The organism is Halonotius sp. GCM10025705 (genome assembly GCF_042662885.1).
GTDB classification, from domain to species: Archaea; Halobacteriota; Halobacteria; order Halobacteriales; family Haloferacaceae; genus Halonotius; species Halonotius aquaticus.
In genome coordinates this window covers 946390-1001751 of the sequence record NZ_JBHSZD010000001.1, presented here as the reverse complement: position 1 = coordinate 1001751, position 55362 = coordinate 946390, and the positions used below count along the sequence as shown (strand labels likewise).

At 60.9% G+C, this 55362-nt stretch carries 60 protein-coding genes and 8 pseudogenes (2 of these 68 cut by a window edge); 42 read left to right on the top strand and 26 right to left on the bottom strand.

The genetic code is table 11. From position 1 onward, the window contains the following. The 3 genes from ACFQJB_RS05705 to ACFQJB_RS05695 form a co-directional block, all read left to right on the top strand. Positions 1 to 56, top strand: the 3' end of a protein-coding gene (locus ACFQJB_RS05705) for an ABC transporter permease (RefSeq protein WP_379724930.1). The gene continues 1045 nt to the left of window position 1, outside the view; only the last 56 of its 1101 coding nucleotides appear in the window; its start codon lies off the left edge, out of view; the stop codon is at positions 54 to 56. A gap of 81 nt (positions 57 to 137) precedes the next feature. Next, complete coding sequence (locus ACFQJB_RS05700) at positions 138 to 374, top strand: hypothetical protein (RefSeq protein WP_379724927.1); 237 nt, start codon at positions 138 to 140, stop codon at positions 372 to 374. A 37-nt stretch (positions 375 to 411) separates the two neighbouring features. Continuing rightward, a complete protein-coding gene (locus ACFQJB_RS05695; RefSeq protein WP_379724924.1) occupies positions 412 to 669 on the top strand; it encodes an MTH865 family protein in 258 nt (85 codons plus the stop codon). Positions 670 to 806: 137 nt separating this feature from the next. Here ACFQJB_RS05695 and ACFQJB_RS05690 read toward each other — a convergent pair whose 3' ends face one another. The 3 genes and pseudogenes from ACFQJB_RS05690 to ACFQJB_RS05680 all read right to left on the bottom strand — a co-directional run bounded on the left by ACFQJB_RS05690 (position 807) and on the right by ACFQJB_RS05680 (position 3449). Beyond that, positions 807 to 1019 carry a hypothetical protein gene (locus tag ACFQJB_RS05690; protein WP_379724921.1) on the bottom strand — a complete coding sequence of 71 codons (213 nt, stop codon included), beginning with the start codon at positions 1017 to 1019 and terminating at the stop codon, positions 807 to 809. Between the two features lies 1 nt (position 1020). After that, positions 1021 to 2022 (bottom strand): cytochrome d ubiquinol oxidase subunit II, encoded by a 1002-nt coding sequence (locus tag ACFQJB_RS05685; protein ID WP_379727970.1) that lies wholly within the window; start codon positions 2020 to 2022, stop codon positions 1021 to 1023. Continuing rightward, positions 2015 to 3449, bottom strand: a pseudogene (locus ACFQJB_RS05680) (cytochrome ubiquinol oxidase subunit I). The gene ACFQJB_RS05685 and the pseudogene ACFQJB_RS05680 overlap by 8 nt, the downstream one beginning before the upstream one ends. A 224-nt stretch (positions 3450 to 3673) precedes the next feature. On the opposite strand from ACFQJB_RS05680, the gene ACFQJB_RS05675 reads away from it, so the two are divergent. Next, entirely contained in the window at positions 3674 to 3853 is a 180-nt protein-coding gene (locus tag ACFQJB_RS05675; protein WP_120100140.1) for a hypothetical protein, read from the top strand. Positions 3854 to 3880: 27 nt separating this feature from the next. Here ACFQJB_RS05675 and ACFQJB_RS05670 read toward each other — a convergent pair whose 3' ends face one another. Further along, a complete protein-coding gene (locus tag ACFQJB_RS05670) occupies positions 3881 to 4390 on the bottom strand; it encodes a hypothetical protein (RefSeq protein WP_379724918.1) in 510 nt (169 codons plus the stop codon). Positions 4391 to 4550: 160 nt separating this feature from the next. Next, positions 4551 to 4796 (bottom strand): YhbY family RNA-binding protein, encoded by a 246-nt coding sequence (locus ACFQJB_RS05665; protein ID WP_120100144.1) that lies wholly within the window; start codon positions 4794 to 4796, stop codon positions 4551 to 4553. 233 nt (positions 4797 to 5029) lie between these two features. Here ACFQJB_RS05665 and ACFQJB_RS05660 point away from each other — a divergent pair, with 233 nt between their 5' ends. The 18 genes and pseudogenes from ACFQJB_RS05660 (at position 5030) to ACFQJB_RS05575 (ending at position 22640) form a co-directional block, all read left to right on the top strand. Then, entirely contained in the window at positions 5030 to 6202 is a 1173-nt protein-coding gene (locus tag ACFQJB_RS05660) for a tubulin/FtsZ family protein (RefSeq protein WP_120100146.1), read from the top strand. Between the two features lie 48 nt (positions 6203 to 6250). Continuing rightward, positions 6251 to 6631: a hypothetical protein gene (locus ACFQJB_RS05655; RefSeq protein WP_379724915.1), complete on the top strand. Its 381-nt coding sequence runs from the start codon at positions 6251 to 6253 to the stop codon at positions 6629 to 6631. After that, complete coding sequence (locus ACFQJB_RS05650; RefSeq protein ID WP_379724912.1) at positions 6628 to 7752, top strand: tubulin/FtsZ family protein; 1125 nt, start codon at positions 6628 to 6630, stop codon at positions 7750 to 7752. Before ACFQJB_RS05655 ends, ACFQJB_RS05650 begins: the two co-directional genes overlap by 4 nt. Before the next feature lie 86 nt (positions 7753 to 7838). Next, a complete protein-coding gene (gene aroA, locus ACFQJB_RS05645; RefSeq protein ID WP_379724909.1) occupies positions 7839 to 9176 on the top strand; it encodes a 3-phosphoshikimate 1-carboxyvinyltransferase in 1338 nt (445 codons plus the stop codon). 39 nt (positions 9177 to 9215) lie between these two features. Then, on the top strand, positions 9216 to 9830 hold the full coding sequence (locus ACFQJB_RS05640; RefSeq protein WP_379724906.1) for a hypothetical protein: 615 nt from the start codon (positions 9216 to 9218) through the stop codon (positions 9828 to 9830). Next, a pseudogene (gene aroC / locus ACFQJB_RS05635) lies at positions 9776 to 11247 on the top strand (chorismate synthase). Before ACFQJB_RS05640 ends, aroC begins: the two are co-directional and overlap by 55 nt. Before the next feature lie 205 nt (positions 11248 to 11452). Further along, on the top strand, positions 11453 to 13351 hold the full coding sequence (locus tag ACFQJB_RS05630) for a 2-oxoacid:acceptor oxidoreductase subunit alpha (protein ID WP_379724903.1): 1899 nt from the start codon (positions 11453 to 11455) through the stop codon (positions 13349 to 13351). Between the two features lie 2 nt (positions 13352 to 13353). Then, positions 13354 to 14291 (top strand): annotated as a pseudogene (locus ACFQJB_RS05625) (thiamine pyrophosphate-dependent enzyme). Between the two features lie 90 nt (positions 14292 to 14381). Next, positions 14382 to 14810, top strand: coding sequence for an HTH-type transcriptional regulator LrpA1 (gene lrpA1, locus ACFQJB_RS05620; RefSeq protein ID WP_120100162.1), 429 nt, complete (start codon positions 14382 to 14384; stop codon positions 14808 to 14810). A 1010-nt stretch (positions 14811 to 15820) separates the two neighbouring features. Further along, a complete protein-coding gene (locus ACFQJB_RS05615) occupies positions 15821 to 16213 on the top strand; it encodes a DUF5805 domain-containing protein (protein WP_379724900.1) in 393 nt (130 codons plus the stop codon). Continuing rightward, the gene (locus ACFQJB_RS05610; RefSeq protein WP_379724897.1) at positions 16210 to 17268 is read left to right on the top strand and encodes a tyrosine-type recombinase/integrase; all 1059 of its coding nucleotides are present in this window, start codon (positions 16210 to 16212) and stop codon (positions 17266 to 17268) included. The genes ACFQJB_RS05615 and ACFQJB_RS05610 overlap by 4 nt, the downstream gene beginning before the upstream one ends. 146 nt (positions 17269 to 17414) lie before the next feature. After that, positions 17415 to 17681, top strand: a complete 267-nt coding sequence (locus ACFQJB_RS05605; protein WP_379724894.1) for a hypothetical protein — start codon at positions 17415 to 17417, stop codon at positions 17679 to 17681. A 104-nt stretch (positions 17682 to 17785) separates the two neighbouring features. Continuing rightward, entirely contained in the window at positions 17786 to 18229 is a 444-nt protein-coding gene (locus ACFQJB_RS05600) for a hypothetical protein (RefSeq protein WP_379724891.1), read from the top strand. A 241-nt stretch (positions 18230 to 18470) separates the two neighbouring features. Further along, positions 18471 to 19256, top strand: a complete 786-nt coding sequence (locus ACFQJB_RS05595) for a hypothetical protein (RefSeq protein ID WP_379724888.1) — start codon at positions 18471 to 18473, stop codon at positions 19254 to 19256. Further along, on the top strand, positions 19253 to 20593 hold the full coding sequence (locus ACFQJB_RS05590) for a YcaO-like family protein (RefSeq protein WP_379724885.1): 1341 nt from the start codon (positions 19253 to 19255) through the stop codon (positions 20591 to 20593). The genes ACFQJB_RS05595 and ACFQJB_RS05590 overlap by 4 nt, the downstream gene beginning before the upstream one ends. A gap of 2 nt (positions 20594 to 20595) precedes the next feature. Further along, entirely contained in the window at positions 20596 to 21363 is a 768-nt protein-coding gene (locus tag ACFQJB_RS05585) for a SagB/ThcOx family dehydrogenase (RefSeq protein ID WP_379724883.1), read from the top strand. 69 nt (positions 21364 to 21432) lie between these two features. Continuing rightward, entirely contained in the window at positions 21433 to 21651 is a 219-nt protein-coding gene (locus ACFQJB_RS05580) for a hypothetical protein (protein ID WP_379724880.1), read from the top strand. An 86-nt stretch (positions 21652 to 21737) separates the two neighbouring features. Further along, entirely contained in the window at positions 21738 to 22640 is a 903-nt protein-coding gene (locus ACFQJB_RS05575) for a ZIP family metal transporter (protein ID WP_379724877.1), read from the top strand. A 21-nt stretch (positions 22641 to 22661) separates the two neighbouring features. On the opposite strand, the gene ACFQJB_RS05570 is transcribed toward ACFQJB_RS05575, so the two are convergent. Continuing rightward, the gene (locus ACFQJB_RS05570; protein WP_120100181.1) at positions 22662 to 23090 is read right to left on the bottom strand and encodes a CopG family ribbon-helix-helix protein; all 429 of its coding nucleotides are present in this window, start codon (positions 23088 to 23090) and stop codon (positions 22662 to 22664) included. Between the two features lie 230 nt (positions 23091 to 23320). Here ACFQJB_RS05570 and ACFQJB_RS05565 point away from each other — a divergent pair, with 230 nt between their 5' ends. The 3 genes from ACFQJB_RS05565 to ACFQJB_RS05555 are packed head-to-tail and all read left to right on the top strand — an operon-like array spanning position 23321 to position 24725. Next, on the top strand, positions 23321 to 23590 hold the full coding sequence (locus ACFQJB_RS05565) for a glutathione S-transferase N-terminal domain-containing protein (protein ID WP_120083703.1): 270 nt from the start codon (positions 23321 to 23323) through the stop codon (positions 23588 to 23590). After that, positions 23590 to 24129 carry a redoxin domain-containing protein gene (locus ACFQJB_RS05560; RefSeq protein ID WP_379724874.1) on the top strand — a complete coding sequence of 180 codons (540 nt, stop codon included), beginning with the start codon at positions 23590 to 23592 and terminating at the stop codon, positions 24127 to 24129. The genes ACFQJB_RS05565 and ACFQJB_RS05560 overlap by 1 nt, the downstream gene beginning before the upstream one ends. Before the next feature lie 41 nt (positions 24130 to 24170). Further along, positions 24171 to 24725: a hypothetical protein gene (locus ACFQJB_RS05555; RefSeq protein WP_379724871.1), complete on the top strand. Its 555-nt coding sequence runs from the start codon at positions 24171 to 24173 to the stop codon at positions 24723 to 24725. 14 nt (positions 24726 to 24739) lie between these two features. Here the strand turns inward: ACFQJB_RS05555 and ACFQJB_RS05550 are convergent, their stop codons facing one another. Both ACFQJB_RS05550 and guaB read right to left on the bottom strand, forming a co-directional pair. Continuing rightward, positions 24740 to 25171 carry a DUF7124 domain-containing protein gene (locus ACFQJB_RS05550; protein WP_379724868.1) on the bottom strand — a complete coding sequence of 144 codons (432 nt, stop codon included), beginning with the start codon at positions 25169 to 25171 and terminating at the stop codon, positions 24740 to 24742. A gap of 146 nt (positions 25172 to 25317) precedes the next feature. After that, a complete protein-coding gene (gene guaB, locus ACFQJB_RS05545) occupies positions 25318 to 26802 on the bottom strand; it encodes an IMP dehydrogenase (protein ID WP_379724865.1) in 1485 nt (494 codons plus the stop codon). A 379-nt stretch (positions 26803 to 27181) separates the two neighbouring features. Between guaB and ACFQJB_RS05540 the strand changes: the two genes are divergently transcribed. The 5 genes and pseudogenes from ACFQJB_RS05540 to ACFQJB_RS05520 all read left to right on the top strand — a co-directional run bounded on the left by ACFQJB_RS05540 (position 27182) and on the right by ACFQJB_RS05520 (position 31767). Next, positions 27182 to 28051 carry a DUF5794 domain-containing protein gene (locus ACFQJB_RS05540; protein WP_379724862.1) on the top strand — a complete coding sequence of 290 codons (870 nt, stop codon included), beginning with the start codon at positions 27182 to 27184 and terminating at the stop codon, positions 28049 to 28051. A 40-nt stretch (positions 28052 to 28091) separates the two neighbouring features. Further along, a pseudogene (locus ACFQJB_RS05535) lies at positions 28092 to 30129 on the top strand (MutS-related protein). 63 nt (positions 30130 to 30192) lie between these two features. Continuing rightward, complete coding sequence (locus tag ACFQJB_RS05530; RefSeq protein WP_379724859.1) at positions 30193 to 30969, top strand: alpha/beta fold hydrolase; 777 nt, start codon at positions 30193 to 30195, stop codon at positions 30967 to 30969. Positions 30970 to 31097: 128 nt separating this feature from the next. Then, positions 31098 to 31367, top strand: coding sequence for an AbrB/MazE/SpoVT family DNA-binding domain-containing protein (locus ACFQJB_RS05525; RefSeq protein WP_379724856.1), 270 nt, complete (start codon positions 31098 to 31100; stop codon positions 31365 to 31367). A 1-nt stretch (position 31368) separates the two neighbouring features. Next, on the top strand, positions 31369 to 31767 hold the full coding sequence (locus ACFQJB_RS05520; RefSeq protein ID WP_379724853.1) for a PIN domain-containing protein: 399 nt from the start codon (positions 31369 to 31371) through the stop codon (positions 31765 to 31767). 83 nt (positions 31768 to 31850) lie between these two features. On the opposite strand, the gene ACFQJB_RS05515 is transcribed toward ACFQJB_RS05520, so the two are convergent. From ACFQJB_RS05515 to ACFQJB_RS05490, 6 genes are all read right to left on the bottom strand, one after another. Continuing rightward, positions 31851 to 32762 carry a 1,4-dihydroxy-2-naphthoyl-CoA synthase gene (locus ACFQJB_RS05515; protein ID WP_379724850.1) on the bottom strand — a complete coding sequence of 304 codons (912 nt, stop codon included), beginning with the start codon at positions 32760 to 32762 and terminating at the stop codon, positions 31851 to 31853. 2 nt (positions 32763 to 32764) lie between these two features. Next, positions 32765 to 33571, bottom strand: coding sequence for a response regulator (locus ACFQJB_RS05510; protein WP_379724847.1), 807 nt, complete (start codon positions 33569 to 33571; stop codon positions 32765 to 32767). 108 nt (positions 33572 to 33679) lie between these two features. After that, positions 33680 to 34513 carry an ion transporter gene (locus tag ACFQJB_RS05505; RefSeq protein WP_379724844.1) on the bottom strand — a complete coding sequence of 278 codons (834 nt, stop codon included), beginning with the start codon at positions 34511 to 34513 and terminating at the stop codon, positions 33680 to 33682. A gap of 95 nt (positions 34514 to 34608) precedes the next feature. Next, positions 34609 to 34983, bottom strand: coding sequence for a hypothetical protein (locus tag ACFQJB_RS05500; RefSeq protein ID WP_379724841.1), 375 nt, complete (start codon positions 34981 to 34983; stop codon positions 34609 to 34611). A gap of 72 nt (positions 34984 to 35055) precedes the next feature. Further along, complete coding sequence (locus tag ACFQJB_RS05495; RefSeq protein ID WP_379724838.1) at positions 35056 to 36036, bottom strand: ArsA family ATPase; 981 nt, start codon at positions 36034 to 36036, stop codon at positions 35056 to 35058. Next, positions 36036 to 36332 (bottom strand): hypothetical protein, encoded by a 297-nt coding sequence (locus ACFQJB_RS05490; RefSeq protein WP_120100213.1) that lies wholly within the window; start codon positions 36330 to 36332, stop codon positions 36036 to 36038. Before ACFQJB_RS05490 ends, ACFQJB_RS05495 begins: the two co-directional genes overlap by 1 nt. 125 nt (positions 36333 to 36457) lie before the next feature. On the opposite strand from ACFQJB_RS05490, the pseudogene ACFQJB_RS05485 reads away from it, so the two are divergent. After that, positions 36458 to 37661: pseudogene (locus tag ACFQJB_RS05485) on the top strand (CobW family GTP-binding protein). On the opposite strand, the gene ACFQJB_RS05480 reads toward ACFQJB_RS05485, so the two are convergent. Together ACFQJB_RS05480 and ACFQJB_RS05475 are read right to left on the bottom strand one after the other, a co-directional pair. Beyond that, entirely contained in the window at positions 37662 to 37865 is a 204-nt protein-coding gene (locus ACFQJB_RS05480) for a hypothetical protein (RefSeq protein ID WP_120100275.1), read from the bottom strand. It lies immediately after the preceding pseudogene. An 86-nt stretch (positions 37866 to 37951) separates the two neighbouring features. Beyond that, positions 37952 to 38269, bottom strand: a complete 318-nt coding sequence (locus ACFQJB_RS05475) for a hypothetical protein (RefSeq protein WP_379724834.1) — start codon at positions 38267 to 38269, stop codon at positions 37952 to 37954. Positions 38270 to 38326: 57 nt separating this feature from the next. Here ACFQJB_RS05475 and ACFQJB_RS05470 point away from each other — a divergent pair, with 57 nt between their 5' ends. Continuing rightward, positions 38327 to 38542, top strand: coding sequence for a hypothetical protein (locus tag ACFQJB_RS05470; protein WP_379724831.1), 216 nt, complete (start codon positions 38327 to 38329; stop codon positions 38540 to 38542). A gap of 10 nt (positions 38543 to 38552) precedes the next feature. On the opposite strand, the gene ACFQJB_RS05465 is transcribed toward ACFQJB_RS05470, so the two are convergent. Then, positions 38553 to 38771, bottom strand: coding sequence for a hypothetical protein (locus ACFQJB_RS05465; protein ID WP_379724828.1), 219 nt, complete (start codon positions 38769 to 38771; stop codon positions 38553 to 38555). 68 nt (positions 38772 to 38839) lie between these two features. Here ACFQJB_RS05465 and ACFQJB_RS05460 point away from each other — a divergent pair, with 68 nt between their 5' ends. After that, the gene (locus tag ACFQJB_RS05460; RefSeq protein ID WP_379724825.1) at positions 38840 to 39448 is read left to right on the top strand and encodes a hypothetical protein; all 609 of its coding nucleotides are present in this window, start codon (positions 38840 to 38842) and stop codon (positions 39446 to 39448) included. Positions 39449 to 39523: 75 nt separating this feature from the next. On the opposite strand, the gene ACFQJB_RS05455 is transcribed toward ACFQJB_RS05460, so the two are convergent. Together ACFQJB_RS05455 and pth2 are read right to left on the bottom strand one after the other, a co-directional pair. Then, a complete protein-coding gene (locus ACFQJB_RS05455; RefSeq protein ID WP_379724822.1) occupies positions 39524 to 41413 on the bottom strand; it encodes a carbon starvation protein A in 1890 nt (629 codons plus the stop codon). A gap of 199 nt (positions 41414 to 41612) precedes the next feature. Further along, entirely contained in the window at positions 41613 to 41951 is a 339-nt protein-coding gene (gene pth2, locus ACFQJB_RS05450; RefSeq protein WP_379724819.1) for a peptidyl-tRNA hydrolase Pth2, read from the bottom strand. A 107-nt stretch (positions 41952 to 42058) separates the two neighbouring features. Here pth2 and dcd point away from each other — a divergent pair. The 3 genes and pseudogenes from dcd to ACFQJB_RS05435 all read left to right on the top strand — a co-directional run. After that, positions 42059 to 42412, top strand: a pseudogene (gene dcd, locus ACFQJB_RS05445) (dCTP deaminase); the annotation flags it as partial. After that, on the top strand, positions 42398 to 44080 hold the full coding sequence (locus ACFQJB_RS05440; protein ID WP_379727968.1) for a dCTP deaminase domain-containing protein: 1683 nt from the start codon (positions 42398 to 42400) through the stop codon (positions 44078 to 44080). The pseudogene dcd and the gene ACFQJB_RS05440, both read left to right, overlap by 15 nt. 57 nt (positions 44081 to 44137) lie before the next feature. Next, positions 44138 to 45046 (top strand): thiamine-phosphate synthase family protein, encoded by a 909-nt coding sequence (locus ACFQJB_RS05435; protein WP_379724816.1) that lies wholly within the window; start codon positions 44138 to 44140, stop codon positions 45044 to 45046. 102 nt (positions 45047 to 45148) lie between these two features. Here ACFQJB_RS05435 and ACFQJB_RS05430 read toward each other — a convergent pair. After that, positions 45149 to 46083: pseudogene (locus ACFQJB_RS05430) on the bottom strand (sulfide-dependent adenosine diphosphate thiazole synthase). 146 nt (positions 46084 to 46229) lie between these two features. Between ACFQJB_RS05430 and ACFQJB_RS05425 the strand changes: the two are divergent. The 3 genes from ACFQJB_RS05425 (at position 46230) to ACFQJB_RS05415 (ending at position 48327) form a co-directional block, all read left to right on the top strand. Next, entirely contained in the window at positions 46230 to 47240 is a 1011-nt protein-coding gene (locus ACFQJB_RS05425; RefSeq protein WP_379724813.1) for a glutathione S-transferase family protein, read from the top strand. Between the two features lie 157 nt (positions 47241 to 47397). Further along, the gene (locus tag ACFQJB_RS05420; RefSeq protein WP_379724810.1) at positions 47398 to 47568 is read left to right on the top strand and encodes a hypothetical protein; all 171 of its coding nucleotides are present in this window, start codon (positions 47398 to 47400) and stop codon (positions 47566 to 47568) included. A 132-nt stretch (positions 47569 to 47700) separates the two neighbouring features. Continuing rightward, positions 47701 to 48327 carry an METTL5 family protein gene (locus ACFQJB_RS05415; protein ID WP_379727966.1) on the top strand — a complete coding sequence of 209 codons (627 nt, stop codon included), beginning with the start codon at positions 47701 to 47703 and terminating at the stop codon, positions 48325 to 48327. 45 nt (positions 48328 to 48372) lie between these two features. Here ACFQJB_RS05415 and ACFQJB_RS05410 read toward each other — a convergent pair whose 3' ends face one another. The 3 genes from ACFQJB_RS05410 to ACFQJB_RS05400 all read right to left on the bottom strand — a co-directional run bounded on the left by ACFQJB_RS05410 (position 48373) and on the right by ACFQJB_RS05400 (position 50777). Next, complete coding sequence (locus tag ACFQJB_RS05410) at positions 48373 to 50067, bottom strand: rhomboid family intramembrane serine protease (protein ID WP_379724807.1); 1695 nt, start codon at positions 50065 to 50067, stop codon at positions 48373 to 48375. A gap of 46 nt (positions 50068 to 50113) precedes the next feature. Further along, positions 50114 to 50392: a UPF0058 family protein gene (locus ACFQJB_RS05405; RefSeq protein ID WP_120100244.1), complete on the bottom strand. Its 279-nt coding sequence runs from the start codon at positions 50390 to 50392 to the stop codon at positions 50114 to 50116. Between the two features lie 157 nt (positions 50393 to 50549). Beyond that, entirely contained in the window at positions 50550 to 50777 is a 228-nt protein-coding gene (locus ACFQJB_RS05400) for a DUF7120 family protein (protein ID WP_021039956.1), read from the bottom strand. 137 nt (positions 50778 to 50914) lie between these two features. Here ACFQJB_RS05400 and ACFQJB_RS05395 point away from each other — a divergent pair. Together ACFQJB_RS05395 and ACFQJB_RS05390 are read left to right on the top strand one after the other, a co-directional pair. Then, positions 50915 to 52314 (top strand): annotated as a pseudogene (locus tag ACFQJB_RS05395) (isochorismate synthase). 193 nt (positions 52315 to 52507) lie between these two features. After that, on the top strand, positions 52508 to 52774 hold the full coding sequence (locus ACFQJB_RS05390; RefSeq protein ID WP_120100249.1) for a hypothetical protein: 267 nt from the start codon (positions 52508 to 52510) through the stop codon (positions 52772 to 52774). Positions 52775 to 52842: 68 nt separating this feature from the next. On the opposite strand, the gene ACFQJB_RS05385 is transcribed toward ACFQJB_RS05390, so the two are convergent. From ACFQJB_RS05385 to ACFQJB_RS05375, 3 genes are read right to left on the bottom strand one after another with little or no spacing between them, the layout of a single operon-like run. Beyond that, positions 52843 to 53142 (bottom strand): helix-turn-helix transcriptional regulator, encoded by a 300-nt coding sequence (locus ACFQJB_RS05385; RefSeq protein WP_379724803.1) that lies wholly within the window; start codon positions 53140 to 53142, stop codon positions 52843 to 52845. Continuing rightward, the gene (locus tag ACFQJB_RS05380; RefSeq protein ID WP_379724800.1) at positions 53139 to 54077 is read right to left on the bottom strand and encodes a helix-turn-helix domain-containing protein; all 939 of its coding nucleotides are present in this window, start codon (positions 54075 to 54077) and stop codon (positions 53139 to 53141) included. Before ACFQJB_RS05380 ends, ACFQJB_RS05385 begins: the two co-directional genes overlap by 4 nt. Beyond that, positions 54074 to 54778, bottom strand: a complete 705-nt coding sequence (locus tag ACFQJB_RS05375; RefSeq protein ID WP_379724797.1) for a response regulator — start codon at positions 54776 to 54778, stop codon at positions 54074 to 54076. The genes ACFQJB_RS05380 and ACFQJB_RS05375 overlap by 4 nt, the downstream gene beginning before the upstream one ends. 269 nt (positions 54779 to 55047) lie before the next feature. Between ACFQJB_RS05375 and ACFQJB_RS05370 the strand changes: the two genes are divergently transcribed. Further along, positions 55048 to 55362 carry the 5' end (the start) of a histidine kinase N-terminal 7TM domain-containing protein gene (locus tag ACFQJB_RS05370; protein WP_379724794.1) on the top strand. Its footprint extends 1374 nt past the window's final position, so only the first 315 of its 1689 coding nucleotides appear in the window; its start codon is at positions 55048 to 55050; its stop codon lies beyond the right edge, outside the window.

Genomic DNA, 55362 nt, shown 5'->3' with positions numbered 1-55362 from the left:
CGGCCGTCGGTGCTGTCCGCCGGCTTGCAACGCGGATCAATCCGAACACGCTGTGAGCGAGCCCACATCGTACGGTCGGGTGCGAGGCGGGTTTCGACAACCGATTCTATTAGTGGATGTGGGCTGTATCCCTGTATATGGATCCTGACGTACTGCTTCGCCCATTCGCGTTGTTGATGGAGTACCGGATGTACCTGCTTGCAGTGAGTGGGTTCCTCATTGCGGGGGCGGCAGTCACCTACGGGCTGCGAACGGAGGATACCGTGATGGCTCTCGGCGCGCTGTTGTTCCTGCCAAACGCGCTCGTCCTGCTGGGTGTTGGACTTCGCGAACGCGGCTGGTTCGACGAGGGCTCGCCGATTACGCCGGAATAACAGGTATGATAACCCCTGCGCCACGACGGTCATATCGATGACGACCCCTGAGGCGGAGATTCGTCGACAGCTCATCGAGGTCTTTGGGGCCGCCGAGTATCCGGTGACCGACCCCTTCGAGTTGATTCCGGTGTTGCCCGACGGCGCGGCGACAACCTTCGAGGCCGGCGATGTGACGATCGGCGCGATGGAACTCGGGATGGAGTACGCCGACTACCAGGAGTATCCGTACGACAGCGTCGAGCCGCTGGTCGAGGATCTCATGACCGGGCTCCGCGCCAACAACGTGTTTTGATACGATCCCGTCCTAACGAGTCCCTGACGCCGTGTCCTCACGTCTCCCTGACGCCGTGTCCTCACGTCTCCCTGTCGTCGCGTCCTCACGTCTCCCTGTCGTCGCGTCCTCACGTCTCCCTGTCGTCGACACCGACGCTACTGCTCCCCGAGTCGCTGCTGAATCAGTTGATCGATATTGTACAGGAGCACAGCGACGGTCACCAGCGTCGTCGCAAAATAGACGATCAGCTCTGGGGGCCCAGAGACAGCCCCAGCGAGGGCTGTCCCGCCGAACCCCACGACGACGAGTTCGACCCAGGTCACGAAAACGCGGGAAGCCAGCAATGTCGACGAATCCCCCTCGCCCACGTCAGTAGGCCTCCTCCGGGGTGATCGGGCCGCTGAACGCCGTGTACAACACGACAAAGTAGACGACGACCAGCGGCAACAACAGCCCCGCCCCGATCGTCATCAGATTCAGCGGCAGCGTCGAGACGATGGTCTCCCGGATCGTCGCGCCGGTCGCCGGATCGATCGCCGGATACATGATCCGGGCGACGACGGTGATCAGCCCGTATGTCATCACGCCCGCGATGCCGAGGGCGATGAGATTTTGCTCCCGCCGCAACGCGAGGATGTAGCCCGCTGCCAACACGATAGAGGCGACAACCAAGACGATAATCAGTGGATCCAACAGCGTCGTGATCCCCTCTGGGAGCCGCACCGCCAACACGGCAAGCGTGGCAACCACGGCCAGCAGGTAGCCAACAACGGCGATCTGCCCGTAGGTCGACACTTCTGGCGGCAGGTCGTGTTGGGCTTTGAGCCGGAGGAACGCCGCCCCGGAGACGACCGTCAGCAGCGTCAGCGTCACGCCGACAACGAGGCCGATCAGCGAAACCGAGCCCTCGTTACCGACGAGCCAGTTGCCCGCGAAGACGCCGAGGAAAAACGGCGCGAGGACGCTGCCGGCGACGAAGGCGACACTCCAGGCGCGTTGCCAGAGATCATCGTGCCGCTGTTCGTACATCTCGGGGGCCAGCCCGCGGATGATGAGCGCGCCCAGGATGGCAAACATCAGTAGGTAATGGCGGCTGAAGAGCCCGGCATAGGCCGCCGGGAAGGCCGCAAACAGCGCGCCGCCGAAGACGACAAGCCAGACCTCGTTGCCGTCCCAAAACGGGCCGACAGCGGCGAGCACCGCCTCCCGTTGGCGATCGGTATCGACGAGCCCGTAGATCGCGCCGGCCCCGAAGTCGAAGCCATCGAGGAACAAAAACGTCGCCAGCAGGGTGAACATGAGGCCGAACCAGATCTCCGGCAGCGGCAGGCCGAACAGCGGGCCGGCGGTGAGCCCCTCGACGCTAATCATCGTCAGCCACCCCCACCGCCGGCGACTCAGGCGTTGGTGATGGCTCACGATTCGTCCGCAGGTCGTCGCCGCCGGGCGGCCCGTTGCGGATGATCCGAGCGATCACGTAGCCATACAGGATGAGCAACGCTGAGTAGAGGCCGACGAAGCCGGCGAAGGTGGCTGTGGCTTCGGCTCCCGTCAGCCCGGGTGAGACACCCTCGCTTGTCTTCATGATCCCCTGTATTACCCAGGGCTGGCGGCCCACCTCGGTGACGACCCAGCCGAGTTCGACGGCGACGATTCCCAACAGTGACGACCCCATCAACGCCTTATGCAGGAGGGCATCCTCGAAGAGTTGGCCCTGGAACCACCGGTAGCCACCCCAGAACGACAGCAGGATGAACCAAAAGCCCATCCCGACCATCGCCCGAAAGGCCCAGAAGACGATCGCCACCGGTGGCGACTCGGTTTCGAACTCGTTGAGGCCGGTTATTTCGGCTGTCGGATCACCCCCGCTGGCGAGCCACGACGCGCCGCCGGGGATCCCGATCCCGAACAGTTCCTTGGCGCGCGGATCGGTGATCGAATCGAGGCTGGTCGGGAAGGCGATGATGTATTCGGGGACGTAGGAGTCAGTTTCCCAGACAGCCTCCATCGCGGCGAATTTCTGGGGTTGGGTTTCGGCGACGTGGCGGCCGTACATGTCGCCGTGGAACGCCTGCAGCGGCGCGGTGATCAGTAGTGCGATCAGCGCGATCTTCAGCGTCGTCTCCCAGAAGTCGATGTTTTCGTGGTCGAACCCCCAGACGTGGTGTCGGAAGACGTAGTAGGCGGCGACACCGGCCATGAACAGCGCGACCGACTCGATGGCGGCGTTCTGCATGTGGACGTACATGTAGCCGAAGCGGGGGTTGAGATACGCCGCAATCGGGTCGACGAGATGGACGATCGTCTGGCCGCCCTCAGAAGCGAGTTCGTACCCCCGCGGCGTCTGCATCCACGAGTTGGCGATCAGAATCCAGACCGCCGACAGCCACGTGCCGAGGCCGACGGCGACACTGGAGATGAAGTAGAGTTTGTCGCCGACGCGCTCGCGCCCAAAGACGAAGATACCGAGGAACGTTGCCTCCAGCATGAACGCCATCATCCCCTCGACGGCAAGTGGGCCACCGAACAGTTCACCGGCGGCCGTCGAGAAGGCCGCGAAGTTCGTCCCGAACTCGAACTCAAGGACGATACCGGTGACCGTGCCGACAACGAAGGAGATGGCGAAGATCTTGGTCAAAAGCGACGCAACTGTTCGTAGACGGGTTTGCCAGTTCGGATATCCTTCCACGTGAAGTAGATGAGGAAGGGGCTAACCCCATGCTCATCACGGGGAAGATGATATGCACCATCGTGGTAAGGGCGAACTGGGCCCGACTGGCGATGACTGGATCCATCATGACTGACCCCGGAGTGGGACTCCGATGTACAATCGCATCTTTGACACTCGATTAGTTAAGCGTGTCCCTCTTTTCAGCGCGTATATCAGCAAAACGCTGGTTTAATCGCCTAAAACGGCTGTTTTCAATTTTTGTGTTTGTCACAATACAACTCAGATTAGCCTGCCGCACCACTATTGTTAAGAAAAGACACGACTATACGCTCGGCACCCAGTATCAGCTATATGGAGACCCGTCACCTCGTGCTCTTGATCGTGGTGCTCGTCACCAGTGTTCTGCTCGTTCGCGGTGTCGTCGGGCTGCTCAACGGGGATATCGGCACCGTGGCCAGACAGGCAGCGATCGGGCTGATCGTGTTTACTTTCGGCATCGCGCTCGTCTCTCGTTGGGACGATATCGGGTGAGAAACGACGGTCTCGGGACAGCGCCGCTCACCCCTCGCAGGTACATTCATGCGAGAGGGCTGCTGTGTCGGCGACGTGGGTATGCACCGCCACCGCGAGATCGAACATGGCGGTCGCATGCTGGGCGGCGGCTGCGGTATCACGTGTTCGGGTGCGCCTCCGGTTGTCGCGGTGGAGTTGTTTGAGCTGTTCGGCTGTCGTCTCGCTGACGAGCCCGAGGTCGCCGGCCCGAGCGAAGGCGGTGGCTCGCCCGGAGTCTGCTTTTCTGAGTGTCTCGCCGCGGCTGTGAGCGGCGGCCGCAAGGGAGTGTTCGATCGCGGCAAACGAGAGTTCGATCACGCTGGCGTGATAGCCGTCGGGCTCTCGAAGCGAGCGGCAGGCTGTCAGGAGCCGGCAGGCCGTCCGAAGGCTGACAACTGCGGTCTTCGTCTCAGTTGGCTCGACCGTGGGCGGAAACGACAACGTCTCCGGCGGTGCGTCGAAGGCCGCAGTAGCCCGGTCAAGCGCGTCACGAATAGCGGCTGGTTCCTCACCCATCTGTTTGACTCCATTCCAGTGGCGACGCTGGCTGATACGGTTCCGACTGCATAGCCGGGAATGCGCCCGAGGGCGACAAATCTCTTGGGGCTGCGATGAGCGGCACCGCGGTCAATGGAGAGATAGGTGTTCGGTCGGGGTCGACGCGGTGACCCACCACTCAGCGCAAGACGGCAGTGTTACCGCGCGTTTCGATCAGATCGGCACCGACGGAATCGGCCAACTCGGCTGCCAGCGTTTCGGTGTCGTCGCTCCCGCGGGCCGCGCGGAGAAACTTCACCTTCACGAGGCGGCGATTCTGTAGCTGATCGGCCAACTCATCGGTCACTGACTCGATGCCGTGTTTGCCGACCCAGACCGTGACGTCGAGATTATGCGCTTCCTTGCGAAGTTCGTCTGAAACCATGATACGCCATTTATCGGTCGACCGGGTTTCAACCTTTAGATCGCCGGAACGCCTGCCCAAGCGTTGTGAGCATCGCGATCAGCCGGACGGCCGGCCGATCGAGGCGGTGGGTAACAGGCGAATTTCGCGCTGCTCATATCGCCGAGTCTGACATAGGTTAATAAACCCAGAGTCCATTCATCCCACTAACGTATGGTTTCACTACCACGTGGTCGACTTCAGAGGAGTCAGCAATGAAACTCGCAACGATCGGTGTTGGCAACGCAGGCAGCAAGGTTATCGACCGGATGGTGGAGTTCGAGCAGGCGACCGGGCGGGATCTCTGCCGGCACACGCTCGTGATCAACACCGCACGGACGGATCTGGCCAAGCCGGAACACGTCCCCGAAGATCGACGGCTGTTGATCGGCGAGACCCACCAGAAGGCGAAAGGCCACGGCGTCGGCGGCGACGCCGCTATCGGCGCGGAAGTGGCACAAACGGAGATCGACGACATTCGTCGCATCTTCGACGATGTGGAGATCCACGAGGTCGACGCGATCCTCGTCGCTGCCGGACTCGGCGGCGGGACGGGCAGCGGAGCCGCACCGGTCGTCATCGAGGAGCTTCAAAAGATGTACGACGAGCCGGTCTACGGTCTCGGGATGCTGCCGGGTAAATACGAGGGTGGCCGTCCCGCGCTCAACGCCGCACGGTCGCTACAGTCGTTCGTCAACAAGGTGGACAACTTCATCGCCTTCGACAATGACGCCTGGCGATCCCGCGGCCAGACCATCGAAGAGGGCTATGAGGATATGAACCGTGAGCTGGCGACCCGCATCGTCACGCTGCTTGCGGCCGGCGAGGTTGACGAAAGCGAGGTCGGGGAGAACGCCATGGACTCCAGTGACATCATGCGAACCATGGAGGTCGGCGGCGTTTCCTCGATCGGCTACGCCTCGACCGGTGTTGATACCCCCGATGACGGGCTGCTCTCACGGTTCAGTGAGGAAGAGGTCTCGAATATGGAGTCAACCGATGCGGCGAAGATCAAAGGCCTCGTTCGGCGCGCGGTCAACTCCCGGCTGACCGTTCCCTGTGATGTCGCCAGTGCCGAGCGCGCGCTGATCATCTTTGCGGGGCCGCCGTCGGAGATCTCCCGGAAAGGTGTCGAATCCGCCCGCGATTGGCTCGAACAGGAGACCGAAACGGTCGACGTGCTCGCCGGCGACGACCCACGAACCGACTCCGATACGCTCGCGGCGGTTGTACTGCTGTCGAACGTGACCGACACCCCGCGGATCAAGGAGATTCAGGATCAAGCGGTCGACGCCCAAGACACGATCCAACAGCAGGAAGCGGTTCGCGAGGAGGAGATCGAGTCGCTGATCACCGACGATGACAATGATCTCGACCCAATCGTCTAACCGCACCTCGCGGGCAGCGATCGATAGACTCGCTCCGGAGGGGCGTGAATGAAGCTGTCGCTGTTCGGGGTCGGTGACGCGGGCACCCGGCTGGTCGACAAGCTCCTGCAGGCGGAAGTCGAGACCGGTCGGAACTTTACCGACGGCAATGTGCTGGCGTTCAACACCGCCGCCGAGGCCTTCGGTGAGACAGACACCCTCCCCGAAGAGCGACAGATCCTAATCGGCGACACCCATTCGGCGGTCAATCAGTACGTCGAACCGGATGCTGACGGCCCGGATACCGACGCCGCCAGCGCGACCGATCGCGACCACTCACCGGGCGTCGCCGGCGACCCGGAACTCGGCGCGGAGGTTGCTGATGACGAACTTCCGGAGATCCGCCGCGCGCTGATCTCGTTGACGACACCGAAGTCGACGCGGCGATGATCGTCGCCGGCTTCGGTGGCGGCACCGGCTGTGGCGTCGGCAGCGTCCTCTTAGAGGAGCTCAAAAGCATCTATGAGATCCCGGTGTATGTGCTCGGCGCGTTGCCGGCAGCCGACGAATCCGATGAGCGCGCACACACAGCCGCGCGAGCGGTGCGAACATTTGTCCCGTTGGCTGATGCGGTGCTCCCCGTCGATAATGACGCGTGGGCACGGAGCACCCAACCACTTACCGAGCAGTACGACGAGATCAACGAGATGGTTGCGACCCGGATGCTCTCACTGTTTGCGGCCGGGGAATCAGATCCGGCAACGGTCTCGGAGATGCGGATCGATCCGGCCGATGTGATGCGCACGCTGGCCGTCGGTGGACTCTCATCGATCGGCCATGCGAGCATCGAGGTCGACACCAGCGACGAGGGGCTGCTCGCCCGACTGATGCAGCTGTTGGGTCTTGCGGAGGAGACTCCCGACACGCAGACCGATGCAGCGACGATCAAGCGACTCGTTCGCAGCGCGCTGAACTCGAAGCTGACGCTTCCCTGTGATATCGAATCAACTGATCGGGTGCTGGTGATCCTTTCGGGGCCACCATCAGATATCTCCAGAAAAGGGTTCGAAACCGGCCGCTACCTGCTGGAAGAGGAGACAGGCACTGTTGAGGTACTGGCCGGCGACGAGCCGCTCCCGAACGCCTCGGAGATCACCGCTACCGTACTGTTTTCGAATGTGACGGACGTGCCCCGAATCGACGAGCTACAGGAGCGGGCGGTCGCCTACCAGCGCGAGCAGAACCCCGACACAGCCGTGGTCGACACGGCGACCTCAATTGAGGGGGCGACGGCGGTCGCCGCCGATGCGTCGACAGCGGCACCTGACGACGAGAGCGACCACCCCTTCGAGTTCCATGGAGCCGAGGAACAACAGGAGAATGGTGACGCACACGGCGGCGACACCGTCAGCGCGGACGCCGACGCGAGTGATGAATCAACAGCCACGGACACACCCGATGGCGATACGACCGACGGCAGCGCGGCTGACACATCGGCTGATTCTGACACCGCTACCGAAGATGGTGACGCGACCACCGCGACAGCCACATCGTCCGACGAACACGAGTAGTCGTCGCGAAACCGCGGTCATCGAACTCCCACCGACCCATCATATTGCTCCGGTAGGCTGATACCCCCGTGGTCGTATTCGCCGGTATGGACGCTCACATCTCGCCGTCGACCGTCTCGGGGACGGCGCGTGCACCACCCTCGAAGAGCTACACCCACCGAGCGATCTTGGCGGCCGGCTACAGCGACGAGGCGACCGTCTACGACCCACTCGACAGTGCTGACCCGCGGGCGACCCAGCGGGCGGTCAACGCCTTTGGTGGCGATGTCACTCCTGTCGGCGACGGTAATGCCTTGGAGATCACCGGCTTTGACGGCACCCCCTACGTGCCTGACGACGTCATCGACTGTGCTAACAGCGGAACGACGATGCGACTGGTTACCGCAACGGCCGCCCTCGGTGACGGATTGACGGTGCTAACGGGTGACGACTCGCTGCGCTCGCGGCCACAGGGGCCACTGTTGAACGCACTCTCGGAGCTGGACGTTCGGGCCGAAAGCACCCGCAGCAACGGGCAAGCCCCACTGGTCGTCGGCGGATCGCTTGCGGGTGGGACGGTCTCAATCCCCGGCGATGTCTCCTCACAGTATATCTCGGCGTTGCTCATGGCCGGCGCGGTCACCGACGAGGGGATCGAGCTTGCGCTGACGACTGAGCTCAAATCAGCTCCCTATGTCGACATCACGCTGGAAGTGCTCGAGGACTTCGGCGTGACCGCCGAGCCGGTCGGCACCAGCGGCACGGATGGTGTTCGATCGGCCGGCGCAGATGGCTTCGTCGTCGAAGGCGGCCAGCAGTACGCGCCAGCGAACGGCGAGTACCACGTCCCCGGTGATTTCTCGTCGATGTCGTATCTGTTGGCTGCGGGCGCGGTCGCTGCAGCCGACGGCGAGTCCGTTGTCGTCGAGGGCGCACAGCCGAGTGCGCAGGGTGACAGTGCTATCGTCGATGTGCTCGATCGCATGGGTGCCGACATCACGTGGGACAGGGACGCGGGAACGATCACAGTCGGTGCCGCGCCGCTGTCGGGGACGACTGTCGATGTGGGTAACACGCCGGATCTGTTGCCGACGATTGCCGTGCTTGGGGCGGTTGCCGACGGCGATACCGTCATCGAAAACTGCGAACACGTTCGCTACAAGGAGACCGATCGTGTGAGCGCGATGGCCACGGAACTCGAAACGATGGGGGCCGCGGTCACCGAAGAACAGGCGACACTGACGATCCACGGTGGGGAGTCAACGCTTGAAGGCGCCTCGGTGGAGGGGTACCACGACCACCGCGTCATCATGTCGCTGTCGGTCGCCGCCCTCGCGGCAGCCGGGTCGACGACGATCACCGGTGCCGAACACGTCGCCGTCTCGTTCCCGGACTTCTTCGAGGTGCTGTCGTCACTGGGTGCCGGGGTCGATCGCACCGAGTAACCCCCGCATGCTTTTGTCGTCGGTCATGTTGTGCTCTGTATGGATCGGGCTGTCATGCTACCGCCGTTGTCGGTGGGGATTGAGGGGATCCCACAGCCCGCGGATCTCGTTGCGGTCGGGGATCTCGTTGTCACCATCATCGTCGCGATCGGCTATCTGTCGATCACGCTGTTTGTGGGTGCGATGTTGGTCTCCAATGCCGGTGAGCGAATCCGAACCGTCGGCGAGGAGGTTCGACTTCACCCTCTCGAATCCGCGGGTTTCGGCCTTGGAACGGTCATCGCTGGCGTAGGTGGCTATCTCCTCGTGGGCGTCACGGCTGCGGCGCTCGCCGAACTTGGCGCGCCCCCACAGGTTGGCATCCTTGTGTTGATACCACTGGTCGTCGGCGTGATCGGGCTGATTGTTGCGACCACGCTTGGACAGCTCGTCGTCGGCATCATCCTGGTACGCCGATTGAGTGACGAGGGGCGACCGAATCTCTGGGCGGCACTCATTGTTGGCACAGTCGTTCTTGGGGTGGCGGCGATCTTCCCGGCCGGCAATCTGGTTGGCGTCGCTGTCACCGTGGGCGCGATCGGCGGCGTCACCCGTCGGGTATGGCGAACCAACAGCGAGCGCCTCCCTGCTCTTCGGGACACGCTGCTGGAGTGACTCATCGCCGACGGACTGCAAGGTTCAAATGCTCCGGGGCCCAGAGGCCGATAATGAATGGCAATCGGTTCGGTCGGCTCTTTCAGGTGACGACATACGGCGAGAGCCACGGGAAGGCGATGGGCGTGACGATCAGTGGCTGTCCGGCTGGGGTTGACCTCGACACCGAGGCAGTGCAGGCGGAACTCGACCGCCGCAAGCCCGGCCAGTCGATGATCACGACCTCCCGCGGTGAGCCCGACGACGTGACGATCAACTCCGGACTGCAGGACGGCTACACGACTGGAACGCCGATCGGGATGGTCATCGAGAACAAGGACGCCCGCTCGGGGAAGTACGAACCCTTCGTGACCGCACCGCGTCCCTCACACGGCGATTACACCTACTCCGCAAAGTTCGGCACCCGGAACTGGGGTGGCGGCGGTCGTTCCTCGGCCCGCGAAACGGTCAACTGGGTTGCCGCCGGCGCGGTCGCCAAACAGGTGCTTGAGCAGAGTGAGTACGACGTACAGGTGAAAGCCCACGTCAACCAGGTCGGCGACATCGAGGCACCCCCGTCAGCTTCGAGGAGATGCTCGAACACACCGAGAACAACGAGGTGCGGTGTGCCCATCCTGAAACCGCCGAGGAAATGCGGGATGCGATCGACGATTACCAGCAGGAAGGCGACTCGATCGGTGGGTCGGTGTACTTCGAATGTCGCGGCGTTCCCCGTGGCCTCGGCGCGCCGCGATTTGACTCCTTCCCCTCGCGGCTCGGCCGAGCGATGTTTGCGATCCCGGCGACGACGGCCTTCCAGTTCGGCAAAGGGCGTGAGGCCCGAACGATGCGCGGCAGCGAACGTAACGAGGACTGGGAGTTCGACGACGGCGATTCCCACCCGGATACCGTCAGCGACGAGGGCGATCCGGTGCCAGTCGGCAACGACCACGGCGGCCTTCAGGGCGGAATCACAACCGGCGAACCGATCTACGGCGAGGCGACCTGGCACGCCCCAACTAGCATCCCGAAAGAACAGACGACTGCTGACTGGGAGACCGGCGAGCGCAAGGATGTGCAGGTCGTCGGTCGCCACGATCCGGTGTTGATGCCGCGAGCGGTGCCGGTTGTCGAGGCGATGCTCAATCTGACGATTCTGACTTTATGCTGCTGGACGGCCGTATCAACCCCGACCGTCTTGATGGACAACCAGGCGAGTACGACACCGACTACCATCCACGCAGCCCGGACAATATGGAGTAATCGACGGCGACCAAAAATATCGGTTTGCTGTCATCGCGGACGCTATATATCAGTCTTTTTACTATATTGTAATTCACGTGAGCGACATCGCAGTGAGCGACACACCGCCTTGTTGCACCACGCCGGTTCAGCAGGCCTTCAGGCGCAGTGGCTGACAGGCGAGCAAGTAGGGTGATTGTGGCGTCCACTAACCCAGTTGTGTGGTGCCCATCGAGACGCCGTTGTAGATTGTGAAATACCCCGAATTCGGCTGGCTTATGAACGAATATCCACAATTATAGGTTCTTAATGATCTTTCCTTGCTAATGCATAGCAAACTCTTTTACCCGGGGCAGCATTCCCTTCATACTAGTGGCCCAGTGGGGCCGTGACAGCAACCTATGACTGATAACGAATTCATCTGGCGAATTGCCGGCGGCTCCGGTGACGGGATCGCCTCAACGAGTCAGAACTTTGCCAAAGCGCTGATGCGTTCCGGCTTGGACGTATTCACACATCGACACTATCCCTCCCGGATCCGTGGTGGCCACACCTACACCGAAGTTCGTGCCGCGGCGGAACCGGTCAAATCCCGTGGCGACGGCTATAATTTCCTGCTGGCGCTGGGCGACTCCTTCGCTCGCAACCCACAGGAAGATGCCTACTACGGCAACGAGGAGATCAAACCGCTCTCGGAGAACCTTGATGAGCTCCGAGAGGGTGGCGTCATCGTCTACGACTCGGGGCTGCTCGATGCCTCCGAGATCGAGGACTTCGACGCCCGTGTCGAGGAAAACAACTGGCACGTCTACGACATTGACCTCCGCAACATGGCCCGCGATGTCGGCCGTGAGGTCATGCGCAACACCGCCGGCGTCGGCGTGACCTGTGCGCTGGCCGGGATCGACCTCCACTGGATCGAGGAACTCATGTCGGATGCGATGCCGGAGAAGATCCTCGAACCAAACCTTGAGATCCTCAACAAGGCCCACGACATGGTCGTCGAGGAGTACGATGTCGACGCCAACGATGTGACCGTTCCTGAGGGCAGCCACGACGAAGAGCAGGTGCTTATGTCAGGCTCCGATGCGATCGCCTACGGCTCCCTCGACGAAGGCTGTCGGTTCATCGCGGGCTACCCGATGACCCCGTGGACTGAGGTCTTCACCATCATGTGTCAGAACCTTCCGGAGGTCGGCGGGATCTCCGAGCAGGTCGAAGACGAGATCGCCGCGGCCGCCCTCGCAGTCGGTGCGAGTCACGCCGGCGCGAAGGCGATGTCCGGCTCTTCCGGTGGCGGCTTCGCCTTGATGAGCGAACCGCTTGGTCTCGCAGAGATGACCGAAACGCCGGTCGTCCTCATCGAGGCGATGCGGGCCGGCCCCTCCACCGGGATGCCGACGAAGCCCGAACAGGCCGACCTCGAACACGTGCTGTACACCTCACAGGGAGACTCCCAGCGCGTTGTCTTCGCACCGGGAACAGTCGAAGAGGCCTACACCCAGACGCGGCGGGCCTTCCAGATCGCCTACGAGTACCAGATCCCGGCGATCGTGCTGTACGATCAGAAGCTCGGCGGCGAGCTCGTCAGCCTGCCGGCGTCGCACTTCGATGAGGAGCCCAACCCATCGCTCGGCTCGACGCTCACCGAAGCCGAGCTCGAAGAGGCTCCCCACGACGACAGCGGGAAGTACAGCCGCTTCCAGCACGATGTCGAAGACGGCGTCAGCCCGCGGTCGATCCCCGGCCAGAAGGGTGGTCGTTTCCTCGCCACCGGCAACGAGCACACCCCCGAGGGACATATCGCGGAAACAACATCGAACCGCGTCGCCCAGATGGATCGACGAACCGAGAAGCTTGAAGCGATCTCGGCCGATCTTGCCGCCCAAGACGAGACCCACCAGACCCACTACGGCCCCGACGAGGCCACCTACGGGCTGATGACGTTCGGCAGCCAGCAGGGCACCGTCGAGGAGGCCGTCGATATGCTCAACGAGCAGGGCCACTCGGTGAAGGCCCTCGGCGTCTCCGATATGGCTCCGTATCCGGTCGATGAGGTCAGTGAGTTCATCGAGAGCGTCGACGAGGTGCTCGTTGTTGAGATGAACGCCTCCGCACAGTTCCGCGGGCTCACCCAGAAGGAACTCGGCAAGTACGGCGAGAAACTGTCGAGTCTCCTCAAATACAACGGCAACCCCTTTGAACCGCTCGATATCGTTGAAGGGTTCAAATCGACGATCATCGAGGGCGGCGAGCTCTCCAGCAATAAGACCAAATTCGTTCCAGCAGCAGGTGATTAATTATGAGTGCATTCTCAGCAATCGGTGACGGACAGCCAACTGATCAAGACGACTACACGCCGGAACTCGAACCGCAGGCAACGTGGTGTCCCGGCTGTGGTGACTTCGGTGTCCTCAAAGCACTGAAAGGGGCCGCTGAAGAGCTTGGGAAATCCCCGAGGAAATGCTGTTGTGTACCGGGATCGGTTGTTCCGGCAAGCTCAACAGCTACTTCGACAGCTACGGGTTCCACACCATCCACGGTCGATCACTGCCGGTTGCGCGTGCGGCCAAACTCGCAAACCCTGGCGTCGAAGTGATCGCCGCCGGCGGCGACGGTGATGGCTACGGGATCGGTGGCAACCACTTCATGCACACCGCCCGCGAGAACCACGATATGACCTACATCGTCTTCAACAACGAGATCTTCGGCCTCACGAAGGGCCAGACCTCGCCGACGAGCCCGAAAGGTCATAAATCGAAAACCCAGCCCTCCGGAAGCGCAAAGGAGCCGCTCCGACCGCTCAGCCTCTCGCTGAACGCCGGCGCGTCCTACGTTGCCCGGACGGCCGCGGTCAACCCGAATCAGGCCAAAGAAATCATCGTTGAGGCGATGGAACACGATGGCTTCGCCCACGTGGACTTCCTCACCCAGTGTCCGACGTGGAACAAGGACGCCAAGCAGTACGTGCCCTACATCGACGTCAACGACTCCGATGACTACGAGTTCGACAAAACCGATCGGCGTGAGGCCGCCGACATGATGGCCGAAACCGAAAACGCCCTCCACGAGGGCAAAGTGCTCACCGGCCGGTACTACGTCGACAAGGATCGGATGTCCTACACCGAGGAGAAACAGGCGATCGGCGAGATGCCGGAGGAACCATTGGCCGAGCGGTACTTCGACGACTCCTACGAGTGGGAGCGATCGGCCGATCTCTTCCTCGATAAACACAAGTAACTGTCACGATAGCCCCGCTGCGGCGTTTACGCAGTCCAAATCGGTTTTTCGGTTCGCAAGGTATTTTTTTATCGGAACGAAAGGTTAGGTATGAGCACGACAGCGACAGAAGACCGGATTCTCTCGGTGTTGGAGGATGATGCCCAGGCCTCCTACGCCGAGATCGCCGATCGGGCCGATGTCTCAAAGCCCACGGTACGGAAGTATATTCAGCAGCTCGAAGAGGAGGGGGTGATCGTCGGTTACTCCGCTGAGGTCGATCCGAAAAAACTCTCCTCACAGAGCATCGCGATGGTCGGTGTCGACGTCGCCAGCGAGCTCTACGTTGAGGCGACGCGGGCACTCAAATCGTTGGACTCGATCGAGGCGTTGTATAGCTCCTCCGGCGATCACATGTTGATGGCCGAGGTTCGGGCCCAAGACGGTGACTCTCTTGGCGATGTGATCAGTGAGGATATTCTCTCTATTGAGGGTGTCACGGCCGCACATCCCTCGTTCTTGCAGGAACGACTCAAATAATCGCTTCCCGGGTTCTGTTGCTGTCGATCGGTTTTTCGGTTGGTACTTTCTCGATAATTTTGCTCGGATATTTGTATAGCAGTATACGATTTATGTGTTGATGGCTGGTCGTTTCTGGTTACTCTCACTATCGTATATTCCGGATTATTTGCAAATTTACTGTTACTGAACCCGGAATCTTGGGAACGTGATGGTACTAAGTCGGAGAGTTCACAGGAGAGTCAGCCCAACCGCGCCTCACTGACAGCGATACAGACGATCACCGCCCCAACGTGTCGACGGTTGCAGGTGACTGTCGTTGCATTGTTCTCACTGAGTAACGTTGCCTGCGAGCCATCTAATTCACGACAGGCCAATGCGTCGGCATCACACTTCGATCAGTTTGTGCTCCGGAGACGCTTCAGATGTGGCCATCCAATCTTTTTGCGGGAGTATCTGCGATTCGTGCTGATCGAGTTTGCGTTAAATACAGTCTTGACGATGGCCGAAGTAAATACTCCGGATTTTTCGTCGATTTCGTCGTAGCGATGCTGCGGTGAGACGGAATGGGCCTCCCAAGGGCGTCCGACACGCAGTAGAATCGGGAACAGATCTGGTCTCAGTTTTCTACAGCAACACAGGAGTATCACAAAACCACTGAGCCGCTTGTGAACTACCACGCGATCACACCGACAAAGCCCTCTATCGAGATGTGCAGACGTTTCGGCCCCCAGTTGTATCCTATATTATCGCTGAAGAGTAGGTTCTCTGAGGGACGGAGCGACGACCCGAAGCATGAGTGACATAGAAGGTACGATTTAATTACAGTAGCATCACAACCACTGGTGGTTCCATGTAACTGAGCCCCACATCACCCGAGTATTCTTTTCGACTGTAGTACACACAAAATATATTTTATCGTTTCTTATACCTATATAACTGGATGAATAAGAGACATAGAAACGCGCATAAGATCCCTTATCAGCTCCAGTGTGGGTAAATTCAAGTAGCTGTCCGACATACCACATTCCATGGCTGCTGACGAGAAGAACGACCGAGCACGTGTCGTTACCTACGTGCCGACGCAGCAAAAAACCGAATGGACAGAACATGCCGACGAGCTCGGCATGAGTCAGGCGGAGTTTGTTCGGACGATGGTACAAGCTGGGCGGAAGGATTTCACACTTGACGCAGGCGGTGCTGTGGAACCCGGTTCTGACACCACAGACCCAAGGGGTGGCGACCTCGAAACACAGGTTCTCGAGGCCCTCGATTCGAACGGCTCGCTGTCTTGGGAGGAGTTGGTTGACTCGCTATCGGCAGATTTCGAGGAGCGACTCGAAGCCTGTCTTGACTCACTACAGGCCACCAACCAGATTCGGTACAGCGGCCGAAACGGCGGCTACACAACGATCGACTCATGAGCACGACCGCCAGCACCGACAATCCGGACGATCCGATCGCATACTTTCTTGAAGACCTCACCTACCACGGCAAAACTGAACGGACACGCGACGCCTACGGCCGGGTGCTCCGGCGGTTTGAGACGTTTCTGGCAGATCCGGATCGTAACCCGAGCGGCGACGTACTCACGCCCGCAGAGGCAACCCATCGGGACTGCATGGCGTGGGTTCACACCCTTCGCGGGACAGTCACCGATAGTACAATCGCCAGCTACGCCGCCTATCTCCACCGGTTTTACGCCTATATGACACAGGTCGGCGTCTTCGAGTCGAATCCGATGACGCTTGTTGTCGAGGAACTGGACGAAACAATCGAGAAAGATCCTACCCGACGGGAGATCAGTATCGATCAGATGCGATCGTTTGTCGGCGATATCCACCACCCACTCGACCAAGCACTGATCGTCACACTGCTCAAAACCGGCATGCGGGTGGGTGAGCTCTGCAATCTCGATCTGCGTGATCTTGCTGTCGACGACGATGAGGTGGAAGCGGCATTTGATGGTAGTCCTCGACCACAGCTCGCAACTCGACCGAACTCTCTGTACGTCGACAGCGAGCCAGCAGTCGGCAAGCGGGTTAACGGTGAGAAGCGGACAGCCTCGAATAAACGCAAGCGGGCGACGGTCATCCCCGTCGACGAGGAGCTACAGCGCGTGCTCAAACGCTGGCTGGCGATTCGACCGGACAGTCCCTCACCGGCCGAACCGTTGTTCGTCTACACCACCGGTGAGTGGGGACAACGACTGACGCCACGGGCTGTCCGGAACATCGTCACCGAGCATGCCGAGGCTGCCGGCTGGTACGACACCGGCGGTGATGCCGCCGACAACGTAACGCCTCACTACTTTCGGCACTTCTTCACGACACACCTCCGAGATCGCACGGGCGACCGCGGCGTGGTGAAATATCTCCGTGGTGACGTAGCTGATGACATCATCGACACCTACACCCACAACTGGGGTGGCCAGGTCAGAGCAACCTACGACGCTAATATTTACTCAATCTTGAGATGAAATAAAATAGGTCGCTCGCGGAGTGCTGTCCAAGTTCGAACTCATAAATCGTATTCAGCTATACAAAATGCCTCGGTCAGTTCGGCGAACGTGGCTGTCGAAAACGGGCCACAGATATTCATGTCTCAAACCCCCTCTACTGGTGTGTGAATCAATCATATCGGTGTCTCGACTGTCTCGAAGGGGCGGTCACGCGGAGTTTCAATACCTCCCATCTCAAAACTCAGTGTTCGCGGTGCGGCTCATTTAGTCGGTTCATCAACGAGGCAGTCCTCGACCAGTTTCAGTCATTTGAGGAGTCACCACCAGACACGCTGCAGTGGTCACAGCTCGACCGCAAAGAAAAGCTGGTAATCAGCGAGCAAATCGTCCGACGGGGCCGGTCGATAGACGACTTTGCTGTCTCGACGTAACTATCGAAACGTGCCACGACACCCACCTGCGCAACGAGTCAATTCAAGCCGATTGCGTCCCAACCGCCTACCAGATGCTTTCTGAACTGTCGACAATATCGCCGGTGGTCAGATTCCCGATCGGACTGGCCGCGGCCGGGATTGCTGTTCTCGGCATGAACCGACTGATGGCTCACACTGCAGAAGGGACGACCCCACCGTCTGTCGCGGCAAGTGTACTCACCGGGCGGCCGGTGGATGCCGCGCCATCTCGGCTCGCGTCGGTGGTACATTACCTCGCTGGGCTTGGCACAGGCCTGCTATTTGTGTACTTCCTCTTGGTCGCAGAGCAACTCACAGGCGCCCTCTCAGCAACGACTGTCGCTGGAACAACAGTCGCCCTGTACGTCTTGATGGTCGGATTTTTCATACTCATTCCGCTGCCACGAGCAACGGGGCTGGATGACACCCGTCGGTCACAGACCGGGCTCGCGTGGGCGATTGCAGCCGCCGGCTACCTACTTGTGCTGGTACCAGCTACTGTCGGACTGAGTTTGGTCGTCGCATAGTGAGTCAGTTGAGCCTGGGTAGCGTCTCCCAAAGACATCCCCCTACGCGTTATTGTACATTGGACGCTGACGACGACTGACACCCTCACCCTGGGCATTATACACTCACAGCATCATCACGCGATAATGGAGACATACCCGGCGGCGTACAGTCCAACAAGCTACGGCCGTCACGATGGCGAGGCGGTGATTCGCACCCCCATGCGACCAAGACGCTACAGGGAGGTGGGCTTGAAGCGATATGCACGCTGCTGGCAACGATGGACGGTACCACACCGGCCAGCGACCTCATCGCACAGGTCCCGATAGCGACCCTGAGCAGATCGACCTTCTGTATGAGGCTGAGTTGGCATACGACGCACAGGCGATTCCGGCCGGACTCGCAGAGGCGGGTTGGGAGCGATATCTTGAGCCAGTCTTGCCGGCGATGTCACAGCCGACCCAGCAGACGCTCCCGGATCGATTGGCAGCACGCTCGGTCGCGGTGGTCGGCGAGTACGACCCTGTTTCGGGGGTCTGTGACCGGCTGCGTGCTGCGGGGGTGTCCGTCAGCGAGCGGTCTGCTACTGATCCGCAGAGCCATCTTGACGATCCAGACGTAATCTTCCTAAGCGAACAGCTCGAACGAAGCGACTCGTGGAGGGCAGCCAACGAGGCGTGGGCCACCTCGTCGGCAACGCTCATCAAAACACGGCTCACCGCAACAGGCTGGCGGCTTGGGCCAGTGCTCACAGCAGATGCCCGCGCCTGTCTGAACTGTGTGTATACGCGCGTGGATGCAAACAAAGCTGGCGGCCAACTGTTCGATGAGACGATCACTGGCACTCCACCATACATGCAAGCGTACACCGACACCGTCACCGAACTTCTGTTTCGTGCTCTGGTTGCACAGCTCCCCCGCTATCTTGACGACCAGTTCGTCGTCTATGACCACTATCAGGGACGCAGAGAAACACCACGCGTCTTCGCCAGCCCCCACTGTGAGGTCTGCGACAATGCGTCGTCTCGACAGGAGCGGTTCCCATGACTGATCGCGACGGAATCACTGTCACGGCTGCTGAAAGCTCCCCGACTGATGACGCCCAAAGCGACCGTGAACGGCTTCAACAGATCGAAAACCCAACGACAGGCATCATTACTGGCATTCGGCAGGTTCCGGTACCGCCGGGCGAGCCAGCCATCGAGAGCTACGTCGTTGAGCGAGAGGATTTCACCCCATTTACCGACGGCAACTCAATGCCTCACGACGAAGGTGGCGCTGCGTTCAACGAGGATGCCGCCCTTGTTGCCACCTACGGCGAGGCAATTGAGCGATACTGTGGCTGTGTCTACCGTGACGATTCATTCCAAACAGCCGCTTACGATGACCTTACAGTGCCCGCGCTTGATCCAACTGCGGTCGTCAACTTCTCACCTACCCAGCGGGACGCAATGGTCGACGACACCGACCTCTGTGGCACCGATGCTGACCTCTCATGGGTTGGCGGTGTCGACCTCGGGTCGGAGGCGACTACCCAGATCCCGGCGCAGTTGGTCTATCTGTCGTACCCGCCGACCGCAGACCCCTTTATCCGAAATCCGATCTCGACGGGGCTTGCGGCCGGCTCCGATCGGGAGATGGCGATCCACAACGGCCTTGCGGAGTGTCTCGAACGCGACGCGTTCATGACCTACTATCTCACGGCGACCGCGTTGCCCGTGATCGATCCCGAGACGCTCCCGGCACGAATCCACCGATTGGCTGATCGCATCACGGCACAGGGGCTTGAACTGACGCTGTTGGATGCAACAACCGATTTCGGGGTGCCGATTGCTATCGCGGTGCTTGTCGATCGGACGCGGCGACCGGCCGTGACCGTCGCCGCCGCCGCTGGCTCGACGGCGACAACGGTGATCGAGAGCGCGCTATCGGAGGTGCTTCAGACGCGATTGTCGACGATCCACCGATTGTCGTCAACCACCCGCTCGGCCGAGGAGATCGATCCCAGCGAAATCGACTCGTTTGCGGATCGCGCGCTGTTGTGGGCCGCCCATGACCGTCTCGCTGAGCTGGATTTCTGGATCGAAAGCGACCGAACAACCACGTTCGATGCGTTTGCCGTCGACGACCAAACCGATCTCGTTGACGCAGTCACTGCGGCTGGCTACGATGCCTACGCTGTCGATGTCACAACCCGAGATATCGACTCGGTGGGTGTTACTGTGCAGCGGGTTATCGTGCCGCAACTCCAGCCACTGTATCTCGTCGAGCGCCTCCGATATTTCGGCGGCGATCGGCTCACCCGCGTCCCGGTCGAAATGGGGTACCGAGACACGCCCATCACGGAAGCTGCGCTCAACACAGTGCCACACCCCTTCCCATAGCGATGACTGAATTCCCCTCACCCGACAACGCGGCCGTCGAGTATCTCTACGAACTGTACCACAAAAATTTCTCATCGTTTGTTTCGGAGTCGGCGCTTGAACCCGAGTCATCCCCGGAAGCGTCGTCAACGCCAGCGGACAAACAGTACCAGCGGGCACCACAGGTGCCACTGGCCGAACCCGACTCCGCGGCGGTGCCAGCGGCCATCCGGCGGCGGGCATCCTACAGGGAACCCGAGCGGCGGCCGATCACCGACACCGAGTTGGCGACGCTGTTGACGTATGCCTACGGTGAGATCCGCGAGGTCGATGGCGAGCCGCGCCGTCCCGTCGCCTCCGGGGGAGCATGTTACCCGTTAGAGCTGTATCCGATCGTGCTTGACTCCCCCGACATCGACGCTGGCATCTATCATTACAACGGCAGAGACGGCGCGCTCGATCAACTCGCTGCGGGCGATTACAGTGACTGGCTGCAGGAACAGTGGACGTGGATCACGTCTGCTGACACGGTTGCTGCGGCCATCGTGATCACGGCGCTCCCGGGCCAATCAGCCGACCGGTACGGCGAGATGGGGTATCTCCTCGCCGCCCTCGAAGCCGGCGCAGTCATCCAAAATCTCCAACTACTCGCCACAGAGATTGACATCGGGAGCCGCCCGCACAACGGGATCCAGTACCGCGCGCTCAGAGAGCAGCTCCGACTCCGCAGCGAGGAGTATCTGTTGTCAACTGTCGTGTTCGCCGGGAGGCCACCGGGTACCGGGGATTAGCTGTTCATTCAGTGTGTGAGTAGATAGTGCAACCCAATTGCTTTATCTGAACATCTCAAACCCTGCTGTATGACAAAGAAACCGAAGGTTCTCGACGGGATCTCGGAGTGGATCCGAAAGCAGGTCGGCCCGGAAGCCGAATACCGCGGTGACGACAATTCGGCTGACAATGATGGAAGTAGCGACCCCGAACCCGACAGCGATGACGACGACTCATCGAGTGAGTACGACTCGCCGGCATGTTGTTCAGCCGCTGGCAACAGTGATGTCACGGTGCTTGATCCGTAACTGCTTGCTGTTGGGGTCACCTCTCCCAAAACGCCTGTTTTCACGTTCCGATGGATTTATTGGTAATTACAGTCTCCCCAATAGCAGTGAATACTAACTCAGAGTCAAATGTTAATAACTCGGAGCTGGGTCGCTCTCGACTCGGGCTGTGGTCTCTCGGCGCGCTGCTCGTGCTCTCGGCAGCCGCGATCGGCGGGATTCGGTATGAGATCGGGGGGATCGACGACTCCGTGTTGAAAGTTGTCGTCATCGGCTGGGTTGCCTGCGGTGCGATGGTCGGCGGCGCGTGGCTTGGCGGCCGGGCGAATGAAACTGACCCCTTCGGACTCGTCTGGGGCTACGGGTTGGCCAGCGGCGCGATGATCATGAGCGCGGCGATGTTTCTGGTGCCACAGGCTATCGGGCTCGCGGGATCGGTTGGGACGCCACAGTTCGGCGGGATTGGACTCGCATTCGGCGTAATTCTCGGCTACAGTGCCCACACGATCGGCCACCGGCTGACACATCTTGATCTCTCAATGGATATCACCGCCGCCCAGATTTCGGTGCACGCGCTGTCAGCGGGGGCGATCATCGGGATCGTCTATGGCTCGATGCCGTCACTTGGCCTGTTGCTCGGCCTCGCTATCGTCTCACACAAAGGCCCGGCCGGCTACGCCGCGGCCCGTCGACTCCGGCGGGATGGCCGACCGGTAGCGGTGCTCCTGCTCCCAGCAGCGGGCGTCGGGCTCACGGCGATCCCGACTGCCGTATTGCCGATCCCCGAACAGCCGATCATCAACGCGCTTGTCTTCGGCTTCGCCGCCGGGATCTTTCTCCACGTCGCCATGGATTTCCTCCCGAAATGTGAGACCGGCAGCGAGATCGATCAGGTGCTCTCGCTGGAAGAAAACTCCCATCACCTCCTTGATCAACTTCGAACACATGCTGTCGCCAGCACGCTTGCGGGCAGTTTCGTTGTTGTTGTCGCTTGGTTCGTCGTCGGTTGATCGAACCGAGTGGGTGGGGATTCAGCTCATATCGGCCAGCGGGCCGAACTCATCGACCGGCAGCACGGAGTAATCGACGGTTAGCGTGTCTTTCGTCGCTCGAATCTTGCCGACAAACGTCGAGATCTCCTCTAAGGAGCCCTCAAGCACGAACAGTTCCATACAGTGGTGGCCGCCAACGTGGCTGTGGAAGTTTGAGGTAACGATCCCCTCGTGTTCGTGTCGAAGGTGCATCATTTTTTCCTCGACACTGGTTGTCTCGTAATCAAACAGGACGGTAACGACACCCATCAGTTCGCGGCCTTCAAGGCGTTTGTCCTCGAACTCTCCCAACAGTGTGCGGCTAGCCTCGCGGACAACCTCGCTGCGGCCGGTGTAGCCGTGATCGTCGGCAAACTCGTCGATTCGTTCGAGCAACTCTTCGGGCATCGAGACACTGACAACGCTCATATAACAACTGATACGGAGATTGTTAATAACTATTAGTATTTTTCGCGGCTCTATCCGTGCCGAGTTGCTATCACCGAACGCGAGAAATAAACAAAGTCTCAGGCAACCCTCTCACCGTCACAACAGTCATCGCCACAACAGCCATCGCCACCACTGACAACGACCCGCACTGTTGAGAGTCCCCGACCGACAGCGACATCTTTACCCCACACTCAGCCGTATAAACGATAATGAGCGATACCGACGATACGACACCGATCACGCTGTATCGGCTCCAAGCCTGTCCGTTCTGTGAACGGGTCGTCCGCAAGCTCTCGGCGTACGACCTCCCCTATACCTCCCGGTTCGTCGAACCGATGCACTCCGATCGCAACGCCGTTAAGCGAATCAGCGGCGCGCGTACCGTCCCCGCGATCGTTGATGAAAACACCGGCGTCACCATGTCGGAGAGCGGCAACATCGTCGAGTATCTTGACAAAACGTACGGAGGGGCCGACTAATGGAGCTTGATTTCGATATCATTGAGCTACCGGACACTGACCATCCAACCATCGGCGACACGGCACCTGATTTCACGCGTCCGCTGGTAACCGATGAATACTGGGAAGATGTGTCGCTGTCGTCATTGCTCGATGACGACCCGCTGTTGCTCGTCTGTTATCCGATGGATGGCGCGTTCCCGGCGACCTACATCTGGAACGAGCTTCGGGATCGCGATTTCGAGGGCACCTACCAACTCTCGATCGCCGGGCTCTCGATCTCGACGCCGTATGAACACACGACGTTCATCGAGGAACGCGGGATCGACGCCCCGCTGTTCAGCGATCCGAGCAACGAGGTGGCCGAACAGTACGACATCGTCAACGACCTCGATGGGATGACCGGCATCGCGGAGCCGCGCCCGGCGGTTTTCCTCATCGACACCGACCAGACGGTACAGTATGCCTGGGTTGCCGACGAGTGGCCGGCGTTCCCGCCGTACGACCAGCTCGAAGACGCGCTGGCGACCCACTGTGAGATGAAACCACTTGGGCAATAGCGTCCACAACTATCTTTCTGGGGGCCGCCCTATACGCGGCTATGCAGATACGCGATTGGCAGGAAATCCTCTCGACGGTCGTCGACAGCACCCACGACCCGGAGGGGTGGCGAGCGATCGCCGGCCAGCGAGCCACCGGCGTCGGCGAGGATTTCTATCTCGGCCACCCCGATAGCGGGGTGTTCCACCTCAAGACGTACGCAAAAAATCCAACCGAACTCCGCGGTGTCGGTACCCAAATCGCCCGCAAGATCGATGATGAGATCGACCCATTGCTGCCGCGGCGCGGCGACGACCCCGGTCGGTTTGCGATGCAACAGCCACCCGAAGACGAATCCGACGCCGAGGCGATAGCCTCACAGCTTGAATCGACGCTACAACACCACGCCGACGCCGACACCTCATCGGAGTCGTTCTTCCAGGATGTCATGGACGCCGTTGACAGTCCGGCGTTTGGCCCCATGGAGTACGAACTCAGTGAGCGTCCTGATCGCTTGGAGACTCTCTCGGACACCTTTACCGAGGCAGAAGAACTGTTGAACGCGGAATTGGATGAGCTTATCGAGGACGACGACGTTGGCCGTGGGTTCCAGTAGGAACGCAAACAGCACTAATCGACGATAGTTTTGATCCGAGCCAGCAGCCGGTGCATAATCCCGTGATCAGATTCAGGCGGGGAGAGCGTCCACCCGGCTTGCTCGGCGGCTTCGGAGACACGAACGTACTCCCAGCAAAACATCGTTGCCACCCGCATATCGTCGTCGCTCGCGCCAACATAGACGTGGCGTGGCGTCGTTGTCGTCTCACAGATCTCTTCGAGCGCAAACCACTTGTCGCGGTCGTGCATGTCGAAATCATCCCGAAGCTCATGTTCGTCGACAATCTGCCTGATTCGTTCGGTGTCGTCGTCGATGATTCCGATCGACTCACTCCACGCGTGCGCATCCGCAAACACGGCATTCGGTGAGTCGAGCCGCTCGATTGCCGACACCGAAAACGCAAGTGTGAGTTCACCGGCTTCGGCGTCGCTGTCGTCGTTCATCTGACTCCAAGCTTGGCATGCTGGTATTTCCCTCGCTGTCGATATTCAGGGAATCGCTGTCTCTGCGAGTCGGTGGTCATAGACAAACGAACCAGCCATCAGCTAATGAATCACCGGGCTGGCGCGTTCCACACCGACCCTCTCGCTTACTCGTCGGGGCTGTAGTTCGGGGCCTCGTCAGTGATCATCACATCGTGGGGGTGGCCCTCGGTTTGACCGGCCGAGGAGACCCGAATGAACTCGGATCGCTCCTTGAAGCCGGGGATCGTCTCCGCGCCGACGTAGCCCATCCCCGAGCGCATCCCGCCAACAAGCTGGTGGAGTTCAGAGGCGAGCGTGCCCTTGTACGGCGTTGCGGCCTCGACACCCTCTGGGACGAACTCCTCGCCGTCCTCGTCGTCTTTGAGATAGCGGTCGCCACCGCCGGATTTCATCGCGCCGACGCTTCCCATCCCGCGGTACTGCTTGTACTTCTTGCCGTTCATCGTAATCACGCGGCCGGGGGCTTCCTCGGTGCCGGCGAAGTACGAGCCGAGCATGACGGCGTCTGCGCCCGCCGCGATCGCCTTGATCGCATCACCGGAGTAGCGAATCCCGCCGTCGGCGATAACGGGGACGTCCTCGGGTGCGGCCACGTCGGCAACCTCGGCGACTGCGGTTATCTGTGGCATCCCCGCGCCGGTGACAACGCGTGTCGTACAGATCGAGCCCGGGCCGATGCCGACCTTGATCCCGTCGGCGAAGTCGACGACCTCCGCGGCGGCCTCGCTGGTGCCGACGTTGCCGACGACCACGTCAGCGTCGACCTCCTGTTTGATTTCCCGGGCGGCCTCGATGACGTTGAGATTGTGAGCGTGGGCGCAGTCGATAAACAGTACGTCCGCGCCGGCGTCGTCGGCCGCAGTTGCGCGATCGGTCTCGAAGGGACCGACGGCGACGCCACACCGGAGGCGGCCGTCCTCGTCGCGGGCGGCGTTTTGGTTTTCACGCCGTTGGAGGAGCCCCTGCATCGTCACGAGCCCAACGAGGGTCTCGTTGTCATCAACGATGGGGACGCGCTCGATCTTGTACTCGTACATCAACTCAAGGGCATCACGAGCGTTGATGTCCTCCTCGGCGGTGATGACCTCATCAGTCATCGCCTCACGGACATGGTCGGTCTCGCCGACCTCAAGGAACGGGCGGATGTCGGTGCCGGAGATGATGCCGAGGACGGTGTCGTCGTCGTCGACGACTGGCGCGCCGGAGACGCCCTCTCGACCCATCATCTGATCGACCTCGGCGATGGTCTGGTCGGGATTGGCGGTGACAACGTTTTCGCGGTCGATCACGAGCTCGTCGGCGCGTTTGACACGCTCGATCTCGGTGACGGTCTCCTCGATCTCCATATTGCGGTGGAGCACGCCGAGGCCACCCTCACGGGCCATCCCGATGGCGGTGTCGCTTTCGGTGACGGTGTCCATCGCCGCGGAAAGCACCGGGATATTGAGTTCGACATTCTTCGAGACACGCGTCGACACATCGGCATCGTCAGGTTCGACACGGCTCTCCTTGGGACGGAGCAACACATCGTCGAACGTCAACGCCTCCGGTACCTCAAGCTTCTGCGAGAAGGGACGGTCTGATTCCATATAAACCGTCGCCGTGGCCGGTGGAAAAACGTTGCGAGTCGCCCGCTCCGTGTGGCCTCGCCACACTCATCGCCCATGCGTCGGGGCAGCTGTCGATCCACACTGGCTGTGTCACGATGTTGATCCGTGGCTATGGCGGTGTGTCCCACGGAACGTTTAACAGCGATCCGGCCCTATCTGTGGGTGTATGTACTCCCAGCTGAATTCCACGTCGCTTCGGGTTGCACAGCAGCGCGGCTCATCTGCTGGAACAAATCCGACAAAGACGTGGACGCTGTTTTCGGCGATACTGGGAGTCGCGTTCGCTGTCGGCGGTCGGCGCAGCGACCGATTACGACGGGAACACCGTTCGGCCGATGGTGACGGCCCCTAATCCGCGATGAGTGTCTCGGAACACCCGGTTGCCCTCACCATCGAGCAGCGCGTCGGCGGTGCGACGGTGCTGTTGGCGACGGTGATGGCACTGCCGCTACTCGATGGGCTGTTCGTCGCGTTGCTGCTGGCCGGCACCCTTGAGACGACGGTCGGGATGCTTGAGACCGGCCTGTTAGTCTTCGGTGGGTCGGCAACCGTCGCGGTCATCCTCGCGGAGTTAGACGAGAGCCGGCGATCGATGGTGCGATCAGTCCTGCTGATCGGCGCGGGGTTGATTCCCCTCGCCGCGCTCCAGGCCATCATTGCGCCCACCATCGAGAGTGCCCTTGAGCTGGCGATCTTCCAGCGGTTCGCTGGGGTCGTCATCCTGGCGATCGCTGCCAGAACGGTCAGCGCGAAGGTAAGCGACTATCTCCCGTCCCCGGGTGTGATCATCCTGCTTGGGCTGCTGGCCAGCGTTCGCCCGTCGGCACTGACCGTCGAACTCGTTGTCGACGGCGAGCTGCTGGCGCGGGCGGCGATCACCGCCGCCATCGGCGTCGGCTTCGCACTCGCGGTGGCCCTCGCCGCACCCGCGCTCCGTGGCGTCGTTGATCTCGATCGATTCCGCTTCGGAAGTGCCGTCGCCCTCGGCGTGTTTGCGCTGCCGGTGGTTGGCGTCCTCGATACCGACGCGCCGATCGCACTGGCGGTGTTGATCGTCTCAGGGCTGTTGGCCTACTCGCCCGACGGCGGCGATGAGCCCGAGCAGGACGCCGAGGAGCCCCGGAGTCGGCGACTGATACCGACTACGCGCCGGAAGACACCGCGCGTGCACCCTGGCTGTAAGCGCAAGCACCGTGCTGTGAGCGCGATCGGGGGTTCGGCAGCATGACCCGTATTCTTTAGTCGTCGCCCCCGAGACTCGCAGGCGAATGGCGTTCGAATCGATCCCGGGTGTCGGCGAGAAGACCGCCGACGCCTTAGCCGAGCTTGACGATCCCGAAACCGCGTTACAGCAGGGAGACGTGCTGACGCTGATGGACGCGCCGGGGATCAGCGAGGGCCGGGCGGCTGCCATCGCCCGCGGGGCGATCCGGCAGCGACATGACGACCCCGGCGGGCTGTTGGCGACCGACCAGGCCCGCGAGTTGTACGATTCGGTTCTCGAACTCCTCCAGGAGCGTGCGGTCACCACCTACGCAAAAAAGCGGCTGGAAACGCTGTATCCCGCAACCAAACGGTCACGCATCGAGGAGGTGAGAGCCACGGTCGACGACGCCCTCACGCGGGAGCCGACACCCGAGCTTCGGGCGGCACTGGCCGATGTTTCCCCCTTGATTCACCGTCCGGGCTTCGCGTCCGCGAACGATGTTTAGCAACGACCGACGCCGAAACCTACGCCGCCGCCCGCGAGGCGATCCCCGAACTCTCCGCGGAGGTCGTCGACGACGGCCACGATATCGAGGAGCTGGCCCGATCGTATTCAACGGTCATTGTGCTGGATGAGGCCTTCGCCGGCGGTGATTTCAGCGGCGATGTGCGGGTACAGCCTGACGCGCTGGAGTCACCCGAGGATGTTGTCCCCGAACGCCTGTTGGCCTTCTTTGCCGAGAACCGCGAGACGCTGCTGGCGGCTGTTCGTGTCCACGAGGCAAGCGAGTTGGAGCCGCCGCTCGATTGTGACGCGCTGACCGAGAGCCTCTCGCGGGTCGACGAGGACGGCACCATCGTCGGCGACGAGGAACTGGAGCGGTTGGCCACCGCCGTCGACGATCTCGACGCCGCCGTTGGAACGGCCGAATCCGTCGCCAACGACCATCTCAGGGCGGCGATCAAGGAACGCGACGTGACCATCGAAGGGCAGGATTTCCTCTCCTTGGTCGAACAGGGGGCTCGCGTCGACTCCCTGCTGGCCCGTGAGCTTGATGACGCCTTTGACGCCGCGCTCCAGAAGGCTCACGACCACCTTACCGAAAGCCTCGCGCTCACCGACCACGAGGCCGAGCTGCCGACCATATCTTCGGTGGCGAGCCGACCTTTCCTGTCTCCCGGCGTGACGACGCCGTCTCGCGGCTCAACACCGAATTGACGAGTGCCCGCGACCGACGGTCAACCAAGCTGAAAGCCGACCTCGCCGACGACCTCGCAGCACTCAAAACACCGGCCGAGGAGTTGGTTCGCAACGCGCTCGAACTCGATGTCGAGTTAGCGATCGCCGCCTTCGCCCGCGACTTCGACTGTACGATGCCGGAGTTCGTCGGCGACGCTGTTGTCGACGATGGTGCTGATGACGATGGTGATCTCGATGGTTCTGAGGACGCCGCGTCCACGCCGGGGTTCGTCATCGAGGGCGGGCGGTCACCCATCCTTGATGTCGACTTCGAGGCTGTCGAGCCGGTCGACTACAGCGTCGAAGGGGTGACACTGTTGTCGGGTGTCAACTCTGGCGGAAAGACCTCCCTGTTGGATCTGGTTGGGCTGATCGTTATCGCCGCCCAGATGGGGCTGCCGGTGCCGGCTGAGGCGGTTCAGCTGTCACGATTCTCTGAGCTGCATTACTACGCCAAATCACAGGGTACCCTCGACGCCGGGGCTTTCGAAAGCACACTCCAGGATTTCGGCAACCTCGTCGCCGGTGCGGACGGTCGGCTCGTCCTCGTCGACGAGTTGGAAAGTATCACCGAACCCGGCGCGAGCGCGAAGCTCATCGCCGGCATCCTCGAAGCCCTCGACCGACAGGAGACCGCCGCGGTCTTCGTCTCCCATCTGGCACGTGAGATCCGCGAGGCCGCCGCCATCGACGTTGCTGTCGACGGGATCGAAGCCGTCGGGCTCGTTGACGGCGAACTGGAGGTCAATCGCTCGCCCGTGAAGGAACATCTCGCGCGGTCAACACCGGAGCTCATTGTCGAGAAGCTGGCTGCCGACGATGACGGCGACTTCTATGACTCGTTGTTGGCAAAATTTTGATCGAGAGCGAGGATATCGTCCCCGATCGAGTGATCCTTGCCACTGGAGTCACCACTTGTTTGCATGGAAACGGTCACCACAGCAGACGACACCGAGATCGCCTTCGAACGCTACGGTGATGGCCCATCACTGATCGCCCTGCATGGGAGTGCCGCCACCAGCGAAAGTCTCCAGCCGATTGTCTCTCAACTCGCCGGTGACTACACCGTCATCGTCCCGGATCGCCGCGGTCGAGGGGCCAGCGGCGACGGCGACGGGTACAGTCTGGATCGGGAGGTCGCCGATCTACAAGCTCTCGTCGACGCCGTCGACGGCGAGCCGGTAGTTCTGGCCCACTCCTTTGGCGGGCTGGTCGCGCTGGCGGCCGCGCCAACGCTGGATATCAGTCGACTCGTCCTGTATGAGCCGGCAGTCACAGTCGGCGATGGAGCCGATCCACCGCTGAGTGCGCAGGTGCGATCGGTGGCTGACGAGGGCAGCGAAACCGAGGCGATGCGGCTGTTCTTCGAGGCCGGCAGTGGGATTCCCGACGTGACGGCGATGCCGTGGTGGCCCGAACAGATCAACATGGGCTGGATCGACACGGTGATCCGAGAACTGGAAGCCGTCGAAGCCTTTGAGCTGCGGGCACTCGATTTCGAGATCCCAACGCTTCTGCTGACCGGCGAGCATGGCCCACAACACCTCGCCGAGGGAGCCCATGCCGTCGCCGACGCCCACCAAGAGAGTCGCCTCATCGAAATCGAGGGGGTCGGCCATCTTGGCCTGTTGTCGGAGCCGGAGCATGTGGCGGAGTTAGTGACGACGTTCGTTGACGATCCTGCTGTTGTCGGGCAATAGCGGCCGCGTGACTTTTTCGCAGGTGGCCGTCCTCGACAGCTATTGACTGTTCTGTAGTGGTCAGCTCTACGTCGACACCCCCAATTATACGGGAAAATATTACGTGAGACACGGTCGTACTACTATTCATGGGAACAACAGCCGACGAGCGGGGACGGATCTACCTCCCGAAAGATGTGCGGGATCGCTACGGGGATCGCTACCGGATCGTCGAACTCCCGACCCATGTCGTGTTGTTGCCAGTCGATGACGACCCGATCGAAGGGCTTCGAGATGCCGTCGGCGATGCGTTCGCAGACATCGACCACGATGATATTGAGGGAGAAGCGATTACGACGGCGACAGCCGAAATAGACGCCGAGATCGACGACCGCGAACGCCGGGCGTCGGAAAAGTAGAATGTACGTCGAAACCGACTTTCTGCTCGGTCTTGCGAAACAAGACGACTGGCTACAGGATGCCGCACACAACTCATTGGAGGAGTACGAGGAGATTCACACGTCAATCACTGCCTACACCGAGTTTCTCATGCTGGCATACGATGAAGAGACTGCCGACTACACCGTCGATGTCGGTCGTGTGGTTGCCAACCTCGTTGAGTTAGTTCCTGTCAGACCGCAAGAACACGAAGAAGCGGTACTCACCGCTTCCGTACTGGCCGCTGAGCAGGAGTTTACGCCGTTCGACGCGATCCATGCCGGTATTGCGATTGTCACCGACGAATCAGTGCTATCGACCGAGCAGGATTACGATACCATCGAACTCGATCGACTTCCGCTCGACGAACTCGGTTCGTAATCGGGTGACAGAGTTCAGGACGATGCCACCGCGGCAATGTATCTCCTCGATTCAGCTGACTGCCGAACGATTGTTTATCTACCTCAGTAATGCCACGGGAACTCGTCGAAATCTGGCTCCCGATCCTCTAAGAACGCATCCCGGCCTTCCTCCGCTTCGTCGGTCATGTAGGCCAGCCGCGTCGCCTCGCCGGCAAAGACTTGCTGGCCCATCATCCCGTCGTCGGTTGCGTTGAACGCGAATTTCAACATGCGCATCGCTGTCGGGCTCTTCGCTGTAATCTCCGCGGCCCACTCCAGCGCCACATCCTCAAGTTCGTCATGCGGGATCGCTTCGTTGACCATCCCCATGTCGGCGGCCTCCTCGGCGGAGTAGGTTTTGCCACGGAAGAACACCTCTCTGGCTTTCTTTTGGCCGATCTGTTTGGCGAGATATGCCGAGCCAAAGCCACCATCAAAGGAAGCCACATCAGGGTCAGTCTGGAGGAATTTGGCGTGCTCGTCGCTGGCGAGTGTGAGATCACAGATTACGTGCAGCGAATGGCCGCCGCCGACCGCCCAGCCCGGCACCACCGCGACGACGGGTTTCGGCATCGTGCGGATGAGCCGCTGCACTTCCAAAATGTGGAGTCGACCCGCCTTGGCCTGTTGGACGGCTGGATCATCGTCCGCACCCGCCTCATCGTCGTCGCGGTACTCATAGCCAGAGCCACCCCGAACCGACTGGTCGCCGCCGGAGCAGAACGCCCAGCCGCCATCCTCTGCGGGGCCGTTGCCGGTCAGCAGCACACAGCCGATGTCGGCCTGTTTCCGGGCGTGATCGAGGGCGGTGTAGAGTTCGTCGACTGTGCCGGGCCGGAAGGCGTTGCGCACCTCGGGGCGGTCGAAGGCGATCCGCACCGCCGGCACGTCGCTGCCGCGGTGGTAGGTAATATCGTCGAACGCGAAGTCGGCGACCGCTTCCCAGCGGTCAGGATCGAAGAGAGCCGAAACCATACTCACAGATGCGGCGGCGACGACAAAAAGCCAGCCGATCGGTCAGGGGAATCAGCCACGTTCGGCTCGTCGCCGCTGAGATCACGAACGAATGCGAGGACGCGCTCCTGCCCGCCGATCGTCGTGCGTTCAAGGACGACTTCGACCGGGAACGTCTCGCCGTCGCTGGTCTGGTCGCGCCACGTGAACCGTTGGGGCTCGCCATCGGCGGCCTCCTGAATCTTGTTGCGACCAGTCGCGGCCTCGTATGGTGGTTCGCCAGCGGAAAAATCACCGACGGTCATCCCGATGACCTCCTCGCGGTCATAGCCGAGCCGCTCACAGAAGTGACGGTTGGCGTCGACGATTGCACCGGTCTCGGGATCGTGGACGACCAAGCCAGCGGGCACCTTTTCGAATATCTCCCGGTAGTCGCGTTCAGCGCGCCGCCGGGCGACCGCCTGCTCGATCCGCCGAACCAGGAGTTCGTACTGTTCGGTCGTGGCGTCCTTCTGGATGTAGTCAGTCACGCCGGCTGAGATGGCGTCGCTGGCGACCGCCTCGCTGCCCTTGCTCGTATACAGGATAAACGGCAGGTTGGGGTACTCCGCTCGGAGGTCGGTGAGGAACTCGATCCCGTTGCGGCCGGGCATCTGGTAATCGGAGACGACACAGTCAGGCCGGTCGGCGGCGATCCGATCGAAGGCTGCGTTGGCGTCGGCAACGGTCTCGACGGTGATCGAAGCAGCCTCGCGTTCAAGACCCCGCCGTGTCAACGCCGCAAACTGGCTGTCGTCTTCGACGTGGAGCACGGTAATCGGGGCCAGCATGAACTATCAGGGTATTGCTACCTGCCGGTATAAAAATCGACCTTCTCAGAATGATCGTGTGTGACGAGTACAGCGGCGAGAAAAAACCAAAATACCGGTGGTGACCCGCTACGGTGACTGTCGTCGACCACCGCTGTCGCTGTCGGTCTCATGATGATCGTCCGTTGATGCTGTCTCGGGCTGTAATCGACGGCCACACCGTCGGCAGTATCGATCGGTGCCGGCGACAGCCGTCCCACAGCGAGGGCAGTTGTCTCCATCCTCGTCAGCCGTCGATTGGCGAAGCCGGGTTGCCTGCCACGGAATCAGGACGAATCCGACCAACACGGCCAGCACAGTGATCCACCGGCCGGCGACAGTCACCGGGATGATATCACCAAAGCCGACCGTCGAGACGGCGATGACGGTGTAGTAGAATGCGTCACCGAAGTTCGAGATAGCGGGATTGACGCCACCCTCGACGGCGTAGATGAACCCGGTCGACAGAAAAAAGATCAGAAAGATCGTCACTGAGAGCTCCAACCGGCGGACGGCCCGGATCGAGAGCCGACGGCCGAGAAGTTGCTGTTCGTCGATTAACAGTCGCAGAAATCGGAAAATGCGGAGCGTATGCAGTCCCCGAAGAAAGCCGATCCCGATCCCTTGAGTCACCAACACAGGCACCACCGCAAGCAGATCGAGCACGGTGTAGGGGTTGGTGATCTCCGCCCGCGGATCGTCGGCTGCCCGAATACGAATCCCATACTCGCCGAGAAACACGACAGCGAGGCCGATCTCGGTGGTGCGGATCGCCGCAAGCCACGCCACCGGCATATCGTACGTTGAGGCGATATACAGCAGCACAAACACGGTGTTCAGCGCGTAGAGGGCGGCGTTGGTCGCCCGCCCAGCCGGGGTTGTGCGATCCCGAAGCAGGAAGGCGATCCGGTCAATGAAGGCCACCAGTGTCGACACGATTTGAGTATCGCTGTGGGGCCACCTGATTGTTGTGGCTACACTGGTGTGTGAGGCACCAATCGTCTTCGGCTGATTGTCGCTCAGTTGGCATCAGATGACTTCTCATCCAGCGATTCACTGTCGAGTGCACCAGCCGCTGATTCCTCCTTCGGTGGTTCAACGAGGCTGCTGTCGCCTTGGGCGCGGAGCATCGCCTCCTGGAACACCTCGCCGCGGTCGCGGTTGGCCGCGGTGACACGGTGGTCGACCATCCAGCCGTCATCCTCGTAGACGGCAACGATCGCGGCGGCTTCTGTCTGGACTAACACCCGTTCGGACACCTCCCGGCCACCATGGGCTTCGGCCGTGATCGGAATTGCCGTCAGGATCGCTTCATGGCGCTCCAGATCAGCCAACGCGGTAGTTGGCACCGGGCTGTCGGGGAAGGTATCGAGCACCGCTCCCTCATCGAGCATAGTTGCAGTGTATTGATGGGTAGAACTCAAATCCTGTGGATCCTATCGATGCCTGTGGCCGACTGCTGCGTACTACTGCTCTGCCGCTGATGGCGGGTCAACGGTGGTGTCGATTTCGATCTCATCGGCGACCGCTGCCAACAGATCACCTTTCACCTCGGCGGTTCGAGTTTCGATTGTCGCAACAAGCTCCGGAGCAAACTCCTCACGGACGCGGGTAAGTCGCTTGGATTCTGTCGCGATCCGGTCGCGAAGATACTGCGCACCGCGGCCGGTTTCATCGTCATCCGGGGCGGGTGTCAGCTTGTTGGCGATGAGGCCACGAACCGACAGATCGCTTGCTTCGAGATCACTGATCGCCCGCGCTGTTTCGTTGAGTGAGAGTTCATCAGGGTTGAATACGAGGAAGAAAGCTGCATCTGACCGAAGTGTTTCGCCGGCGAACTCAAAGAAAGATTTCCGCTCCTGTAGCTGCGCTAACACCGGATCACCCTCCATGACGCGTCGCGGTTCGTTGTTCCCGACGGCTGCTTTCTCGAAGAGGTCGATGCTGACTTTCCGTTTCTGCATCAGCCGGTCGATCCAATCTTCCAGCAACTCCGGCAACCCGAGCAGCCGAAGTGTGCTCCCAGTTGGGGACGTATCGAAGACAACGCGGTCATACGGCTCAGCATTCCGCATCACCTCGACGAACCGATCGAACAGTGCTGCCTCGTAGGCTCCTGGTGTCCCATGAGCCATCTCCAGTTGGCGGTTGATCTCCGAGACCATCGCCGTTGATACCTGTTCGGACAGCTGTTGTCGCAGCTCGTTGAGATGGCGAGTGACCTCGTCGTCCGGATCGATCTGCATCGCCCAGAGATTCTCGACGCCGTCGACCGGGGTGGCCTCATCGCCGAACGATTGATCGAACACGTCGCCGACCGAGTGTGCTGGGTCGGTTGAAACCACCAGCGTGTCGTGGCCGTCACGGGCACACTTGAGCGCGTAGCTGCTGGAGACCGTCGTCTTGCCGACCCCACCTTTGCCGCCGAAGAAGACAAACGGTTCCATCAGAAGTGATACTGCTGTCCCTTCCGTTCGACATACGAGTCACGATCCCACAGCCGCCGTTCCCACCCCTCAAACTCAGATTCAAGATACGGGAGCAGCTCGGCGGTGTAGTATGACACCGGCGACGGGATGCCAAACGCATCGGGGAAACACGCAAGCATGAATGCGTCTTCCGTGTCTTCGGCCTCCTTTTCGACCTTTTCATATGCCGGATGGGTGATCATCCCGTGGTAGAGCCCGCGAAGCCACTGCTTCAGCGTCGTCCGAAATCGATCGATCTGTTCAGCGAGTCGCATACCGACTATCATGACAAACAACAATTAAAATCTGATGCGGATTCACCACCGCTTGGACACACCACCGTGCACTGAGCACGCAGTTCTGGGTGAGAGTTAACGGGATCGGCCTGCTACGACGCGGCATGAGCGATGTGATTCCGGTGACACTCCTCTCTGGAAGTCTTGGCGCGGGAAAGACAACACTGGTGAATCACCTGCTGTCGACAGCCGACGACACTGAGCTTGCGGTGTTGGTCAACGATATGGGAACGGTCAACGTTGATGCCGAACTCGTCGCCGACGGCTCGGAGCTCGATATTGACGACGGTGTCGCGGAGCTGTCGAACGGCTGCATCTGCTGTGAGCTACAGGATGATCTTGAAACCGCAGTCGTCAGACTGCCCAGGATCGGTCATTTGATCATCTCGTGGTGGAGCCGTCGGGCATCTCCGAGCCAGCCCCGATCGCACAGTTGTTCACGACCGAATCACGCGTCGCCGCCCTGTACGATGTTGACGCCATTGTCACCGTCCTCGACACCCCACTGTTTCTCGACCAGTTCAGCGACACCGCGGTGCCGGAACGCCGGGGCACCGACGCCGATCGACCCCTGTCGGATCTGCTGGTCGAGCAGGTGGAGCTCTCAAATGTCGTCCTGTTGAATAAGGCCGATCAGTGTACCGACGACGAGTTGACCGAGGCCCGGTCGCTGGTTGGGGGCTCCAGCCCACTGCCACGCAGATCGAAACCACGTTTTCGGCCGTTGAGCCCGATCGACTGCTCGGAGTCGATCGCTTTGCTGCCACGGCTATCGATTCACTACCAGGGTGGCAACGAGCACTGTCCGAGGAGGAAGCCGAACATACCCACGATCACCACGCCGAACAGCACGACGGGCACACCCATCCCGACGAGGTGTACGGCGTCTCGTCGACGACCGTCTGTCATCACCAGCCGGTGTCCCCAGATCAGTTTGCGAGATTTCTCCGAGAGTTGCCCACAGGCGTGATTCGGGCGAAAGGAACCGTCTGGATCGCCGGCAGTGACACCCGGATCACGATCAGCCAAGCGGGGCCATCGATCACAGCGACCGCACAGGGGCCGTGGATCGCCAGCCTCCCAGCCGTTGACCGTGAGATGTACCGATCAAACCGCCCCGACTTACCGTGGCATGATGAGCACGGCGACCGTCGCACAGAACTCGTTTTCATCGGCACCGACTACGACGAGACAGCCATTGAGACAGAGCTAACAAACACGTTCGTTGACACAGAGACAGCTGTGGCATCGGAGACGCACCCGTTTCCGACTGAGGCGGGCGAGGAGACTGTTCTCAGAGCACCCTGATCAGCAGGCACAGTCGCGCCCGGTGGCCCGTTCAAACCGCATCTCCGCGCCACAGTCCGGACACACCGGCTCGCCGTCTACCTCGACATCACGGATGCGATTGGCACAGTCATCACACCAGTAGGCTCCAGTGGAACCATCGTCCGGACGATCGGTGGGAGACGGCGAGGAAAGCGCGTCAGTTAGCGACTCAATGAGTCCCATAGCGGGTGTGTTCGTAGCCACGGATACAATGATACTGGTGCTGTGTAGGCTCGCTGCACAACCGATGAGCGGCCCAGACCGCCGGATCAGACGATCAGCGGGATCGCAAGCCCGACGAACACGACCGCAAGGATGACCATCAACTGGAAGAGTCGTTCGGCGCGCAACCCGACCGACAGCGCGCGGTCAACAGCCGGCTGGGCCGTCCAGATGTGTCGGTAGTAGGCGACGCCGGCGGCCACAGCGGTTAGCCCGATCGAGGCTGATAGCGCGACCGACAACGGGGCGCCAAGGGCCTGCCCGTACAGCGGCCCAAACGAGAGCAACATGAGGGCCGCAAGCCCGGAGACGACGACAAATGGAACCGGATCAACGGCGACGCCGTCACGATTAGAGAGGTGCATACTCCCTGTAGGGGCGGCGGCATCAAAAACTAAGTGTCAAACGAAAAATGATGTGATATGAGTGCTGATGACGGTGGGTTTGGCGAGGGGATCGCGACATCCGATGGCGATCCACGTGTACTCCTTGGGCTGAACGCTGTGTTGTCGACGCTGCTCGGCTGGACGCTCATCGGCGGTCTCTCGTTTCTTGATGTGGTGGCGTTTTCGATCATCAACGTCGCAACGGCAGCGATCATCGTATTCACGCTCACCTATGCGGTGACGATGGCGTAGGTGACACCCGTTACCGATTGTAGGTCAACTGTTGGGCGACCTCATTGAGCCGAGTCGTCACCCGTCCGAGCCACGCCCCGGGAGCAACCCGGCTGAGGGCGGTCTCGGAGATCTCGATCTGATCACCGGTGAGTGGGTCTCGATCCGCGTTCGACTCGTCGTCGGCAACGGCGTTAACAACGGTCGACATCGAACACCGACCACAGGCTTCAGTTTGTTTATCACTCATTAGTGATGGTGTAGGCTTTACGATACTTAAATCTCCCCGCCGGGTTTTTGTATCTACTTTCTGTGTAGGTGGCTGTGAGCAGAGAGGCCGAGGAGGTACCAGCGGCGATCCGTGAGGCCGTTCCCGAGTGGGACGACGAGTATCTATCAGCGGTTGCCGGACGACTGTTGTATAACTACGATCTCGAAAAGGACTATCAGGCGGCCGGGCGGCAATGGCAACTATACGGGGAGTTTCGTGCCAAAACCCAAAAGCAGTTTTTCCATCCGGCATTGAGTTATGCCGATCATGAGACCGAAGAGCACCTGTTTGTCCAGCGGATCGATCGGCCAACCGTCGAGACGTTGCAGACGTTCGTTGATGAGGGCCATGATCTTGCTGATGCCTGGATCGAACCGAATGAGGAACATTACGGCACCGACCTCACGTTCGTTGTCGTCGCTGAGACCATCCCGGATGCAGTCGCCGACTACGTATCGGACTTCCGGGATCGAACACTGCTGAAGTTTGGCTACTACGGTCACTACGAGGTGAATCTCGTTGTTGTGGCTCCCGATGCCGAGAACTGTGTCGCCAGCCAGACAGCCGATACCGCGGCAGCCTTCCGGCTCTGGGAGGATGTCCCGGACTCGGATGAGGGCTTGCTCTCACAGGTTGCAAAGCGGTTCTGGCGATAGCACCGCGACCGACACGAATCCACACCTATGACTCCAGGGATCACGCCATTTCACGAAAAATAGCGGAGAGACAGCTTAATCGTCGCTCGGATTCACCGCGGCACGGTCGGTTCCGGATCGCACCTCGCGGATGTTTTGGTAGCCGATACGCACTAACGACAACGCGAGGGTAATCAACACCAACCCAAGGATGGCTTGCACCGCCGAGGACGCGAGTGCTTCTGCCGCAAGTGGCTCCTCAAGCGCGCCGGTGAAATGGAGATAGAGGTTGCTGTACAGATTCTCGTAGAACACCAACCATGCGAGTCCAAGCACCGTGATGGTGACCATCAACGCCATCGGGACACCGGTGGTGGCGAGTTGTTTTGTCGCATCCCAGTTGGCGATCCAAACGGTTCCTGTGAGCAAGGCGAGGGCAGCCAACAGCTGGTTGGCACCACCGAACAGGGCCCACAGCGTCACCCATTGGCCGGACACGACGAGCAGGTAGGCTGGAATGGTTTGTACCAGCGGATTGGTGTAACGGCCACGGGCAATTGAGCCGATTTTGTCGAGCAGGGTGTCTTCCTGCATCGGATTGAGCCCTGTGTCAGTCTGGCCGGCTGGGAGTCCGACAATCTCTTCCATCATGTAGCGGCCGAGGCGAACCGCTGTGTCCGTTGAGGTCAGCAGGAAGCTAACGAGGACGAGTGCCATAAACACGGCACCAACCGTTTCAGGGATACCGAGACTCGTGAGGATGATCCCACCACCGGAGGCGAAGTTCGGGAGTGCAGCACCGATCCCGCCGGCAGGATCTGCGAAGCCCCACACGGCGAGTGCTGACAGAGCGACCGATGCGAGCAGCCCCTCTCCGAGCATCCCGCCGTAGCCGATCAGTCGGGCGTCGGTCTCTTTGTTCAGCTGCTTGGCTGTCGTTCCCGAGGAGACCAGCGAGTGGAAGCCGCTGATCGTCCCACAGGCGATCGTGATAAACAGCAGTGGGAACAGCGGTAAGAACACGCCTTCAACGCCCCAGAAGCCGTTGAACGCCCCAAGCGAGGAGTCGATCACGAGCGGCTCGGTTGCCGTCCCCAGCAGCGTCCCGACGATGATCGCAATGACCGCACCGCCGACACCTGCGTACAGCAGGAATGAGGAGAGATAATCTCGGGGCTGGAGCAACATCCAGACCGGCAGTGCGCTGGCGATGGCGGCGTATACCATCACAACTGGGATCCATGCGGCCGTGTTGGCACCGAGTGCTGCCGCGCCAGGCACCCACTGACCGGCACCGCCCAACAGGACGGTTACACCGAGTTCTGCCGTCCGTTCGGCGGTCGGCTCAAACAGGGCGATTGGATACTCCATCCCGACCCAGACGGCACCGAACACACCCGCAACGAAGACAACGGTGCCAGGGATGAATGGGCCATCAAACTGGTACAGATAGAGGCCGAACAGGAGTGCTAACGCGATGTAGACGGTGGACGCTGTCGACACCTCTGGATACGCGTTAAACACGATGCCAACGACGAGCGCAAACACCGCCACCACGAGGATGATCGTCAGGAAGGCGAACCACAGCAACATCTGTTTGCCACGGCCACCGACATATTCGCCGATAATGTATCCGATCGACTTCCCTTCGTGGCGGAGCGATCCCGACAGCGAAATGAAGTCATGAACGGCCCCCATCAACGGGTTCCCGATCGCAATCCACAGCAGTGCGGGTACCCAGCCCCACACCGCGCCGGCCGTGATCGGGCCAACGATGGGAGCTCCACCGGCGATACTTGAGAAGTGATGCCCAAGCAACACCGGCTTCTTTGAGGGGACATACTCCTGTCCATCCTCATACTTGTGTGCCGGTGTTTCCGCGTCCTCGTCCAGTTCAACGAACTGTGACAGGTACCGTGAGTAGCCGAGATATCCCACGGTGAACGTTACCAATGCTGCAACGATGATCCAGATCACCTGTGTCATTCGGTAACACCATTACTGTGAACAGTTTATCATTACTTAGTCCTTACCCAACTTTAATGAACTAATATGTTCTCATCCGGGCTGACATCCCGATTTTTACTGATATTTCAGATTCCATCGACACAATCACCAACTACCACCTGCCACCTAACAGACCCAACAGCGAAAATCAGTTGCTGCGCGCTGCTCGGCGTTGCCGTTAGTACAGCGAGAGATGGCCGGTGATATCGTCGACCTGCTCGGCATCGCCGGGGCCGACGGCGACCGTCGTCGCGGTTCCTGAGTCGAGTTGTGTATGGCCGGCATCACGGATGATTGCGTTCGGAAGCCCCTTGACGCGTGCTGCCTCGGCCAACTCGAACAGCGCGTCCTCGCCGGCGACCTTGACAACGACCTTCTTTTGGCCGCCACCTTTCCATGCCTTGCGCGTTTTTGCGTCGGTATCCTCGTAGGCCGATAGCGACGCGTGGGCGACTTGGGCGGCGAGTTTGCCCTGTCCCATCCCGAGATCGGTGCGGGCAGCGATGACCTGTTTCATACCCTGTGTTGCGATGGCGTCGCCAAGAGGCTGTGGATCGACGAGCCGAGCGATACCCGCTGGCGGATTACGTTGGTTTTTAGCCGGCTGCCCGCACTCTGAGAGGCATGATCCTCTCGGATACCGATCTCCTCGAACGCTTAGGCGAGGGCGACCTCGTCGTCGACCCCATCGACGACCTCGATACCCAAGTCCAACCGGCAAGTATCGATATGCGCCTCGGCTCCGAATTCCTCGAATTCCAGCGCACTAACATCCCCTGTATCCACCCCGACCGCGCCGACGAGGTCGACGAGTACGTCCGAGAAACCTACGTCGAAGAAGGCGAGGAGTTCATTCTGCACCCTGGTGATTTCGTCCTTGGCACGACGAAAGAACGCGTCGAGATTCCCTCCGACCTCGTTGCCACCGTTGAAGGCCGCTCATCGCTGGGTCGGCTTGCGGTTGTGGTTCATGCATCGCTGCCGTACGACGAGGAGGTCTTCCTCTGGACGCCGGCCGACGGGTTTGGCTTCTACGAAATCGGCGAGATCGTTGAGAACGAACAGCCCGCACATGCCGTGTCATTCGATCCAAAGACGCTGCGCGTCAGTACCCACCGCGTCTCCGACTACATCGAAAACCCGACGAAACGCATCTACCGCGTCGAACTCGAATCCGGCCGCGAGGTGCTGGTCACACGCGACCACAACCTGTTTACACTCGATGAATACGGCGGCGTCACCCGGATCGAAAGTGAGGCCGCCGAGGGCGAACTCGTCATGACGCCGAGAGAACTCCCTGAAACCGAGACCGAGACGGCGACGATTGATCTCCTCGAACGCCTCGACAACGACGAACTCACCGTCTACGCGTCCGACGGCCTCGGCTCGGTCGATTGGGAGTCGGTTCCGCAGGGTTCGGAAGACCACTATCAACAGCAGTCAAGCGCGCCGGCAAGCGCGGTCACACCGACGGCTGCACCCGACGATCTTGATGTCGCATTCAAACAGAGTACACTCCGGCTCCCCCGCCAACTGCCCATCACCGAAGAGTTCGGCTGGTGTCTCGGGTTCTATATCGCCGAGGGGTACGCCCGCCGGAAACAGGTCGTCGTCAACAACCAAACCGAAGCGTACGTCGAACGATTTGCCAATTTCTTCGATTCGTGGGACGCCTCGCTGTCGTGGGACGAACGGGAGAACGGTGTGACCGCCGTCACCGTCTGCTCGGCACTCTGGTCAGCAATCGTCCGCGACCTCTGTGGGAGCGGCAGCGAGAAGACGATCCCGGATGCAGCATGGGACTGGCCGACACCCGTTCTCGAAGCCCTCTACGAAGGGTTGATCGACGGCGATGGCAGCAGACGTGAGAGTCGGGATACCTTGTACACGGCCAATTCGGAGTTGGCTAATCGCGCCGCGTATCTCGGCACGCGACTCGGCTACAACACCTCGATGTACAGCCGCGACCGCGAGATGTACATCGAGCCGAGCGATTGCCACAACGAGATGACCGAGTGGTGTGTTGATTTCTCAACCGACGCCCACAAACGCGGCCAGTACGTCCCGACACCGAGCGCGCTGCTCCGGGAGTACCGTAACGAGGCCGGTCTCACGATGGCCGAGGCGGCTGATGCGATGGGCTACAACTCGAAATCGAGTATCTCGAACGTCGAGAACCGCGAGTACGAGTCCGTCAAGCGTAACACGCTCGAACGGTTCCGCGAGGTCTATGCCGAGGCCGGCGTCGATACCGCCCGCCTCGATGACCTGCTCGACGGCGATATCGTCTTTGACAAAGTCATCGCCGTTGAGAAAACCGACCGCGTCGAGCCGACCTACGACCTCGAAGTCCAGCCGCGCGGCCGAGTTATTGAAAACTTCCTCGGCGGCCGCGGCGGCATTTTCCTCTCCAATACTGCGGGCTTCGTGGATCCGGGGTACCGGGGGCAAATCACGCTCGAACTCTCGAATCTCGGTGCTGCGCCGGTCGCGCTGTCGCCGGGAATGCGCGTCTCCCAGCTCGTCTTCACCGAACTCAAGTCCGACTCAACGCGGCCCTATGGGGCCGAACGCGGCTCGAAATACCAAGATCAGGATGGGCCGAAGGCCTCAAAGATTCAGGACGACCCCGAATTCGAGCTTTGAATCCCGGATGAACCACAAACCACGACACTGATATCCGTTCCACATCCTACACCGAGTATGAAATTCATCGAGGAGGTGGTCGTCGAGGAGTTCTTGCCGACGATCCGGTCGCTGTTAGCGGAAGCCCTCCGTGATCGCGGCCTCACCCAACGGGAGGTCGCCGACGGACTGGGCATCAGCCAGTCAGCCGTCTCAAAATACGCCCACGGCGAGGTCGCCCACAACGAGGCCATCGCGGCCGACGACCGCGTCGTCGAGTTGGTCGAACGCGTCGCCGACGGGCTGGCGACCGGCGACATGAGCCGGGTACAGGCGCTGGTCGAAATCGAGGTGCTGATTCGCCAACTCGAAGACGGCGACCTGTTGGCCGAGGTGCACGAGGACGCTATGCCGGAACTCGCGGAGGCCGATATCGACTTCTCGGTTCATGATCCCGACAGCCGCATTCGACAGACCGAACAGGTGCGCTCCTCCGTCCGCCGCGGGCTGCGCACGCTGACGAGCATGAGTGGGTTTGCAACGCTGATCCCAAATGTCGGCTCAAACCTCGTTGAGTGCCTGCCGGAAGCAACAACCGTCGACGACGTAGCGGGCGTCCCGGGCCGCATCTTCGATATCAAGGGCCGTGCCACCGTGCCCGCGGAACCAGAGTTCGGTGTCAGCGAGCACGCCGCCTCGGTGTTGTTGGCAACTCGAAGCCACGGGGTTGACGTGTCGGCCGGTCTCAATATCGCCTACGACGCCGATCTCATCGAGGACTTCGAGGCGGCCGGCTACAGCACCGTCGAGTTTGATTCCGAGGCCAGCGAGGAGTTAGCGGCGACCATCGGCGACGCCGTCGCCGACGCCGACCTGACGGAGACGTTCGTACTGTATCAGACCGGCAGCTACGGGATCGAGCCGATCTCCTACGTGCTCGGCCCTGACGCGCCGACGGTCGCCGCGGTCGTCCGCGACGTAGTGTAGTCGGCTGTCACCGTAGAAAACTGCTAAGGAGAGTGTACGTCAGGGGGACTTTTTGCGGTGAAGATTGGAACTGCGAGCGTCGACAACTGCGAGTGTTGGCGCTTAGTCGTCGGCGGGTGTCGGCGACGCCGAGAAGTCGACGGCGGCCCCGTCCTTGCCGAGTTCGTCAAGCGCGACCGAGGCGGCGCGTTTGCCGGACAGCAGCATCGCGCCGAAGGTCGGCCCCATCCGCGGGAGGCCGTGCGTCGTTGCCGTCGCCAGTCCAGTGGCGATCACACCATCGTGGACTTTGCCAGTCTCTTCGACGACGACATCCTCGCTTTCGGTGACCCACATCGAGTCGTGGCCGGGCGAGTCGTGACCGGGCGCGCCGTACTCGCCGTCTTCCGACTGATCCATCCCGGTGTTGTTCTCTTTGGCGTGTTCGATACCGGGCGCGTCGAGGACGCCGCGCTCTTCGAGTTTGGAGACGACGACGGCCTCGTGGCCCGTCGCGTCGATGACGAGGTCACTCTCGACGGCGATGGGGTCGACACAGGTGAGCTCTCGGGGAGGGCGTGCACCGGCGTCCAGTTCATGACGATGCCGGCGACGCGGTGGTTCTCGCGGACGACGATGTCCGTGAACTCGGTCATATTCTGGATTTTTGCGCCCGCGTCACAGGCGGCCTTGATCAGTGAGGAACAGGCGTGTGGGCCTTTCGCGGTATGGAGCCCATCGACTTCCTCGCTCTCTTGGTGGGGGACATCGAGTTCATCGAGGACTTCATCGGCCGGTTCGCGGACGGTAAGCGTGTTCATCAGGAAGCCACCGAGCCAGAAGCCGCCGCCGAGATAGTTGTTCTTCTCGACGACCATCACCTTCACATCTTGTTCGGCGAGCTCCTTCGCGGCCATCAGTCCGGAGGGGCCACCGCCGACGATGATCACGTCGCTTTCGGTGAAATCCATGAACTCGTCGCTGAACTCCTCGGTGATTGCGCGCGTTACCTCAGCCTCGCCGGCCTTACTGAAACCGCTGAATGTTGATTCGGACATACCACCTGGTGATATCTGTTGGTGGTACAAGTCGGTTGCGGTCGTTGCCGCTGCCGACTATCCCCGAAAACACCCTATTTGAGCCGGTAACACTCATGTCACCCTCGCGAACGCTTTTGCCCGTTGCGCCCGTTGTACAACTACTCATGAACATGCTTGTCGACGGCGAGTGGCGAACCGATACCTTTCAGGCGACCAACGAGGAGGGAGCCTTCGAGCGGCAGACAACGCCGTTCCGCAACTGGATCGCCGGCAGCGACGTGCCCGAGCACATTGACGCCGACCCCGATGAGCGGTTCGAAGCCGAGGCCGGGCGCTACCACCTCTATGTTTCGTATGCCTGCCCGTGGGCCCACCGGACGCTGCTCGTCCGCGCGCTGATGGGACTGGAAGATGCGATCGATGTGTCGGTTGTCGACCCCTACCGCGGCGACGACGGCTGGCAGTTCAGCCCTGAAAAAGCGGGTTGCACCGAGGACAAACTCCACGGCAGCGACTACCTGCGGGAACTCTACGTCGAAGCCGACCCCGACGCGACCTGTCGGGTGACGGTGCCGGTGCTGTGGGACACAAAGGAAGAAACGATCGTCAATAACGAATCCCGGGAGATTATCCGCATGTTGACGACCGGATTCCAGGAAGTCGCCGAGCGGGATATCGATCTCGCGCCGGAAGCAAACCGCGAGCGGATCGACGAGGTCATCACCGACATCTACGAGCCGATCAACAACGGCGTCTACAAGGCCGGTTTTGCGACCAAACAGGAACCCTACGACGCGGCCATCGACGAGCTGTTTGACGCCCTCGATCACTACAACGAGCTACTGGCCGACCAGCGATTCTTGGCTGGCGATCAGCTCACCGAGGCCGACATCTGTATGTTCACGACGCTGATCCGCTTCGATCACGTCTACCACACACACTTCATGTGCAACGTGCAGTATATCCACCAGTACGACAATCTCTGGCCGTATCTCCGTGATGTGTACCAACAGCCCAGCGTCGCCGACACGGTCGATATCGACCACATCAAGGAACACTACTACACAACCCACCCCGACGTGACGCCACACGGGATCATCGCCCGTGGCCCAGATCTCGACTTCGACGCTCCACACGACCGCGAGCGACTCAGTAGCGCGGCGACACCGCAGTAATCGCTGTCTCGCGGCTGACTCTGGTTTCAACCATCAATTTTCAGCATCTCACAACACTACCAATCACAGGTTTATTTATATAACCCTATATCAAATCTTATCTCTTTTTTGTTCGGCTAGAGATAGTATTATTACCGTACCACCCACTACATGGTATATGCCAACTTGCCCCGAGTGCGACCACAGGGAGGAACCATCCGGCGCGTGGCTCACCGAGATTCTCGACGACGAGAAACGCCATCGCGGCCGTACCATCTGTCTGATCACCTGTCCGGACTGCGAGGCTGTCCTCGGCGGCACCGATTCCGAGTGGGTCGCCGCCTACTGACGATGTCGCCGCGCGCCGTAGACTTTTCACGCGGTATCGAATACCATCGACTATGCACACCGACAGACGGGCCGGTCGTCGATGGCGACGATCCAACATCGACCGGCGAGCCACGACAGCGAGGTGGTCGTGATGGCGACCAAACGCGAACTCGAAGGTCAACTCGCCGTCGTCGCCGGCTTCGAGGATCCACAGGCCGCCCTTGAGCAGTATCCAACGCCGCCGGCATTGGCCGCCCACGTCATCCATCTGGCCGATCTCCACGACGACATCGAGGGCCGCACCGTCCTCGATCTGGGGGCTGGTACCGGCATGTTCACGCTTGGCGCGGCTCTCCGCGGGCCGGCTCGCGTTATCGCCGTCGAACTCGACGGCGGGCCGCTGGCGACGGCCGTCGAGAACCGTCGCCGGGTCGGCACCCGAACGCCGATCCACTGGCTACAGGCCGATGCGACGCGGCTCCCACTGTCGATTCCCGAACCCGTCACGGTCGTCATGAACCCGCCGTTTGGAGCCCAAGATGGCCAAGCGGGTGCCGATCGTGGCTTTCTCGCAACGGTCGCCGATGTCGCCTCGGTGTCGTACTCAGTGCACAACGCCGGCAGCAAGGAGTTCATCGAGGCCTTTGCGGCCGACAACGGTGGCGAGGTGACCCATGCGTTCAGCGCGGCGTTTGCGGTCGACAAACAGTTTGAGCACCACGACGAGGAGCGCAGCGAGATCGATACCGAAGTCTATCGGATCGAGTGGAATAACTAACTCAGCGTCGGAACCGACGAGAATGTGCCGCAGACGGAGATCGGGTCAGCCGACCTTGTTGGCGACACGAACCGCCGTTTGGGTGCGGTTGTTGACAGCGATCAATCGACCAGCTCGCCGGCGTAGCTCAAGCCGACCCACCCGTACCGATTCATTCTGTGCCGGGAGGTCTGCGAGTTCGTCGTCGACGCCGACGCGGAAGCCAGTGTCTGTCGCATCAAGTGACACCTGCTGACCGGCAACGATCGGCTCAGCCTCGACGACGCCAGTGTTGTATAGCGGTCGGGTCTGATTGTCGTGGCTGAGCGTCACACGATAGGTGGTGTCGCCGCCGACAACCTGCCAGCCGGTACGGCTCGCGGTGACCGTCTCCTCCCAGGTGAGCCCGCCGAGGCGGATATCTGCCTTACCCCGATTTGCCAACTCGGATTTGCTGACCGCTGTCGACCAGATGTGGCGGTCGGTGTTGCGGACGATCACCCCCGAGGTGTTGAGCCGGGTCGACTCCCCGGCCCCCTCGATGTCGATGACGTTGAGTTGGCCGTTGGTGACGTTCTCGCCGTAGGTGAGCTCATACCCCCGCACCTCGATCGGCTCGCCTGGCAGGTCGCCGTCGGCGGCTGTCGTCGCATTGGTGGCGACGGCAGGGGCGATAAGGATGGCACTGGCAGTCACTACCAGCAACAACCCGACCTGTCGGCTCGAAATCGTCGTGAGATCGGTGACAAACGTTGTCGGGTTGTCGACCGCAACCTCAGGGAAGAGCGGGGTATCGTCGGCAACGACTGCGTAGGTGACCACCGTTGCGAGCACGAAGACAAGCCCGAGACCAACCGCCCGATAGAGCACGTAGCTGTTGTTGCCGCGATACCAGTAGACGGCCCACAGGGATCGCTCAACGGCAAACAACAGAACAGCAGCCCACAGTACCCCAGCGGAGGGCCGCTGTCGGCGCGTCACCCGTTGGTAGCCAAGTCCCAGGAGGACACCGACAAGCAGGCCGACCGCATGGCCCTGAATCGCGATCGACGCGAACCACGGCGTTGAGTATGTCGTCCCGCTGGCGGCGACCTGCTGGGGTGTTTGGATCGCATCAAGCAGGCGACGCAGCACGCCTTGACTCACACTCGCCAGGATGGTGAGCACCGGTGCTTGGACGAGCGTGAACCCCGCAAAGGCGAAGACGACCATCGAAAACCCGATGATCGGGCCCAACGCGACGAGCGCGCCGAGGATTGACAACAGCACCCCCGCCGCCGGGAAGATGATCAGGGCGCGAATGACGGGATGTGTCCACGCCGCGTGGAGTCGGGTTGTGGTTCGGCGGTTGGTGTGATGCCCCCAGAGCGCTTCCGCCACCGAGCCAAACAGCAGCGTGCCGAGTAGATTGCCGATCAGATGACTCGTGTTTGAGTGTGCAAGACCGGCTACCACCATTCCCACCGGGTCAAGATAGCTCCACGCCCGAAACGGCAGCACGATCGGGTCGGCCGCACCGAACCCGTCCTGCAGACCACCGTACACCGCGAGCAACACAGCCATCAGCACAAGCGTGCCCCACGGCACCCCAAACAGAAGGCGATCGGTGAGGCGGCGATACCAATCAGTTGGCCGACTCATCGCCGCAAGGCCGGCAAGCGCGACAGCCAACGCGACGCCCAACAGCAGGCGGCCCAGCAGTGGGCCACTCGCTGCGTTGTCAAGCCCAGCAAGGGCGAGGAAGACCGGTGTGGCCGTCATCCCGCGTTATCGTTGGGTCGGTCGCGGCTGTGGCTGTCGGCGCACGTCAGATCTTGCCCTCGGCGTCGTCGGCGAGTTCCTTCATCCGCTTGCCGACACGGCCGGCATTCGAGAACTCGTCTTCGCTCATGGCTGTCGCCAAGGCGTTGCCAAGGACAAACACCGCGTGTTTGTGCTCGCTTTTCGATTTGTGAACGTGATCCGGCTCGACGTCGAGTTCGTCGTAGGGATCAAACAGGGTGCCGTCGACGGATTCCTGCTCCCGGAAGTACTCCATGATCAACACCATCTGCTCGTGTAATTCGAGCAGCTCGTCTTTGTGCATACTCTGCCTATGGACGGTTCGGATTTAAGCGTTGTTGGGAAGGGGCTGCTGTGGTGGGGAGGAGGTACTGAAAACGCGCCTGTGCGGCTGACGAACGTAGTGGGACGGAACCGAACCTAGTGAGCGATCAGAACACGGTGCGTCGACTTGGGGCCAGTTAGAAGACGTACTCGTCGTCGTGGCCCATCATTCCGTCATCGCCCATCATCCCGTCGTCCTCAAGATCGGCATCGTCGTCCATCGGGCCGCTGGTTTTGTAGGCTTTCAGCCCCGTCGACAGCAGGTTCTCGATGGCTTCCTCACGGTTGATGAACTCGCCTTCATCGATCAGCTGGGTGATCTGCATTTCGAGGTGTTCCGGGATATTGATCTCGACTTTCGGCATTTGAACACCCGGTGGTTGCGGGGGTGCCCATTTAAAACTGCCGCCGAGTCCCGGCCGGTGGTGGCACCGCCAGCATGACCCCCAAACACGGTGGCTGGATAGTCACCCTCAAGGGCGACGGGCCCCTCCCTGGTGGTATGGAGTCGCCGCGTGCGGCCGACCGGCCGAGGCTGGTGAGTCGGTCGATTCCCCTTGCTGGCTCAGTGCCGTCGTTTCGAACGCTGGTGGACGCGATGGAGACCCCCGGACAGTCTGGAACGCGGCCGATGAGGCGCGCGTGGTCGCCGGCGGCGCAGCGGCAACGCTGACCGCTGATGGCCCCGATCGCTTCACGGAGATTCGCACCGCTGCCGAGCGGCTGTTTGAAACCGGTGACGTCCACGCCGGCACCGAAGCCGCCTGCCCACGGCTGTTCGGTGGGTTTGCCTTCCACGGCGACGGGGGTGTCGACGCTGCCGACGACACTGCTGGCGACGCTGCCGACGACACAGCTGACGGCGACAGCCGCCAATCGCCATGGGCGGACTTTCCGGACGCTCGATTCGTTTTCCCACGCGTGCAGATTACACAAACTGATAGTGGCCCGTGGCTGACGGTCAATGCTGTCGGGCCAGCTGCGACACCAGCCGCCGTCGAAGCGAAACTCGACGACGAACGCGAGCGACTTATGTCGTGTGCCGAGACCGCAGCGGCCGCCCCACGACCGGGGATCACCGACCGCCGGCGAACGACAACGCCGACCGGCTGGCGGACGGCTGTCCGGAACGCCGTCGAGCGGATCGATGCCGGGACGCTCCAGAAGGTCGTCCTTGCGCAGGCACTCGAAGCCGATCTCGGCGACGACCTTGCGATCCCGGATATCCTCGATCGGCTGAGCGACAAGTATCCTGACTGTACACGATTTCTCGTTGAGCCCGACAGCGAGCCGCCGGCGGCATTTTTCGGGGCGACCCCTGAGCGGCTGGTCTCCCTGCGGGGCCGCACCGTCGAAACCGGTGCACTGGCGGGCACAACCGGTCGCGGGGAGACGCCGGCCGAGGATGAGTGGCTTGCCGACGAACTGCTGACCGACGGGAAGAATGTCCACGAACACGAGTTGGTCGCCGACACCATCCGCGAGCAGCTGGCCCCGTTTGCGGCGTCGGTTTCGGTCGGTGAACGCGGGATCAAACGGCTGGCAACCGTCCAACACCTCCATACGCCGATCACCGCCGAGTTGGCCGACGATACCCACGTGCTCGATGTCGTCGAGGCGTTGCATCCGACGCCGGCCGTCGGCGGGCTGCCGCCGGATCGCGCCCTTGAGACGATCCGGGAAACCGAGCCCTTCGACCGGGGCTGGTATGCCGCCCCGGTCGGCTGGATCGACGCCGCCGGCAACGGCACCTTCGCCGTCGGGCTCCGCTCAGCGGTGGCGACTCGGCGGCGGGCGACGTTGTTTGCGGGTGTCGGGATCGTCGACGACAGCGACCCTGACGCCGAATGGGACGAGGTTGAACTCAAGTTCCGACCGATTCTCGACGAACTGGAAGCCTGAGCCATCGGCCGCGGTGGGCGGGTTCGACGTGTGTTTGCCACCTGATTGCTTCAGGTCGACAATACGTCAGTACGGCTGAAAGTACGGTTGTGTACACGTTCTATCCAGATAGAAGTTGACACTAATTTTTTATATCGTAGCATACACTATCTAGGTAACGTACCGAGCCGGGCACTCACGGAGGATGTTACCGATGACCGACCACAGACCTACGCCGTCGACCGACGCTGTTGAACTGCCACCGGGCGTCGATCAGGACAGCCTCGAAGCCTTTGTTCGTCGCGCCAACGCCGGCGTGTACGATGAGACCGAACTGGATGGCCTCACCGCGGCGGTGACCGTCATCGAGACGCTGCTCGACCGAACATCTCACGAGACGCCCGACGCCGCGACGGTGCCGACCGCAACCAAATGGGCGTCGGCGGCTGGCTACGAAGAAAACGTGACTGACGACAGCTAACTGCGGTAAGCCACAGATCGACTGTCACCCATCGATCGTGCCGGGGGTTGTCCCGCAGTGGTTGCTTCTCACCCAACCAGTTGGCTGTCGGCCCGTGTCTGTTGCCAGTTGTGGCGGTGTTCGATCGCCTGCAGGGCCGTTTCGGTCAGGGTGTAGGAGTTCGTTCGCTTATCGATAGCGGATTTTTCGAGGTAGCCCTCCTCGACGAGCGTGCTGAGGTTCTGGTAGACCCGTCCGGTGTTGACTTCCTCGCCGTAATACTCCTCTAAGGCATCCTTGATGCCGAGGCCGTAGGAAGTCTCAAGATCCGACACGACATAGAGGATGTCGCGTTGGAACGCCGAGAGGTGTTTGACAGTCGCGCTCATTGGCGGCCCTCCTGGCTGAAGATGGTTCCAAAGAGCTTCCGTTGGGCTGTTCGGAGGTGCTGGGTGAACGTTGCGCGAGCGATGCCGAAGCGATCGGCAAGCTCTGTCGCGTTGATTGCCCGTGGCTCCTCGAAGTAGCCGTCGTAGTACGCCTGCGAGAGGATCTCTCGCTGGCGGGTGGTGAGTGGGTCAAGTAGCTGTGCGGTCGTCGTGGTGGTTGCCCGGGGTTGTGTCATAGCTGAGGTTACGCGTGTCAGGGTTGTGTGTTCGAACGTCGATCTGAGGTCGGCAAGGAGGTTCGGCACGGCACTGTCCGTCGAGAGATAGCCGGTGATCGTCCGGAGCCCATCGTCGATTGTGATCGTCTCGAACTGCATCCCGTAGTCACGGGCGATGCTTTCCGGCGTCGGTGGGGTGACCAGAAAGCGACACTCATGGCCGTCGGCCGTTTCTGTGGTGTCATACAGTTCGAGATAGTCACTGGCGGTGACGTGCTCCCGACAGTCATCCGGCACCGCGCCGGTGATCTCGACGGCGTACAGCAGCTTTCCATCCTTGTGTTCGGCGACCGAGTGGATCGTCAACGCGGCGTCAGCGGGTAGGTGGCTGGCAAACGCGAGCAGCGGTTCGGTCGGGGCATCAATCTCGATTTCCAGTGTGACCGGCTCCTCGGCGATCAGCGACTCCGTCCATTCGTCGGTGCGGATGGTGTAGCTGATCAGCCGAGCAAACTCTCTGAGCAGATCGATCTGGTCGTCGTCGATCGAGGTGGTGGCCGTGTAGGCACCGAGCACGCCGAACTGGACGCGGTCGTCGCCGATGGGGACGCCGATCCCGGCCTCGAAGTCGAAGCCGGTTGTCGCTGCCGCCCACGCATCGCTCCAGGGCTCGGTTTCGTCGTCGACAGTGGCAACGGCGACGGAGTCGTCCGTCAAGGCGCGGATCGCCGGGTCGAACCGGTCGCCCCCGTCGCCGGAGAGATCAGCGCCTGGACGTAGGTCTCACAGCCGCTGATCGCCCGTGGGACGATCCGACCGCCTGCACCGACCGTCCCGATCCAGACGCCGCCGTAGCCGTAGTTGTCCTGCAACAGCGCGCAGAACCGGCGGTAGAGTTCCCGTTGGTTCGACATCGTCGTCAACAGCTCAAGGGCGGCCGTCTTGATCTCTCGTTCCTGTCGTAACGCGTGTTGGGTGCGATACGACCGGATGACCTTCCGGAGTTGGGTGTCGAGTACCGACTCGGTGGGATCGTCGAAATCCGATCGGATCAGCTCCTTGGGGATGTAGTCGGTCACCCCCTGGCTGATCGCGTCGGCAGCGACGGACTCATCGCCACGGCTCGTCACGAGCACAAAGGGCAGCTCAGGGTGAGCGTCTCGCACCTCCGTGAGGAGTTCGAGGCCCGTCCCATCGCCCAGCCGATAATCGCAGACGACACAGTCGAAGGCTCGCTCGGTGAACTGCTGGCGACCCGTCGCGAGGCTACTCGCCGTAACGACGTCAAAGTCGGATGCGGTCTCCGCCAGCAAGTCACTTGTGAGTGAGAGCCATTGTGCGTCGTCATCGATCAGCAGAATCTTCGCCGGTGTCGACAAGGTGTCGCTGCCGGCCTGCTGTGTCATGTGCGTGCCCATTGTGTGTCAGTCAGTCGTGGCGTCTCGCGTGGTTGCTGTTGCCCGGTCGCCAATCATTGCAGTCCGCAATCCGATCAACGGGATAACACCTTATCAATTCTATACCGGCATACGAAGGTATGTGTAGAATTGTACTACCGACACCGGTATCTGCAGGGATATTGCGAGGGCGGTATCGACTGTACAGTCACACACGCTAGATGTGAATACTCGTTCGCACAATGTTTTTTACCGGGCATCGACCGCTAGCATACGGATACCACACAAGCATGGATGCAGTACTATCGCCCACAACCGCCGGGGGAATTATGCTGGCCGGCGGGATCATCCCGGGTTTTATCGTCTACTGGCTTCGCACCGAGCCACAGGGGATCGTCGTCCGCTGGTTTCGGTTTGCCATGCTGTGTGGCATGGTGTGGTCAGTAACCTTTGGACTGATCGCGCTGGTCGACGCCGCCGCTCTCCGGTTGGCACTCACAAACGTGTTCATCATCGCCGTCCCGTCGGCATCGATTGCGACGTTTGCGTTTGCCTACGAGTTCACCTTTCGGGAGCCGATCTCACGATGGTATCTGGTGTTGTTC

Coding starts and splice junctions, on each gene's coding strand:
- ACFQJB_RS05550 (WP_379724868.1), bottom strand. CDS start 25,171: ATGAACGACGACAGCGACGCCGAAGCCGGTGAACTCACACTTGCGTTT.
- lrpA1 (WP_120100162.1), top strand. CDS start 14,382: ATGAGCACGACAGCGACAGAAGACCGGATTCTCTCGGTGTTGGAGGAT.
- ACFQJB_RS05375 (WP_379724797.1), bottom strand. CDS start 54,778: ATGGGCACGCACATGACACAGCAGGCCGGCAGCGACACCTTGTCGACA.
- ACFQJB_RS05565 (WP_120083703.1), top strand. CDS start 23,321: ATGAGCGATACCGACGATACGACACCGATCACGCTGTATCGGCTCCAA.
- ACFQJB_RS05610 (WP_379724897.1), top strand. CDS start 16,210: ATGAGCACGACCGCCAGCACCGACAATCCGGACGATCCGATCGCATAC.
- ACFQJB_RS05590 (WP_379724885.1), top strand. CDS start 19,253: ATGACTGATCGCGACGGAATCACTGTCACGGCTGCTGAAAGCTCCCCG.
- ACFQJB_RS05425 (WP_379724813.1), top strand. CDS start 46,230: ATGAACATGCTTGTCGACGGCGAGTGGCGAACCGATACCTTTCAGGCG.
- ACFQJB_RS05500 (WP_379724841.1), bottom strand. CDS start 34,983: ATGCTCGATGAGGGAGCGGTGCTCGATACCTTCCCCGACAGCCCGGTG.
- ACFQJB_RS05595 (WP_379724888.1), top strand. CDS start 18,471: ATGCACGCTGCTGGCAACGATGGACGGTACCACACCGGCCAGCGACCT.
- aroA (WP_379724909.1), top strand. CDS start 7,839: ATGGACGCTCACATCTCGCCGTCGACCGTCTCGGGGACGGCGCGTGCA.
- ACFQJB_RS05510 (WP_379724847.1), bottom strand. CDS start 33,571: ATGCTGGCCCCGATTACCGTGCTCCACGTCGAAGACGACAGCCAGTTT.
- ACFQJB_RS05415 (WP_379727966.1), top strand. CDS start 47,701: ATGGCGACCAAACGCGAACTCGAAGGTCAACTCGCCGTCGTCGCCGGC.
- ACFQJB_RS05495 (WP_379724838.1), bottom strand. CDS start 36,036: ATGGAACCGTTTGTCTTCTTCGGCGGCAAAGGTGGGGTCGGCAAGACG.
- ACFQJB_RS05385 (WP_379724803.1), bottom strand. CDS start 53,142: ATGAGCGCGACTGTCAAACACCTCTCGGCGTTCCAACGCGACATCCTC.
- ACFQJB_RS05390 (WP_120100249.1), top strand. CDS start 52,508: ATGACCGACCACAGACCTACGCCGTCGACCGACGCTGTTGAACTGCCA.
- ACFQJB_RS05490 (WP_120100213.1), bottom strand. CDS start 36,332: ATGCGACTCGCTGAACAGATCGATCGATTTCGGACGACGCTGAAGCAG.
- ACFQJB_RS05540 (WP_379724862.1), top strand. CDS start 27,182: ATGAGTGTCTCGGAACACCCGGTTGCCCTCACCATCGAGCAGCGCGTC.
- ACFQJB_RS05660 (WP_120100146.1), top strand. CDS start 5,030: ATGAAACTCGCAACGATCGGTGTTGGCAACGCAGGCAGCAAGGTTATC.
- ACFQJB_RS05685 (WP_379727970.1), bottom strand. CDS start 2,022: ATGATTAGCGTCGAGGGGCTCACCGCCGGCCCGCTGTTCGGCCTGCCG.
- ACFQJB_RS05615 (WP_379724900.1), top strand. CDS start 15,821: ATGGCTGCTGACGAGAAGAACGACCGAGCACGTGTCGTTACCTACGTG.
- ACFQJB_RS05515 (WP_379724850.1), bottom strand. CDS start 32,762: ATGGTTTCGGCTCTCTTCGATCCTGACCGCTGGGAAGCGGTCGCCGAC.
- ACFQJB_RS05405 (WP_120100244.1), bottom strand. CDS start 50,392: ATGCACAAAGACGAGCTGCTCGAATTACACGAGCAGATGGTGTTGATC.
- ACFQJB_RS05525 (WP_379724856.1), top strand. CDS start 31,098: ATGGGAACAACAGCCGACGAGCGGGGACGGATCTACCTCCCGAAAGAT.
- ACFQJB_RS05655 (WP_379724915.1), top strand. CDS start 6,251: ATGAAGCTGTCGCTGTTCGGGGTCGGTGACGCGGGCACCCGGCTGGTC.
- ACFQJB_RS05410 (WP_379724807.1), bottom strand. CDS start 50,067: ATGACGGCCACACCGGTCTTCCTCGCCCTTGCTGGGCTTGACAACGCA.
- ACFQJB_RS05585 (WP_379724883.1), top strand. CDS start 20,596: ATGACTGAATTCCCCTCACCCGACAACGCGGCCGTCGAGTATCTCTAC.
- pth2 (WP_379724819.1), bottom strand. CDS start 41,951: ATGAAACAGGTCATCGCTGCCCGCACCGATCTCGGGATGGGACAGGGC.
- ACFQJB_RS05435 (WP_379724816.1), top strand. CDS start 44,138: ATGAAATTCATCGAGGAGGTGGTCGTCGAGGAGTTCTTGCCGACGATC.
- ACFQJB_RS05465 (WP_379724828.1), bottom strand. CDS start 38,771: ATGAGTGATAAACAAACTGAAGCCTGTGGTCGGTGTTCGATGTCGACC.
- ACFQJB_RS05475 (WP_379724834.1), bottom strand. CDS start 38,269: ATGCACCTCTCTAATCGTGACGGCGTCGCCGTTGATCCGGTTCCATTT.
- ACFQJB_RS05570 (WP_120100181.1), bottom strand. CDS start 23,090: ATGAGCGTTGTCAGTGTCTCGATGCCCGAAGAGTTGCTCGAACGAATC.
- ACFQJB_RS05455 (WP_379724822.1), bottom strand. CDS start 41,413: ATGACACAGGTGATCTGGATCATCGTTGCAGCATTGGTAACGTTCACC.
- ACFQJB_RS05675 (WP_120100140.1), top strand. CDS start 3,674: ATGGAGACCCGTCACCTCGTGCTCTTGATCGTGGTGCTCGTCACCAGT.
- ACFQJB_RS05650 (WP_379724912.1), top strand. CDS start 6,628: ATGATCGTCGCCGGCTTCGGTGGCGGCACCGGCTGTGGCGTCGGCAGC.
- ACFQJB_RS05530 (WP_379724859.1), top strand. CDS start 30,193: ATGGAAACGGTCACCACAGCAGACGACACCGAGATCGCCTTCGAACGC.
- ACFQJB_RS05555 (WP_379724871.1), top strand. CDS start 24,171: ATGCAGATACGCGATTGGCAGGAAATCCTCTCGACGGTCGTCGACAGC.
- ACFQJB_RS05695 (WP_379724924.1), top strand. CDS start 412: ATGACGACCCCTGAGGCGGAGATTCGTCGACAGCTCATCGAGGTCTTT.
- ACFQJB_RS05580 (WP_379724880.1), top strand. CDS start 21,433: ATGACAAAGAAACCGAAGGTTCTCGACGGGATCTCGGAGTGGATCCGA.
- ACFQJB_RS05630 (WP_379724903.1), top strand. CDS start 11,453: ATGACTGATAACGAATTCATCTGGCGAATTGCCGGCGGCTCCGGTGAC.
- ACFQJB_RS05480 (WP_120100275.1), bottom strand. CDS start 37,865: ATGGGACTCATTGAGTCGCTAACTGACGCGCTTTCCTCGCCGTCTCCC.
- ACFQJB_RS05670 (WP_379724918.1), bottom strand. CDS start 4,390: ATGGGTGAGGAACCAGCCGCTATTCGTGACGCGCTTGACCGGGCTACT.
- guaB (WP_379724865.1), bottom strand. CDS start 26,802: ATGGAATCAGACCGTCCCTTCTCGCAGAAGCTTGAGGTACCGGAGGCG.
- ACFQJB_RS05470 (WP_379724831.1), top strand. CDS start 38,327: ATGAGTGCTGATGACGGTGGGTTTGGCGAGGGGATCGCGACATCCGAT.
- ACFQJB_RS05560 (WP_379724874.1), top strand. CDS start 23,590: ATGGAGCTTGATTTCGATATCATTGAGCTACCGGACACTGACCATCCA.
- ACFQJB_RS05420 (WP_379724810.1), top strand. CDS start 47,398: ATGCCAACTTGCCCCGAGTGCGACCACAGGGAGGAACCATCCGGCGCG.
- ACFQJB_RS05400 (WP_021039956.1), bottom strand. CDS start 50,777: ATGCCGAAAGTCGAGATCAATATCCCGGAACACCTCGAAATGCAGATC.
- ACFQJB_RS05640 (WP_379724906.1), top strand. CDS start 9,216: ATGGATCGGGCTGTCATGCTACCGCCGTTGTCGGTGGGGATTGAGGGG.
- ACFQJB_RS05665 (WP_120100144.1), bottom strand. CDS start 4,796: ATGGTTTCAGACGAACTTCGCAAGGAAGCGCATAATCTCGACGTCACG.
- ACFQJB_RS05700 (WP_379724927.1), top strand. CDS start 138: ATGGATCCTGACGTACTGCTTCGCCCATTCGCGTTGTTGATGGAGTAC.
- ACFQJB_RS05520 (WP_379724853.1), top strand. CDS start 31,369: ATGTACGTCGAAACCGACTTTCTGCTCGGTCTTGCGAAACAAGACGAC.